At 37.6% G+C, this 40,394-nt stretch carries 36 protein-coding genes and 1 pseudogene (1 of these 37 cut by a window edge); 16 read left to right on the top strand and 21 right to left on the bottom strand.

Annotated elements, in window-relative coordinates:
• Nucleotides 1-50: 50 nt before the first annotated feature.
• The 3 genes from FJR09_RS13030 to pbpC all read right to left on the bottom strand — a co-directional run bounded on the left by FJR09_RS13030 (nt 51) and on the right by pbpC (nt 3,222).
• Nucleotides 51-452, bottom strand: a complete 402-nt coding sequence (locus FJR09_RS13030; RefSeq protein ID WP_168653823.1) for a GxxExxY protein — start codon at nt 450-452, stop codon at nt 51-53.
• A 154-nt stretch (nt 453-606) separates the two neighbouring features.
• A complete protein-coding gene (locus FJR09_RS13025; protein WP_015083478.1) occupies nt 607-753 on the bottom strand; it encodes a hypothetical protein in 147 nt (48 codons plus the stop codon).
• Nucleotides 754-870: 117 nt separating this feature from the next.
• Nucleotides 871-3,222 carry a penicillin-binding protein 1C gene (gene pbpC / locus FJR09_RS13020; protein ID WP_015083479.1) on the bottom strand — a complete coding sequence of 784 codons (2,352 nt, stop codon included), beginning with the start codon at nt 3,220-3,222 and terminating at the stop codon, nt 871-873.
• 160 nt (nt 3,223-3,382) lie between these two features.
• On the opposite strand from pbpC, the gene FJR09_RS13015 reads away from it, so the two are divergent.
• The 3 genes from FJR09_RS13015 (at nt 3,383) to FJR09_RS13005 (ending at nt 11,386) form a co-directional block, all read left to right on the top strand.
• On the top strand, nt 3,383-9,091 hold the full coding sequence (locus tag FJR09_RS13015; RefSeq protein ID WP_168653822.1) for an alpha-2-macroglobulin: 5,709 nt from the start codon (nt 3,383-3,385) through the stop codon (nt 9,089-9,091).
• A 162-nt stretch (nt 9,092-9,253) separates the two neighbouring features.
• Nucleotides 9,254-9,949: a hypothetical protein gene (locus tag FJR09_RS13010; RefSeq protein ID WP_015083481.1), complete on the top strand. Its 696-nt coding sequence runs from the start codon at nt 9,254-9,256 to the stop codon at nt 9,947-9,949.
• A 90-nt stretch (nt 9,950-10,039) separates the two neighbouring features.
• A complete protein-coding gene (locus FJR09_RS13005; protein ID WP_168653821.1) occupies nt 10,040-11,386 on the top strand; it encodes a hemolysin family protein in 1,347 nt (448 codons plus the stop codon).
• 2 nt (nt 11,387-11,388) lie between these two features.
• On the opposite strand, the gene rdgB is transcribed toward FJR09_RS13005, so the two are convergent.
• Complete coding sequence (gene rdgB / locus FJR09_RS13000; protein WP_015083483.1) at nt 11,389-11,961, bottom strand: RdgB/HAM1 family non-canonical purine NTP pyrophosphatase; 573 nt, start codon at nt 11,959-11,961, stop codon at nt 11,389-11,391.
• An 85-nt stretch (nt 11,962-12,046) separates the two neighbouring features.
• Here rdgB and FJR09_RS12990 point away from each other — a divergent pair, with 85 nt between their 5' ends.
• Nucleotides 12,047-12,691, top strand: coding sequence for a hypothetical protein (locus FJR09_RS12990; protein WP_254433104.1), 645 nt, complete (start codon nt 12,047-12,049; stop codon nt 12,689-12,691).
• Here FJR09_RS12990 and FJR09_RS12985 read toward each other — a convergent pair.
• The 3 genes from FJR09_RS12985 to FJR09_RS12975 form a co-directional block, all read right to left on the bottom strand.
• Nucleotides 12,683-13,291 (bottom strand): Uma2 family endonuclease, encoded by a 609-nt coding sequence (locus FJR09_RS12985; RefSeq protein WP_168652711.1) that lies wholly within the window; start codon nt 13,289-13,291, stop codon nt 12,683-12,685. The two genes, FJR09_RS12990 and FJR09_RS12985, sit on opposite strands and share 9 nt — an antisense overlap.
• 197 nt (nt 13,292-13,488) lie before the next feature.
• Entirely contained in the window at nt 13,489-13,782 is a 294-nt protein-coding gene (locus FJR09_RS12980) for a hypothetical protein (RefSeq protein WP_168652710.1), read from the bottom strand.
• 349 nt (nt 13,783-14,131) lie between these two features.
• Nucleotides 14,132-14,302 (bottom strand): chlorophyll a/b-binding protein, encoded by a 171-nt coding sequence (locus FJR09_RS12975; RefSeq protein ID WP_015083487.1) that lies wholly within the window; start codon nt 14,300-14,302, stop codon nt 14,132-14,134.
• 251 nt (nt 14,303-14,553) lie between these two features.
• On the opposite strand from FJR09_RS12975, the gene ald reads away from it, so the two are divergent.
• A complete protein-coding gene (gene ald / locus FJR09_RS12970) occupies nt 14,554-15,645 on the top strand; it encodes an alanine dehydrogenase (protein ID WP_168652709.1) in 1,092 nt (363 codons plus the stop codon).
• Nucleotides 15,646-15,738: 93 nt separating this feature from the next.
• Here the strand turns inward: ald and FJR09_RS12965 are convergent, their stop codons facing one another.
• Nucleotides 15,739-16,128: an MAPEG family protein gene (locus FJR09_RS12965; RefSeq protein ID WP_015083489.1), complete on the bottom strand. Its 390-nt coding sequence runs from the start codon at nt 16,126-16,128 to the stop codon at nt 15,739-15,741.
• 98 nt (nt 16,129-16,226) lie between these two features.
• Here FJR09_RS12965 and FJR09_RS12960 point away from each other — a divergent pair, with 98 nt between their 5' ends.
• Both FJR09_RS12960 and FJR09_RS12955 read left to right on the top strand, forming a co-directional pair.
• Nucleotides 16,227-17,018 carry an ABC transporter ATP-binding protein gene (locus FJR09_RS12960; RefSeq protein ID WP_015083490.1) on the top strand — a complete coding sequence of 264 codons (792 nt, stop codon included), beginning with the start codon at nt 16,227-16,229 and terminating at the stop codon, nt 17,016-17,018.
• A 51-nt stretch (nt 17,019-17,069) separates the two neighbouring features.
• On the top strand, nt 17,070-18,509 hold the full coding sequence (locus FJR09_RS12955; protein ID WP_168650975.1) for an MlaD family protein: 1,440 nt from the start codon (nt 17,070-17,072) through the stop codon (nt 18,507-18,509).
• 123 nt (nt 18,510-18,632) lie between these two features.
• Here FJR09_RS12955 and FJR09_RS12950 read toward each other — a convergent pair whose 3' ends face one another.
• Nucleotides 18,633-18,929 carry a DUF3288 family protein gene (locus FJR09_RS12950; protein ID WP_015083492.1) on the bottom strand — a complete coding sequence of 99 codons (297 nt, stop codon included), beginning with the start codon at nt 18,927-18,929 and terminating at the stop codon, nt 18,633-18,635.
• A 243-nt stretch (nt 18,930-19,172) separates the two neighbouring features.
• On the opposite strand from FJR09_RS12950, the gene FJR09_RS12945 reads away from it, so the two are divergent.
• Complete coding sequence (locus FJR09_RS12945; protein WP_168651382.1) at nt 19,173-21,623, top strand: ATP-dependent Clp protease ATP-binding subunit; 2,451 nt, start codon at nt 19,173-19,175, stop codon at nt 21,621-21,623.
• A gap of 141 nt (nt 21,624-21,764) precedes the next feature.
• On the opposite strand, the gene FJR09_RS12940 is transcribed toward FJR09_RS12945, so the two are convergent.
• The 4 genes from FJR09_RS12940 to FJR09_RS12925 form a co-directional block, all read right to left on the bottom strand.
• Nucleotides 21,765-22,055 (bottom strand): hypothetical protein, encoded by a 291-nt coding sequence (locus FJR09_RS12940; RefSeq protein WP_015083494.1) that lies wholly within the window; start codon nt 22,053-22,055, stop codon nt 21,765-21,767.
• A gap of 72 nt (nt 22,056-22,127) precedes the next feature.
• Nucleotides 22,128-22,559, bottom strand: a complete 432-nt coding sequence (locus tag FJR09_RS12935; protein WP_015083495.1) for a putative toxin-antitoxin system toxin component, PIN family — start codon at nt 22,557-22,559, stop codon at nt 22,128-22,130.
• Entirely contained in the window at nt 22,556-22,783 is a 228-nt protein-coding gene (locus FJR09_RS12930) for a hypothetical protein (protein ID WP_015083496.1), read from the bottom strand. Before FJR09_RS12930 ends, FJR09_RS12935 begins: the two co-directional genes overlap by 4 nt.
• A 122-nt stretch (nt 22,784-22,905) precedes the next feature.
• Nucleotides 22,906-24,846, bottom strand: a complete 1,941-nt coding sequence (locus FJR09_RS12925; RefSeq protein ID WP_015083497.1) for a P-loop NTPase fold protein — start codon at nt 24,844-24,846, stop codon at nt 22,906-22,908.
• Between the two features lie 442 nt (nt 24,847-25,288).
• Here FJR09_RS12925 and FJR09_RS12915 point away from each other — a divergent pair, with 442 nt between their 5' ends.
• The gene (locus FJR09_RS12915) at nt 25,289-25,573 is read left to right on the top strand and encodes a hypothetical protein (RefSeq protein WP_015083498.1); all 285 of its coding nucleotides are present in this window, start codon (nt 25,289-25,291) and stop codon (nt 25,571-25,573) included.
• 15 nt (nt 25,574-25,588) lie between these two features.
• Here FJR09_RS12915 and FJR09_RS12910 read toward each other — a convergent pair whose 3' ends face one another.
• Nucleotides 25,589-25,966, bottom strand: a complete 378-nt coding sequence (locus FJR09_RS12910; protein ID WP_015083499.1) for a hypothetical protein — start codon at nt 25,964-25,966, stop codon at nt 25,589-25,591.
• A complete protein-coding gene (locus FJR09_RS12905) occupies nt 25,938-26,525 on the bottom strand; it encodes a Panacea domain-containing protein (RefSeq protein WP_015083500.1) in 588 nt (195 codons plus the stop codon). Before FJR09_RS12905 ends, FJR09_RS12910 begins: the two co-directional genes overlap by 29 nt.
• 255 nt (nt 26,526-26,780) lie before the next feature.
• Here FJR09_RS12905 and FJR09_RS12900 point away from each other — a divergent pair, with 255 nt between their 5' ends.
• The 5 genes from FJR09_RS12900 to FJR09_RS12880 all read left to right on the top strand — a co-directional run bounded on the left by FJR09_RS12900 (nt 26,781) and on the right by FJR09_RS12880 (nt 33,112).
• Nucleotides 26,781-27,335, top strand: a complete 555-nt coding sequence (locus tag FJR09_RS12900) for an RDD family protein (RefSeq protein ID WP_015083501.1) — start codon at nt 26,781-26,783, stop codon at nt 27,333-27,335.
• A gap of 46 nt (nt 27,336-27,381) precedes the next feature.
• Nucleotides 27,382-27,576, top strand: coding sequence for a 50S ribosomal protein L33 (gene rpmG, locus FJR09_RS12895; RefSeq protein WP_010998585.1), 195 nt, complete (start codon nt 27,382-27,384; stop codon nt 27,574-27,576).
• 2 nt (nt 27,577-27,578) lie between these two features.
• Nucleotides 27,579-27,794, top strand: coding sequence for a 30S ribosomal protein S18 (gene rpsR, locus FJR09_RS12890; RefSeq protein ID WP_015083502.1), 216 nt, complete (start codon nt 27,579-27,581; stop codon nt 27,792-27,794).
• Nucleotides 27,795-28,092: 298 nt separating this feature from the next.
• Entirely contained in the window at nt 28,093-30,153 is a 2,061-nt protein-coding gene (locus FJR09_RS12885) for a ribonuclease R family protein (RefSeq protein ID WP_168651384.1), read from the top strand.
• Nucleotides 30,154-30,256: 103 nt separating this feature from the next.
• Nucleotides 30,257-33,112, top strand: coding sequence for a zinc-dependent metalloprotease (locus FJR09_RS12880; RefSeq protein ID WP_168634279.1), 2,856 nt, complete (start codon nt 30,257-30,259; stop codon nt 33,110-33,112).
• A gap of 87 nt (nt 33,113-33,199) precedes the next feature.
• Here FJR09_RS12880 and FJR09_RS12875 read toward each other — a convergent pair whose 3' ends face one another.
• The gene (locus FJR09_RS12875) at nt 33,200-34,321 is read right to left on the bottom strand and encodes a ferrochelatase (RefSeq protein WP_015083506.1); all 1,122 of its coding nucleotides are present in this window, start codon (nt 34,319-34,321) and stop codon (nt 33,200-33,202) included.
• Nucleotides 34,322-34,753: 432 nt separating this feature from the next.
• Here FJR09_RS12875 and FJR09_RS12870 point away from each other — a divergent pair, with 432 nt between their 5' ends.
• Nucleotides 34,754-35,218: a DUF29 domain-containing protein gene (locus FJR09_RS12870; RefSeq protein WP_015083507.1), complete on the top strand. Its 465-nt coding sequence runs from the start codon at nt 34,754-34,756 to the stop codon at nt 35,216-35,218.
• Nucleotides 35,219-35,282: 64 nt separating this feature from the next.
• On the opposite strand, the pseudogene FJR09_RS12865 reads toward FJR09_RS12870, so the two are convergent.
• Nucleotides 35,283-35,951: pseudogene (locus tag FJR09_RS12865) on the bottom strand (TolC family protein); the annotation flags it as partial.
• A 143-nt stretch (nt 35,952-36,094) separates the two neighbouring features.
• Here FJR09_RS12865 and FJR09_RS24695 point away from each other — a divergent pair.
• A complete protein-coding gene (locus tag FJR09_RS24695; RefSeq protein WP_041458662.1) occupies nt 36,095-36,463 on the top strand; it encodes a hypothetical protein in 369 nt (122 codons plus the stop codon).
• A gap of 2 nt (nt 36,464-36,465) precedes the next feature.
• Here FJR09_RS24695 and FJR09_RS12855 read toward each other — a convergent pair whose 3' ends face one another.
• From FJR09_RS12855 to FJR09_RS12840, 4 genes are all read right to left on the bottom strand, one after another.
• A complete protein-coding gene (locus FJR09_RS12855; protein WP_158310561.1) occupies nt 36,466-36,615 on the bottom strand; it encodes a hypothetical protein in 150 nt (49 codons plus the stop codon).
• Nucleotides 36,616-36,674: 59 nt separating this feature from the next.
• Entirely contained in the window at nt 36,675-38,426 is a 1,752-nt protein-coding gene (locus FJR09_RS12850) for a R3H domain-containing nucleic acid-binding protein (RefSeq protein ID WP_168654095.1), read from the bottom strand.
• A gap of 25 nt (nt 38,427-38,451) precedes the next feature.
• Nucleotides 38,452-39,585: a circadian clock protein LdpA gene (ldpA, locus tag FJR09_RS12845; RefSeq protein ID WP_168654094.1), complete on the bottom strand. Its 1,134-nt coding sequence runs from the start codon at nt 39,583-39,585 to the stop codon at nt 38,452-38,454.
• A gap of 260 nt (nt 39,586-39,845) precedes the next feature.
• A protein-coding gene (locus FJR09_RS12840; protein ID WP_015083512.1) for an Hsp70 family protein crosses the window boundary here: on the bottom strand, nt 39,846-40,394 show its end. The gene runs 1,050 nt beyond the window's last position; the window shows 549 of its 1,599 coding nt (coding positions 1,051-1,599); the start codon falls outside the window, past its right edge; its stop codon occupies nt 39,846-39,848.

Below are 40,394 nucleotides of genomic sequence, written 5' to 3'. Positions count from 1 at the left end.
CTAAATCATCCAAATCATAAAAATCACAAGAATCATCCAAATCATAAGAATCATAGTTCAGACGTTTTATATTTCTTATTAGTAAGTCTTTTAAAGTTCAAACTGGTTTCACCGAAATTGATTAGTAACCCAATCTCAAGATTATATGCTTCTAAGTAGTTAATTGCTTGTGCAAAATGAACGTCTTCTAATTTAGTTACTGCTTTTATTTCAACTGAAATAACATCTTCGACCAAAAAATCTACTCGTCGTGTTCCTATTTGTTCTTTTTTGTAAAAAATTGGCATTTCAAATTCTCTTGCAAAAGAAATACCCGCTAATTGCATTTCAATTACCAATGCCCTTTGATAAATAACTTCTTGAAAACCATTACCCAATGTTTTATGCACAGTCATAGAACATCCAATGATTTTGGATGTCAGTTCCGAGTATTTATACTTTTCATTGATCATCTTTTTTTGACCCTAACTTACCCTACCTTACTTGATTATTGTCTAAACTATAATTACTTTGATTCAATGATTACCATATTAAATCATCATGATCACCAAAATCACTACAAATCATAGTTTAGACAGATGCAGGGAAAGAAAAGCAGTTCATAAATTAACTCGCGTGTTCCCAGTCGCTGAGTGATTCAGACTGTTGATTTTTAGCTTTAGTTTTCCGAACTGGTACTTTAGGAGTCCCAATATCAACAGGAGAAAAAGACTGTTTCTTTTTAGTAGACTTGCGTTCTTGTGTATTTTTCATGACTATTTTCACTTCCTGAAAACTTTTAACCACATTTACATTATCAACTTTGATTTATCAACTCCCGGATAAAAGATTGAGGTGATTATGCAAAATTCATCAATCTCTAATATTCTATTATTTAGTGGGATTTGCTACAGAAAAACCTTGTTTTTTAGGTTGGATATTTCCTAACTTTACTTGAAAGTTTATTTGGTCGTGTAGCTTGCCAGTTCTAGCTTCTAACTGCCAATTACCAGGGCGTAAATGCCAAAATATCCCATTACTTGATTGTGTAGATAAATGTTTATCATTTAGCCACCAGTCCACAGACTGATTTAATGTTCCACTAGCTTTAAATTCTAATTTTTGCTGTCCGTCTTCACCTGGATACAGCAGAAATAAATCCCCATTACGAGGAGAGATAATGCGGAAATTATCAGGATTAAAATTCAATTGTGGTTGTTTTGCTAACCATTGATCATACACAGGTGATAAATGGAAATCCGTAGATTTTTGATAAGCAATTTTATCTTTGACAGAGAAATATTCCTGAACTACGGAAGTACAGCTAGGTGTAGGTTTTAACCCTGTGGTGGCGCAGATAGGCAATTTTATCATGTCTGCTGGAGGTGGAAAATCAGCGGGGGCTTGATGTTCGTGCAGATGTAACATGATTCTATTCCACAAAGGTGCAGCCCCTGTGACACCGGAAACTTGACGCATGGGTTCACCGTTGAAATTACCTACCCACGTAGCCACAGTATAATCACTGCTAAAGCCTACAGTCCAGGTATCACGATAGTTTGAAGATGTACCAGTTTTGACAGCGACGGGAAAGGGCAAATTTAACACTGAGTCTACACCAAAAGCTGTGGATCTGGCATAGCGATCGCTTAACATATCAATAATTAATTGCCAACTATGGGAAACTAAAGATTGAGAATTGGCAATTGGAGAACTATTTAATGTAGTTACCAATGGTGTGATTTTCCCCATATTAGCCATAGTTAAATAGGCACTAGCCAGTTCCCATAAATTCACCTCACCACTACCCAAAGTCAACCCTAAACCATAATATTCAGCATTTTGATTTAGATGTGCAAAACCCAATTCATGCAGCCGATTTAAAAAAGTTTCTACACCCACCTTTTCTAATACCTTTACCGCAGGTACATTTAAAGAATTCGCCAAAGCAACTCTGACTCTGACAGGACCAAGAAAGCTGTTAGTATAATCTGTCGGACTATATAATTTTGCTCCCGGAATTGCATAATGAGTAGGAACATCTGCCAAAATAGTATGAGGACTAATTACGCCTTTTTCTAAAGCTAATTCATACACAAATGGCTTTAAGGTAGAACCTGGTTGGCGCAAAGCTTGGACTCCATCATTTCGCCCTAATTTCACATCATTAAAATAATCAGGCGAACCGACATAACTTAAAATCTCCCCAGAGGAGTTGTCAATTATTACCGCTGCTGCATCATGGACATTATTCGCCTTTAAAGAAGAAATTACTTGTTGTACCTGTGCTTCCACAAATTGCTGTAAAGGGCGATTTATTGTCGTACGAATAGGTGATGATTCTGTATTATGCGTATTGTTTTTTGTTGCTAACCAAAATAAAAAATGTGGTGCAGCAATAATTCCCTGTTGCTGGGGGTTAAATATTATTTTCTCTTGATATATAAGTTCTACTTCTGCATCAGAAATATATTTTTCCTGTACCATTCTGTTTAACACATATTTCTGTCGTTGCTGTAATCTTTTTTGATGTTGATAAGGATTAAAATAAGTGGGATTATTAGGAATTGCTGCTAAAATAGAAGCTTGTGCTAAGTTTAAATCACTTGCAGGAATAGCAAAGTAAATTCGCGCCGCAGCTTCCACCCCATAAATATTTCCGCCCATGGGGAGACGATTAATATAAGCAGCTAAAATTTCATCTTTAGTCATTCCCGCAGCTAATCGCCACGATAACCAAACCTCTTTTAATTTTGCAGTCATTGTTCGCGGTGAATTATCCAACATTCTCGCCAATTGCATGGTAATTGTGGAAGCACCAGAAACAATTTTTTTATTTTCTACTCCTATTTTAATTGCCCGCAAAATCGCTTTTAAATCTAACGCCCCATGTTGATAGAAACTACCGTCTTCAGCCGCCAAAATTGCTTTGATAAATTGAGGTGAAACTTGATTTAATTTCACAACTGATGTATTTTCTTGATCACTGGTTAATACAGTTCCTAATGGTAAATTATTCCGATCTGTAAACTCTATTGCTAATTGATGCTGGGCAATATCTACACTATGAATAGGTGCAAAATAGGGGCATAATCGGACTAGAAAACATATCAATATGCAGGAGAAAATAATTTTATTTAGTTTGTAGTTGCGCTTTAGTTTCAATTTATATGATTTTATTTCACGCAGAGTCGCAGAGGCGCGAAGAGTAAGAGTTTTGAGGACATGAGTTAGTAAATTCATCACAATATTAAGAATTGTATGGTTTGTTGGGAATTGTCACACTAGATTAGTTATCTATATATCAATCCTTTTTGATTTGTGTACAGAATTTTTTATCTAACCACAGAGGCACAGAGAACACAGAGGAAGAGAGGAATGCGATGTTTACATTTTATTTAATATGAAGATCATAAAAATATTTAAGTTCCTGGTTATTGTTATTCTCGTATGCGGAATGACGGGTTGTAATTTTGTTGGTATTCAATCAGGTAATGAACAATTACCAATGGTTGAGTCGTTAATAACGCCAAAGTTACCAGATTGGATAGAACAAATCAGTCCTGTGGGAGATGCAAAACCTCTGGGGCAAATTCGTATCCGTTTTAAAGAAGCTGTAATTCCTATTGAAAGTCTTGATAGTCCCCAACAACAAAATTTATTAACTAAATTTGCCATTTGGCCTCCTTTACCGGGACAGTTTCGCTTTTTAACTCCGCGTATGGTGGGTTTTCAAGCTGATAAAGCTATACCGAAAGCGACGCGAGTTAAGGTTACTCTCAAAGCTGGTTTAGCTGATTTAAAAAATCATCGCTTAAATCAAGATTTGGCTTGGACTTTTAATACTGAATCTATTCAAATTACTAATTTACCAGGGGTTAACCCCATGGAAAAAGCGGAAGTTGAACCAATTGATTTACAACCAAAGTTGCAATTTACCTCTAATTTAGCATTGGATCTAGATTCTGTCCAAAAGCATTTACAGTTAATTCCTGAAGGTAAAACTCAAGGTGTGGGTTTTAAGGTGGAATTAGCGAAGGAAGAAACACCAGAAAATTTAGATCCTTTAGAAAAATTTGATCCTGCAACTAAAAATTGGATTTATAATCTGATTCCTCAGCAAAATCTGGAAAAAGCCACACCTTACCGTTTAACTTTTTCTCCTGGTATTCTTCCTGCTAATGGTAATTTACCAAGTCAAAAAGAATTTGTCAGTAAATTAGCGACTTATTCACCTTTGGGATTTGTGGGAATTAAACCTTATGGAGAACCAGATTCAGGTGGAACTTATGGCAGATTTATTAAAGGTAGTCCCCAGTTAGAATTTAATAATCTTTTATTAGCAGATTCCGTTAAGGAAAATATTAAAATTAAGCCAACACCAAAAAATATTGATGGTGTACTGCAAATTTCTGGAGAAGATAGAATTGTCAGTATTAATCCTTATGCTTTAGAACCAGCTACTACTTATACAATTAATATTGAGAAAAATCTCAAAGATAAATTTGGACAAACTTTAGGTAAACCACTCACAATTAAATATGATACTGGTGATATAGCTGGGAATATTTCTGTACCCTCAGATTTAAATATTTTCCCCACAGATAAAGATCTACAAATTAATATTGATACTATTAATTTACCAGAATCAAAATATCAAGCAGCTTATCGTATTGTTAAGCCAACAGATTTAGTTTATACAAATACTGCTAATGATTTATTACCCGAACCTGCTAAATGGCAAGATTTCACAATTAATGGTAAGCAAAATCAATCCTTAACTATCAATGTTCCCCTCAAAGAAAAATTAGGGACTACTCAGGGAATGTTAGCTTATGGAGTGCAAGCACGAACTCATAAATATCAAGAAGACGGTAAACAATTGTGGAGAGAACCGACAACTTATGGAATGGTACAATTAACCAATTTAGGTATCTTTTCTCAATGGTTTCCAGAATCCGGTTTAATTCGGGTTCATTATCTTAGTAATGGTTCACCAGTTAAAGCGGCAAATATTGAAGTTTATCAATCAAAATTAGCTGATAAATCTCGTCCTCAACCTGTACCATGTGCAACTGGAAAAACTGATGAAAAAGGAATTTTAATCATTGAAAATAATCAATTAATCCAATGTTATCCCAAATTAAAATCTAGTTTACCACAATTATTAGTAATTGCTAGTGAAAATCAAGATTGGGCATTTACTAGAAATGAAGAATATAGTGGTGCTTATGGTTATGGAATTGATGCTGGTTGGGAAGCTGATAAACCAGAATCACGAGGCATAATTTTTTCTGATAGAAAGTTATATCAACCCGGAGAAAAAGCGGCTTTTACTGCTTTTGCAGATTATTTAGAAAAAGGTAAAGTTCAGGAAGATAAAAATGCAGTTTATCAATTAACTCTAGTCAATACTACTGGGAAAAATACAGATTTAGGCACAAAAACAACTAATGAATTTAGTACATTTTCTTTAGAGTTACCGATTCCCAAAAATCAGCCTTTAGGATTTTATACTATTAAAGCAAAAGGTAACAAGGGACAAGAAATTTCTGGAGAGTTTCAAGTAGCAGAATTTAAACCACCAAATTTTAAAGTTGATTTACAGCTAAATAAAAAATTTGCAGTAATTGATGACAAAATTGATGTGCAAGTAGGAAGTAATTATTTATTTGGTTCCCCAGTGGAAGGAGGAGAAGCTAAGTATTTTGTCACTCGTAAACAGACTAATTTTATCCCTAAAGGTTGGGAAGAATTTAGTTTTGGGAGACAATGGTTTTGGCCGGAAGAAAGTCCCAATGTTCCTAATGATGTTTTACAAACTAACACTAAATTAGATGCTAATGGGAAAAGTAATCAAACCTTAACTGTAGCTAAAGATTTACCCTACCCCATGACTTACCGGGTAGACGTGCAAATTAGTGATGTTTCTAATTTATCAGTTGCTAATTCCCAAACTTTTACTGCTTTACCTAGTAATAGAATCATTGGTTTAAAAAGTAATTTTGTCGCTGACGCTGGTAAAGATTTTCCTGTAGAATTTATTGTCACTAACCCAACGGGAAAACCTCTAGAAAATCAAAGGATACATCTGGAATTACAACAGATGAAATATAGCAGCGTTACCAAAATCGTTGAAGGTAGTAAAACTCCACAAAATCAAGTTGAATATCAGACAGTTGGGAAAACAGATATTACATCTGCGAATACTCCCCAAACAGTCAATTTGAAACCTACCATATCAGGTTCATATCGGATTCGCGCTAATTTTAGTGATAATAAAGATGAAATTACAGCCACAGATTTACAAATTTGGGTGACAGGAGAAAATCAAGTATTTTGGGGTGGAGAAGAAAAAGATAAGTTGTCAGTTAAATTAAATAAAAAAGAGTTTAAACCTGGAGACACAGCAACAGCTTTAATTCAATCTCCCTACCCAGAAGGAGAATTATATTTTGCAGTCATTAAAGACAAACCTCTTTATCAACAAGTTATCAAAATTAAAGGAGGTGCGCCCCAAATTCAGTTTCCAATTACGCCAGAAATGTTACCTAATGCAGCAGTACAAGCGGTGTTAGTTAGACAAGGTAAACCACTTAATCAAATAGAACTGGGAAGTTTAGAAAATTTAGCCCGAATTGGTTTTGCAGATTTTAAAGTTAACCTAGTAGATAAATATTTAAAGGTACAAATTAACCCAGTTGAAAAATCTTTAGAACCGGGAAAAGAAGCAAATGTAGAACTGGAATTAAAAGATGATCAAGGAAAAGCCACCAAAGGACAATTTACTGTCATGGTGGTGAATGAAGCCATATTACAATTAACTGGTTATCGTCCGCCAAATTTGGTAGATACTGTCTATGCAGAACAACCAATTTCTACCCGATTTAGTGATAATCGTCGTCATGTTAAATTAGCCCCATTATCGGCAAGTTTACCCAAGGGTTGGGGTTATGGTGGTGGCTTCTCCAATGCTTTAGCAAATACTCGGATTCGTGAAGATTTTCAAGCTTTAGCTTATTACAATGGTTCGGTAATTAGTGATGAAAATGGTAAAGCCAAAATCACCTTTAAATTACCCGATAATTTAACAACTTGGCGGATAATGGTAGTGGCTACAGATGGAAATTTGCGGTTTGGCAATGGTGACGCAACATTTATCACCACAAAGCCATTAATAACTAATGCTATTCTGCCACAATTTGCCCGCACAGGCGATCGCATTTTGGCAGGTTTATCCGTCACCAATACCACCACAAACACCGGAAACCTCAATATTAAAGGTGAACTTAGCGGTTCTCTCAACTTCGCCGAAAATAATCCCAAAACCACGACATTACAACCAAAAGCCGAGTCAGCAACCCAAGCTTATCGCTTCCCCATGATAGCGGGTAATGTGGGACAAGGTAAACTCACATTTACCACCCAATTAAATAATATTGCTGATGCTTTTACTGTCCCTTTGGAAATTAAACCTTTAGAAATTACTGAACAAGTTGTAGAAACTGGTGTTAGTGAAAAACAGCTAAAAATTCCCCTGAATATTAATAAAAATACCTGCCGCGAAGCCGGAGGTTTAGATATTCAATTAGCCAGTACCTTAATTCCGGAAATTACAGCACCTGCAAAACAAGTTTTAGAAAATAATAATTTACCATTTGCAGAACCAGCCGCAAGTCAATTATTAATTGCGGCAAATCTGCAAACCCTCACCCAAAAATATAATCAAACCTTTGCAGAATTTAATCCTCAAGCACAAGCAAAATTAGCAATTGCACAATTACAAAAATTGCAAATAGCAGATGGTGGTTTTGCAGCATTTCCAGGACAACAAAAATCAGATCCTTGGGTTTCTAGTTATGCAACAGAATCTTTAGTCAAAGCTAATCAAATTTTTCCTGATTTGGTTGATAGTAAAATCATCTCTACTCTGAAAACTTATCTGCAAAATGTTCTTGCAAATCCTGGACAATATGACTTTTGTAAACAGAAACTTTGTAAATCTCAATTGCAACTAAATTCTTTGATTGCCTTAGCACAATTAGGAGATAAACGCAATAGTTTTCTGTCAGATATTTATCAACAACGTGATGATTTTGATCTAGTTACTCAAATCAAATTAGCCAGATATCTATATCAATTTCCTGAATGGCAAAATCAAGCGCAAATTATGCGTGTGCAATTCCAAAAGAATATTTATGAAACTGGACGTACCGCAGTTGTAAACTTACCTCAAAGTTGGAGTTGGATGAGTTCAAATACTGTCACCCAAGCCCAAGCTTTACGGTTATTTATTGACCAAAAAACCAACCCAGAAATCATTGATAAATTACTGCAAAGTCTTCTTAATTTACGCAGAGATGGCGCATGGGAATCTAGTTATAATAACGCCCAGGCATTCACAGCTTTAGTTGCATATAGTCAACTTCAACCCACACCACCTAATTTTATGACTACGGTAAAATTAGCAAATCAGAAATTAGGAGAAACCCGTTTTAATGGCTATCAAAATCCCAACTTGCAAATAAATATTCCCATGAATAAATTACCCCAAGGTAATCGTGATTTATGGTTACAAAAATCTGGAAGAGGCAGATTACATTATTTAGTTGCTTACAAATATCGGTTACAAGGAAATCAATCAGGAAGATTTAACGGGTTACGAGTAACGCGAGAAATTAGTAAAGTCAATGAAGAGAAAGTTATTCAAAAAACTGGAATGTATGCTTTTGATAAACCTTTAACTTTACAACCTGGACAAGTCTTTGATATTGGGTTAGAAATAATTACAGATCATCCTGTAGATCATGTAGTCATAAAAGACCCCTTACCCGCAGGATTTGAAGCTGTAGATGATAGTTTTCAAACAGCAACACCAGCATTACAAGCAAAAGCCGATAATTGGCAATTAGGATATAAAACAATCCATAAAGATCGAATTATTTCCTATGCAAATCATCTTGAACCGGGAGTTTATAGTTTACATTATTTAGTTCGTTCTGTGACTCCAGGAACATTTATTTGGCCTGGTGCGGAAGTTCATCTTCAATATGCACCAGAAGAATTTGGACGAAGTGCAGATTCTACTTTAATATTGGCAGAAAAAAAGTGATAATTTGAGCGCGGGCAGAAAGAAAGCAAAGATATAAGACCCCTCAACTCCTATCAATGGCATAGAGTTGTAAATTTTGCTAAGATTAATAATGCCAAACTCAAAAATCCTGAGTAGCATATATAGTAACTAAATCTGAATTCCTATTCGCTGATAACTGCCATGAAAATAAATACTACTGTACTACTAACCTTAATTTTGTTAACCCTCATGTTGGGTGCTGGTTCTGCAAGTGGTTTTTTGGGCTTTACCTTGGGAAGTATGGCACTTAAAGGTGTCACTACACCAGATGGTCGTCCTGCGACTAAATTTAACAGCAGCAAAGCCAATAACCCCCAACAGGAAAGTGAAGCTTTCTTAAAAGAAGAAGATATTCTCAAAGTCGTGAAATCACGAATTAGCGACCAAAAAAAGGGTAATAAACCAGACAAATCAGAAGAAGAAGAAATTAAAATTACCCAGCCGCAGCCACAGGAAAAATCCGCAGCACCAGAAACTTCTCAACCAGGATTTCCTATAACTGCTGAAAGTGAAGGTGTAACTATGTCTGTAAAATCTATCCGCTATTCGGGTGGTGATTTACTACTAAAAGTGAATATGCAGAATAAAGGTGGTGATTCTGTGCGGTTTCTCTATAGTTTTTTAGATATTACCGACGATAAAGGCAGAACTTTGAGTGCAATTACAGAAGGTTTACCAGCAGAATTGCCCGCAAAAGGTGCGGAATTTAAAGGTACAATTAGCATTCCCACAGCTTTACTTGATGATGTCAAACAGATATCTCTATCTTTGACTGATTATCCTGCTCAAAAACTCAAGTTACAATTATCTGATATTCCTGTAGAAAAAGGGAATTAAGATTCCATTTTGGACTTTAATTTCGCTCAGTCGCAGGATTTTAGATGGTATTTTCTTACACTAATGTCAAATTTGACATCACCTTAGACAGTGAGTGCTTTTTCTACTTTAAGTTGGACAGATGTGGGGCTGCGGTTGTGTAGTGTGCTAGTGCTAATTGCTATCAATGCCTTTTTTGTGACGGCAGAGTTTGCAATGGTGACAGTGCGGCGAACTCGGATTCAACAGTTAGTACAAGCGGGTGATTTCCGAGCGATGTCCGTGGAAACACTACAGCGTAGTATTGATAGATTACTATCTACAGCCCAACTAGGTATCACCCTTTCTAGTCTGGCACTGGGTTGGATTGGCGAAAGTACAATTGCTGTATTGGTAGAAAAATGGCTCGATTCCTGGCCGTTACCTTTCAGAATTAATTATCTACTAGCTCATTCTTTATCAGTCCCCATGGCCTTTTTTGCCATTGCTTACCTACAAATCGTCTTAGGCGAATTGTGTCCAAAATCAGTAGCAATGTTGTATTCAGAACATCTAGCTAGGCTTTTAGGTCCATCAGTTAAATCAATAGTCCGTTTTTTTAGTCCCTTTATTTGGGTTCTCAACCACTCAACTTATTGGCTATTACGATTATTTGGGATTGAATACACGGGACAAAGTTGGCGGCCTCCAGTCACACCAGAAGAATTACAATTAATTATCTCCACAGAACGAGAATCTACAGGTTTAGAAAATGCAGAACGAGAACTCTTAAATAACGTCTTTGAATTCGGAGATATTACGGCTGAAGACATCATGATTCCCCGAACTAGCATTATTGCTTTACCCATAACCGCCAGTTTTCAGGGATTACTTGAGGAAATAGCATCTACTGGTCACTCTCGTTATCCGATCATTGGCGAATCTTTAGACGACATTCGCGGTATAGTTTACTTTCAAGATTTAGCACAACCCTTGGCTTTAGGAAAAATCACACCAGAAACACAAATCCAACAGTGGATGCGTTCGCCCCGATTTGTGCCAGAACAAACCCTATTAAGTGAACTTTTGCCAATGATGCAGCAAGAGAAACCCTCTATGGTAATGGTAGTCAATGAATTTGGGGGAACTGTCGGACTGGTGACTACTCAAGACATTATTGCTGAAATTATCGGTCATTCCGGTGAACTTGATAGCATTAATGATTTGCTGATCCAAATGGTAGACCAACAGACATTTTTAGTGCAAGCTCAAATCAATCTAGAAGAAGTTAATCAAGTTTTACATCTTAATTTACCTTTAACTAGAGAATATCTGACTTTGGGCGGATTTTTACTTTATCAATGCCAAAAAATCCCCAAGAAAGGGGAAATCTTTAATTATGATCATCTTGAATTTACGGTGATCTCAATTATTGGTCCGCGTCTTCACCAAATCCAAATTAAAATTTTAGATTCTTAATCTTAAATGCTCAATAACTGAGGAACTAAAGCTTTTAAAGCATTACCACGATGACTAATTGATTTTTTTAAATCCGTCGTCATTTGAGCAAAAGTCAATTGTTTCTCTGGTACATAAAAAACCGGATCATAACCAAAACCACCATCTCCAGAAGGTGCAAACAAAATTTCACCGTGACAAATACCCTCAGATTGAATCACTATTTCTCCTTGAGGATTTGCAACTGCGATCGCACACACAAATTGAGCTTGACGATTTTCCTGATCACCTAATTCTCTTAATAACCTCTCAATCCTTTCTGTATCCGTGTTCCCATAACGAGCAGAATACACCCCCGGCGAACCATTGAGAGCATCTACCTTTAAACCAGAATCATCAGCGATCGCCCAATTACCTGTAACTTTGGCAATTTCCGAGGCTTTCAGACCAGCATTTTCCGCAAAAGTTTCTCCCGTTTCTTCCACATCCAAATCTTCCGGTTTTAAAGCTAATTCCCATCCAGAATCAGCTAAATAAGCTTGCATTTCCCGCAATTTACCGGGGTTTCCTGTCGCTACTACTAGTAATTTATTCATTGCTTATTAGTCAGTTGTCAGTTGTTAGTAGGGGCGAAGCATTTGGAAGATAAATTATCGGTCATTGCCAAAAATAGTCCTCCAAATGCTTCGCCCGTACAGTTGTCAGTTGTTAGTAGGGGCGAAGCATTTGGAAAATAAATTATCGGTCATTGCCAAAAATAGTTCTCCAAATGCTTCGCCCGTACAGTTGTTAGTAGTGGCGAAGCATTTGGAAGATAAATTATCGGTCATTGCCAAAAATAGTTCTCCAAATGCTTCGCCCGTACAGTTGTTAGTAGTGGCGAAGCATTTGGAAGATAAATTATCGGTCATTGCCAAAAATAGTTCTCCAAATGCTTCGCCCGTACAGTTGTTAGTAGTGGCGAAGCATTTGGAAGATAAATTATCGGTCATTGCCAAAAATAGTTCTCCAAATGCTTCGCCCGTACAGTTGTCAGTAGTGGCGAAGCATTTGGAAGATAAATTATCGGTCATTGCCAAAAATAGTTCTCCAAATGCTTCGCCCGTACAGTTGTCAGTAGTGGCGAAGCATTTGGAAGATAAATTATCGGTCATTGCCAAAAATAGTCCTCCAAATGCTTCGCCCGTACAGTTGTCAGTAGTGGCGAAGCATTTGGAAGATAAATTATCGGTCATTGCCAAAAATAGTTCTTCAAATGCTTCGCCCGTACAGTTGTCAGTTGTTAATAAAAAAGTAATCACCAAATTCCGAGATTTTTTATTCTAAATTTTCCGAGAAATTGACTTTTTTATATAATTGCTTCAAAGATAATTCTACATTAATTGATGACAAATTTATCAGAGCATCTTCAGTTTCATACTCTGTCAAAATCCATTGATTTTCCGAAGTTTTCACATACTGCATTACATAATATTTAGTTTGGTCAATTAAAATATATTCTTTAAATTCAGGAATTGAGCGATAATAAAGAAACTTATCACCACGGTCATAATCTTTTGTTGATTTAGATAAAACTTCCACAATTAACACAGGATTAGTAACTATTGTAGTATTCGCACTGTAATAAACAGGCTGACCTTCAATTACCATCACATCAGGATAAATAAATTCCCGATAGCGTGGTATCCACAATTTCACATCACCAATATAAATTTCATAGTCTAAATCATTTAACGCCACATTCAAGCCAGTTGCTAAATTTAATGCCAGTTTATTATGATTTGTTGTTCCACCAGTCATAGATATAATTTCTCCATCTCGATATTCATTCTTATAATCAGCTTTTTCTTCTAATTCTAAATATTCTTCTGGAGTATAGTAAGCCGTAACTACTTTGATTTCTTGGGTAGTAGTTTGTAGTTTCATCGTTCTATTTAGTAATAGTTACTAATTGAATTTTACTTGATTTTGAATAATGTAAATTTCTGACAAAGACCACATATAACCAGTAGTCCTGAATCTTTCTAAAGTTTCCAAACATAGCATATTTTGGGCAAATGAGGTACAAATTTTCATCATAAAGCTTTGCACCTCAAGCGTTTTACCGCTGATAGCTTCGGTAATTACTGACGGGGTTTCTTTTTGGAAACCTTTAATACAGGTAAAGCATCAGCCGAAGACTGAGGAGGTAAATAATATTGAGCAACAGGCTCTTCTGGTAAAGCCGGACGTTGCTGCATTCGCCATAATTTAAAGACGAGAGCTATTCCAACTGTTCCTAAACCAAAGATGAAAAGTGACCAACTATCATCCAAACCACCAATGATAGCATCTATTGTTCCCGCTGTTATCAATACACTAATGATCGGTTCTTTGCGGTAGGCTGACTTTAAAAAACGAGGTAATACAGCATTCATCACAGCTTACTTAGTTCCACTTAGAGTTTTTGTATAAACTTACTCAGAATATTCCAACTACAATTCGTCTATTTGATTAGAGGCAAATAATAGCACAAATAATTGTAATTTCCTTTGCCGAAAAAGGGAGTACGGTAATTAACACCCTAGAAGTAATTGCTTTGAGGATCATCACAATTATTTCCATTGTACTAGGACTGACGCACGAAATTAATTTAGCGAAACAGACTGTGAGGACAAAAATCAACTGAAAACTAATGTAGAGACATTCCATGGAACATCTCTAAACCTAAATTCATGCTTTAGTAAACTATGCCACGCAAGTTATCAGTAACGCCAGATTAGAAGTTTACTTCAAACCGAGCCATGCAATTACACCTTGATTGGTAGCATATTCGATTATCACCATTAAAACAAAGCCAATCATAGCCGCTCTGCCATTTAAACGCTCGGCATATTCATTAAAACCAAACTTAGGTTGTTCTAATTTAGGGGTAATAGTTGGTTGTTGTTGTGTCATAATCAGTGATTCCTTTCTTGATAATTGGCAAACAAAAATTTACAGGGATTTTTCAAGTAAATTGTCGGAGATGGTCGTCGGTACTTAACAATTTTTAATTATTCTTTATCTATTGTAAGAAACCTGGCGAATTAGTCAAGGTGTAGCGTGAGGGAGACTAAAAAATTTTGGATTTTGAATTACTGAATACGGAAATAATCAGCTAGGTACTGGCACGCTAAAGTGAAACAATAAAATATAAGAGGTTATCAATGGAAATTGGTGTTCCCAAGGAAACTAAAGATCAAGAATTTCGGGTAGGTTTAAGTCCTTCCAGTGTTCGGGTATTACGAGAAAATGGTAATAATATTTTTGTAGAAAGTGAAGCTGGTACGGTTGCGGGATTTACTGATGAAGACTACCGTAATGCTGGAGCAGAAATTGTAGATAAAGCCGATGCTGCTTGGAATCGGGAGTTAGTTGTTAAGGTAAAAGAGCCTTTAGTAAGCGAGTATAAATTTTTGCAGAAAGGACAATTGTTATTTACTTATTTACATTTAGCTGCAAATCGTCAACTAACAGAACATTTAATTGATTGTGGCACTTGTGCGATCGCTTATGAAACCGTAGAACAACCGGGAGCAAATAAACTCCCCTTACTCACCCCCATGAGTATTGTTGCTGGTCGGTTAGCCGTACAATTTGGCGCAAGATTCCTAGAAAGTCAACAAGGAGGAAGAGGCGTACTTTTAGGAGGTATCCCCGGAGTCAAAGCCGGTAAAGTCGTGATTTTAGGTGGTGGTGTAGTCGGTACAGAAGCCGCAAAAATCGCCGTCGGTATGGGTGCAATGGTGCAAATATTAGATGTCAACGTGGAACGCCTATCTTACCTAGAAACCCTCTTTGGTTCGAGAGTAGAACTACTTTACAGCAATTCCGCCCATATTGAAGCCGCAGTTAAAGATGCAGATTTACTAATTGGTGCAGTTTTAATTCCTGGTAAAAAAGCCCCCATTCTAGTATCTCGTGCATTAGTTAAACAAATGCGTCCTGGTTCAGTGATTGTTGATGTCGCTGTAGATCAAGGTGGCTGCGTGGAAACATTACACCCCACATCTCACACCAAACCAGTATACATTGATGAGGGAGTAGTGCATTATGGCGTTCCTAATATGCCAGGAGCAGTGCCTTGGACATCCACACAAGCCCTCAATAACAGCACCTTACCCTATACTGTCCAGTTAGCAAACCTGGGACTTAAAGCTTTAGACATTAACCCAGCCTTAGCAAAAGGTTTAAACGTCCAAAATCATCGGCTTGTACATCCTGCTGTCCAAGAAGTCTTCCCCGATTTAGTTGAGTAAATCAAGTACATATATATAACCAATATGGGCGGAAGTCAATCCGCCCTCTTCCTTTGCGTCTTTGCTCCTTTGTATCTTTGCGCGAAACAAAAATTATTTCACCATAGATAAAATAATCCCCACCAGCGAACCAAGAATTAGCACGATACCGCTGAGAGAACTAATTGCAAAACCAGGACCGCGTTTTTCAGCAGCTTGATAATATCCCCAAGCATAAGCAATTCTTCCTACTATCCAAGCTGCACCGAGAGCAGAACCCCAAATAGGACTAACGTAAATAGAAAACAACCATAAAGCCGGAATAAATAAAGCTAGTTGTTCCAAGGTATTTTGTTGTACCCTTAGCACTCTTTCAAAATCGAGGTTTCCTGTAGTTTGCGGTACGGGGACTTGATATTTAGCTCTGGCTATACCAACATTAATTGTGACTACAAAGTATAGTATAAGTGCGGAAACAGTTACTAAACTAGGATAAGGAGACATAAACTTGAGTAAAATGGGAAAATAACGTTATTTACAAAATATTATAGGTTACAGGTGATTAAGTGACAGGTGAGAATTTAATCAATTACCAACCAGCAATGATAGAAACATTAGAACCATTAATTGAATTAAGAGGTATTTCTAAAACTTTTGGCAAGAACAAGGTTTTGGATAATATAGATTTGAAAATATATCGAGGCCAAGCATTAGGGATTATTGGACCATCAGGAACTGGTAAATCAACGGTTTTGCGGATTATAGCCGGATTATTAAAACCCGATGAGGGAGAAATTTATATTCAAGGAGTACAACGAAAAGGTTTAATAGAAGATGCTGCTGACCCTGTGGGGATTGGGATGGTATTTCAGCAAGCGGCCTTATTCGACTCCTTGACAGTCGAAGAGAACATTGGATTTCTACTTTATCAACATTCTCGACTCAAGCGATCGCATATTCGGGAATTAGTCAATCAAAAACTAGAATTGGTAGGACTAGCAGATATTAGTCACCTTTACCCGTCAGAACTTTCTGGAGGAATGCGAAAAAGAGTCAGTTTTGCCCGTGCTATTATGTCCAATCCTCAACGTCCTACAGATAGTCCAGAGGTTTTATTATACGATGAACCTACAGCCGGATTAGATCCCATTGCCTCAACGGTAATTGAGGACTTAATCCGTGACTTACAACATACACAAGGAGTCTGTAGTACCTACTCCATTGTGACTCACCAAGATAGTACAATTCGGCGGACATCGGATCAAATAGTCTTTCTTTATCAAGGAAAAGTGCAATGGCAAGGTACAGTAGTTGCCTTAGATCACACAGAAAATCCCTTAATTAGACAATTTATGAGTGGAAGTGTACATGGACCCATTCAAGTAGCTGGTTAAGTACCAAATCAAATAAAATTGCTGAGTTTAACGCTATCAGTGGAGGAATAAATGCGAGGTCTAATTAGCAGCTTCACATCTGCACGTACATGGAGAGAAGGTTCTGTAGGATTGTTGCTCCTGCTAGGGTTAGGCGCATTTGGAGTAATTTTACTGTGGTTGAATAGAATCACCCCCGGCCAAACTTCTTATCAAGCAACTATCGAATTTGCTAACGCGGGGGGAATGCAAAAAGGTTCAGCAGTGCGTTTTCGGGGTGTGAAAGTGGGGACTATCACCAATGTTAAACCCGGCTCAAATGCGATTGATGTCGAAATTCAAATTAACTCCCCTGATTTAATAATTCCCAGTAATTCGATCATTGAAGCCAATCAAAGTGGATTAATTAGCGAAAATATTATTGACATTACACCAAAAGGAGATTTACCTGGGAAGGTAACCGCTAAACCCCTAGATAAAGACTGTAATTCTAGCTTGATTATTTGTAATGGTTCTCGCTTAAAAGGGATAATTGGGATCAGTGTGGATGAACTGATGCGACAATCAACTATTTTTGCGGCTCAGTACAGTAACGAAAAGTTCTATAAAAATGTGAATCGTACGTTAGAAACCTCGGCTAATGCTGCTGCTAATATCGCTGATTTGACGAAGGATTTGCAAGGTTTGAGCAAAACCTTCAAAGGACAAATAGGTGTATTTTCAGATACAGCAGCTACATTACAACGTTCGACAGTCCAATTAACTGCAACCACAACCAAAACAGCGAATCAATTAGGCGAAACATCTAAAGACTTTAGTACAACAGCCAAGCAAGCAAGTCGCTTACTAACAAATTTAGATAATCTCATCACTACTAATCGTTCTTCTTTAGTTGGTACTTTGAATAGTATGACGGAAACCAGTAACCAACTTAGGCAAACAATTACCAGTTTATCACCGGCGATTAACCGCTTAACCCAAGGAAAATTATTAAATAACCTAGAAACCCTATCTGCAAATGCAGCCGAAGCTTCTGCGAATTTAAAAGATGCTTCTAAAACTTTAAATGATCCAAAAAACATTGTTTTACTGCAACAAACTTTAGATGCAGCTAGAGCAACATTTGAAAATACCCAAAAAATTACCGCTGATTTAGATGAATTAACAGGCGATCCTAAGTTCCGTCAAAATATGCTGCGATTGGTAAATGGTCTGAGTAAATTAGTTTCTTCTAGCAAAGACATCCAGGAAAAAACCAAGGTAGCTGTAACTCTAGATTCTCTCAAAGCTGATGCTAATCGCCCAAAGGTAGTAATTACCGCACCCGTTCCCCAAAAACAAGTATCGGTAGTTGAGCAAAGTCGAAACTTAGTAATTACTCCCCCACCCAAAACCCTGGAGAAAGTAGAAATAACCACCCAACCTATCTCCGAACCACCCAATTCATCCCAAGAACAACTCCTCCAACAACTCCGAGATTATCGAGAACAGGGGACAGGGGACAGGGAGTAGGGGAAGTGGGGGAAGTGGGGGAAGTGGGGGAAGTGGGGGAAGTGGGGGAAGTGGGGGAGAAACTTCCTTCTTTATTCTTTTTTCCTCCTGACTCCTGACTCCTGACTCCTGAACTCCTATTCCCTAATTCCAATCCTGCTCGTCTTTTTTGCCCTGACTTTTGTAAATTCCGCCGATATCATGGATTTGACGGGTTTTTGCAAATAGTTCAGTTTCCGTTAAACCCCAGCGTTGCAAAACTTTATCTAAGTTGCTTTGGATGTCCCGCGCTCCCGGAAAACCTTGATAGCGAATTTTTAGTCTAGCTAATTCTGATAAATTGTAATCGGTTGCGTCTTGAGCGAGTAAAATATCAATAAGGGGGCGATCGCGGTTGTAGAGTGGATGTTGTTGGTCTTTACCGCCGGAAATTTCTGTCACAATTAATACCTGTACGAAGTTAGCAATCCATCAACAACTCAAGATGAAAAATCTCGACCATTGCTAATTATCTACCATTATCTAGTGAATGACGGCAACTACGCCTTGTCACTTACGGCTCTCACTACTGCCATTCAGCTTAAAATAAAGATACATTATCTTTAAGAAAATACAAGAAACTTTAGATGAGGGTGAAATAATATCTCACCCAAAGTCCAAGCAGCACGAGGGAAAGAACCCGCTATGTTTGAACACTTCACTTCCGAAGCCATTAGGGTAATTATGTTAGCCCAGGAGGAAGCACGACGACTGGGACACAACTTTGTAGGAACAGAACAAATTCTCCTGGGTCTAATGGGAGAAGGAACAGGTGTTGCTGCTAAGGTGCTGGCTGAGTTGGGTGTTACCCTGAAAGAAGCCCGTCGGGAAGTAGAAAAAATAATTGGCCGGGGTTCTGGGTTTGTCCCACCGGAAATTCCTTTTACCCCGAAAGTAAAAAGCCTGTTTGAGCAATCTTTCCGAGAAGCTCACGGTCTTGGACATAATTACATAAACACTGAACACTTATTATTAGGTTTAACTGAGGCTGGTGAAGGAGTCGCCGCCAAAGTATTACAAAATCTAGGAGTGGATTTACCAGTTATCCGTTCCGCTGTGATGAGCCGATTGGGTGAAGATACAGCGGTTGTCACTGGTGGTAGAAGTAATTCCCAGCGCAATCAAAATTTATCCATAGAGGCGTTTGGCAGAAATCTCACCAAACTGGCTCAGGATGGCAGGCTAGACCCGGTAGTTGGTCGCCAGAAGGAAATTGAAAGAACTGTGCAAATTCTCGGTCGGAGAACCAAAAATAACCCGGTTTTAATTGGAGAACCAGGGGTTGGTAAAACAGCGATCGCTGAAGGTTTAGCGCAACGTATTATCAATCAAGATGTCCCCGAAATTTTACTTGATAAGCAAGTAATTAGTTTGGATATGGGGTCTGTGGTAGCGGGAACTCGTTTCCGGGGTGATTTTGAGGAACGCCTCAAAAAAATCATGGAGGAAGTCCGCAGCGCCGGAAACATCATCTTAGTGATTGATGAAATTCATACCTTAGTGGGTGCAGGTGGCACAGAAGGCGGTTTGGATGCAGCTAATATCCTGAAACCGGCTTTAGCACGGGGTGAACTCCAGTGCATTGGTGCTACTACCTTAGATGAATATCGTCAGCACATCGAGCGTGATGCGGCTTTAGAGCGGCGTTTCCAGCCAATTTTGGTGGGAGAACCATCGGTAGCCGAAACTATTGATATTCTCTATGGTTTACGCGGTGCTTATGAACAGCATCATAGAGTCAATATTACGGATGAAGCAGTAGTTGCGGCGGCTGAATTGGCAGATCGTTATATTAGCGATCGCTTTCTACCCGACAAAGCCATTGACTTGATTGATGAAGCTGGTTCTCGCGTGCGTTTACGTCACTCGCACATTGCGAATAACAAAGAACTCAAACGGGAATTAACCACCGCTACCAAAGCCAAATCGGAAGCCATTAGAGTTCAAGATTTTAGCAAAGCTGGTAAATTGCGGATACAAGAATTAGAACTACAAACCAGACTTGATTTAGAAGAAAATCAGGAAACTGTCAACGCTCCCCTTGTCAACGAAGAAGACATTGCTCAAATTGTCGCTTCTTGGACTGGTGTTCCCGTTAACAAACTGACTGAATCTGAATCTGAATTACTTTTACATCTTGAAGACACTTTACATACAAGATTGATTGGACAAGAACAAGCAGTTACATCGGTTTCTCGCGCTATTCGTCGCGCCCGTGTCGGCTTAAAAAGTCCTAATCGTCCCATTGCTAGTTTTATCTTTTCTGGACCAACTGGTGTCGGGAAAACCGAATTAGCTAAAGCCTTAGCGGCTTACTTCTTCGGGGATGAAGAATCAATGGTACGTTTAGATATGTCCGAATACATGGAAAGCCACAACGTTTCCAAGTTGATTGGTTCACCTCCTGGTTATGTAGGATACGATGAAGGCGGACAATTAACGGAAGCTGTACGGCGCAAACCCTACACAGTGTTGCTATTCGACGAAATCGAAAAAGCGCATCCCGATGTATTCAATATGCTGCTGCAAATCTTGGATGACGGTCATCTTACGGATGCGAAAGGTCGGAAAGTAGACTTCAAGAATACATTAATTATCTTGACTTCTAACATTGGTTCTAAGGTAATTGAAAAAGGTGGTAGTAGCTTAGGGTTTGAGTTTGATAATGCAGCAGAAGCTAGTTATCATCGGATTCGTAACTTGGTTAACGAAGAACTCAAAGCATATTTCCGTCCCGAATTCCTCAACCGTGTTGATGATATTATCGTCTTCACTCAACTCAACAAAGATGAGGTCAAGCAAATTGCTGAAATCATGCTGCGTGATGTTGGTAGTCGTCTCAAAGAGAAGAATATCACTTTAGAAGTGACGGAAGCTTTTAAAGAGAAGGTTGTCCAAGAAGGCTATGATCCTAGCTACGGTGCTAGACCATTACGCCGCGCTATTGTGCGTCTGTTGGAAGATTCTCTGGTTGAAGCGATCTTATCTGGGGAAATCGCAGATGGAGATAAGGCTATTGTGGATGTAGATGATGATGGACAGGTAAAGGTTAGAAAATCGGAAACCCGTGAGTTGTTATTAACTAATGTTGGTTAATTACGGATTTCAATAATATCAGTAATTTATTTGGTGGGTGACTTTATTGTTAACCCACTTTTTTTTATGGGTTTTTACGGGAGAATATGGATTAAACGAACCACAGAGGCACAGAGGACACAGAGGAAGACGGAATATAAACTAACTCGTAAGTTTCAAAGCAGTGGCTAAAATATCATCATCAGATTCTATCTTATCTAAATTATCCACCTTCATTTGTTCCATAATTTGACGATGAGTGATTTCATATTGAGCATCTACTAAAGTATGTGCTATTTGATAGGTGATTTTTTGCCAATCTTCTGGTGAAGCTATTATCTCTATATGTTGCAATGCTGTATAAGCCTCTGCTGGTAGCTTTGGTAAAAACTTTAAAGCTAAATTAATATTTTGTGTTGGTATTTGTTCTGCTATTTTAGATAAATCTATCATGGCTTTATTGTTAACACACTTTTTTAATCTTATTAAAGTGGATTTATTAGGAAAAGGTCAATATTCTCATAGCTAAACTTCTAAACATTCCAAGAAAGAATTAACACCAAGCAATCTTATACCATAAGCTTCCATTTCTAGTCTCAGCGTATCATCAGCACGTAAATCATCATCTCCAGATACAATCAAGTTTGCTTCACCATCAATAGCTGTAGCTAGTATAGGTAAATCTTTAATATCTCGACAATTTGGCGGAATTGTTGTAGCTTCAACCCATATTGAACGGTATTTTAACTGCTGTTCCAGTCGAATAGCTTGATTTTCATCTATTCGTTGTTTTAATCGAGGCCGATTCCATACGTCATGAAATTCATCCAGTAAAGGTTGACTCATCAATAACTGGAATTTGTGATCATTAAATGCTGCTAAAATTGGTAATGTGACTCGCCCTCTCAATAAAATGCGAATCCAAATATTAGTGTCAATGACTACCCGAAATTTCATGTTTGGCGGTTTTGCTGACGCACAGCTTTGATTTCTGCCATAATATCATCATCTGTAATATCATCAATTGGTGGTTGGGAGTATAATTCTTGAATTAAAGCTGTCAAATCAGCAGCTAAATCAAATTTTATCAATGCTTGAGCTACTATTGCTCGTTCTTGCGGTTGTAATTGTTGTACAGCCGTAATTAATTGTTCTAAGGTAATCGGGACTGATATCATCATCTAATTTCCCAAGTCATTATTTAAGATTATAAATTATTTACAGTATTTTGCATAACTTGGATGTGAAAATTATTAACTTTGTCTATATAGTCGAGTAGAGGGATTATCAAATATTATTAATTTTATATGTTATTTGGCTGGGGAGCATTTTTTATTTGTTCAAGATCACTAATAATTTTTTGCAAATATTTTTTGTTTGCAAGACTTAATATGTATCCACTCATTTTCCCTTCTCTGTGAATAACTTCTGCTAATAATAACTTTTGAACCTCTTTAAGAAAATCCAATTCATCAACTAATTTTTCAACAATACCTCTATACTTATACCTTTCTTGCAACAAATAAAATAAGTAATTTATCTTCTCATTAGAAAGCATGAAAACTGTTTTCATAAAGTCTTTAGGTGATAAATATTTGAAAATAGGAAAGTTATAATATGTTTCTTGAAAAATATCTAAATAGTTTGACGAAGGTATACAAATTAGGGGGCGCAACTCATTAATATTATTTTGCATAACCTTCAATAATTTATTTGCTTCATTAGGCATATTTTGAAGCATTACTTCTTTTTTACATTGCTCAATATAATTCTCAAAATCTTTAAACTCTTGAGAATCTTTAGATGGAAAAACAAGTCCCATATAATTATCGAATATCTCATCACGATATTTTATATCTAGCTTCCCAGACATCTTTAATTCATCAATATATTTTTTTGATTCATCAATAATATCTGGCTTATTTTTGCTATATACTCCAGTATCAGAAAACAGTAAAAATAATCCAGTAATATGTTTAATTATGCCAATGTCTTCAAATTTTCTCTTTTTGTATTCTGACTCTACTTGATTAAGTATTTTTTCAAACTCTTCATCTGTATGTCTAGTATAGTACCACAGTTTCAACCAATTAGGAGTATTTTCATCTTCAAAATATTTGCTATTTGGCATTAATTTTTCTAAAGTATCTTGATCCACAATGCCTTTATCAAAAAAATTTTCCCACCATAATAAACTAGGAAAGGGACTATTGAGAATTAAATTTACAAAACCATATCTTTCAAAAGTTTGCAACCATGAAATTTCATCTTTGATATTATTTTCTTGTAAATCAGCAGTTGCATGATATTTTTTTATTTCTGAAGATGCATATTCTTTACTTATTTTATCTGATAACTGACTAATATCTTCTGCTTTGAGTCTTGCACTAGAAATTTCAATTGAAAAAATTGTTAATAATTGTAAAATCTCCTCCAATAAATCGGATTTTTTCTGTGCCTCTTCTGATAAAATATTAAATATTCTTTCAAAGTCTAAACTAATTTGATTCAAAAATCTTAAATTTTTACACTCTGCCTTTATAAATAGTTCTTGAATAAGATTAAGATTATTTAGTAAAATATATTTGATTTTATGGTGTTCTATTTGATTTATAAAATCATTTAATGCTCCTGAAAAATCAGGAAATATTTCAAAAGTCTTACCAATTAACTTTTCTTTTATTCTTTTATATTCTTCTTGTTTGATATTAATTTGATCTTCATTCGCAATTATGACTACTTTTAAATCCTGCGATTCTACAAAGCTACTAATATATCCCAAAATATTTGCAATGTTTATGCTGCAACGCTCCAAATCATCAAATATTAAAAGATCAAAATTAGAATCCTTAAATTTATCAGGAATGTTTATATCTGGAATAGAAATATTCCACGTTCCATCATCTTTACCATCATGATTTAAATCAATTTTTAACGCACCTTTTAAAAGCCCTTTAAAGACTTTTCCTGCTAATACCATTCCCTTAGATGAACGGAAAGGGTGTAATTGCTGGAAAAGAGATTCTTCTATTTCTGAATATTTACTAACTCCATATAGACTGACATATAAAGATTTTTTTCCTTGTTCTTCTAGCTTCTCACGATATTGATTTATAAACCATGTTTTACCAGACCCCCATTTCCCTTTAAGTAAAATAGCGAATTTAGGAGAATGACGTAATGCACAATAATAATTTAAGTAGTCTTCAACATGATGATTAATTGATGTATTTGCTTGAGACATATCCAATCTCCTGATAAAGTGAATAAATAACTTTTTTAGCGCATTCATTTTTAATTATTTTGGATAATCGTCCTTACATCTGCTTCATTGCCTGATGTAGCAACTTATATACCCGTTAACATAATAATCATATACAAGCGTAGTTGTAAATACTTTCCTAGTTTATTTTTTGTTTACTTTCATTGCTAAGTACATATTTTGTGTCACAAAACTTCAATGAAGATCATGAACTTTGAATAAGTATCATTTTTTATGTAATATTCTTTGATTCTTGTTGTAAATATTCAAATACATTTAATTACTTGAACCTTCCGATCAAGAAACAGAGTAAGTATAGTCACCATTTTCCCAAGTCAAGGAAATAAGCCTATTGTTAATATAGATGATGATGTAATCAGAATTATTTCAGCCCGTAAAGCCACACGCAAGGAGCGAGAATATTATGAAGATTGAAACATTAAAACAACGCTTAGACAAAAATCGCCCCATGATTACGGTTACTCTAAGAATACCAGAAGATGTAGTAGAAGAATTGAAACAACTTGCACCCATACTTGGTTTTTCTGGTTATCAACCCTTAATTCGAGCATACATTGGACAAGGAATGAGAGCAGATTTAGAAAAGTTAGAAAATAATACAGTTAATGCTTTAATTGCTAGTTTAAAACGACATGGTGTGAGTGATGATATTATTCATGAAGCATTAAATGAAGTTGTTAATAAATAAGTAAAATAGCTGAAATTAACAGTCTAATATTTCCCTAATAACACTTTTTAAATCTGCATCAGCAGGGCGTTTTGTAAACTGTTCATGACTATAAATCCATACAGGCGTAATTACAAACATTTCTGAATTGACTAAATACATCAATCTAATTTGTCCAGAAGCACCTTTAGCAAACCTCAATTCCAATTTATGAAAAGTCCATCCTTCTGGTAAATCAATCTTACCAGGTAACGGTTCTTGGCGGGAATTTGGAGGATATTGATCTGCAATCAAATCTTCCAATACTTCTACAATCAATTCAACAAAAGCATCTCCATGAACTTTTCTCAGTTTTTTGAAAGAACGTTTAAAATTTTCGGATTCTTCAATCGAGAAGGGAATTAAGCCAGTCACGCACTTCTCCTTTCTTGATTCTAGTTGATGATTCCGAAGTACAAGCGTCCTTCACAAGTTCAGACATTATAGGTTGATAAGCAGGATGATCACGTTCTATTAAGTCTAATTTTTGATGACCTAATGCTTTCAAATCCTCCAGCAAAATCGGCTTAGTTGAGCTTGCTTGGGGTAGTAAACCCTTACGAGCTTTTTTCCAAGGAAACTCCAAATGAGTCATATCACTCAGCAAATAGGCGTGATAACCTCCAAAATTTTCCCACACTTCTTCGAGAAGTTTTTTCTGATCATCAGGAATTTGTAACAATAATTCTTGACTAGGAACAGGTAATTGATTAGCTTCAAATTCACTATAAAATCTATAAGCAGGAGGACACACAGGACCGTATCGCCATGCTTGAATTTCTTCTGCAAATAACGGTTCATCGTACATCGCCAAATGTAAGCTTTGTGAATAATACAGAAGCTTCTGAACTTTCATATTAGTCATTTCTGCTTCCATACTGTCTTCGTAGGCTCTCGCAATAAAGTAACGAGCTGCATTGAGACAATCAATCATAATCAGACTCGCAAATCAAAATAGAATGAATATCTGAAAAAATTTTCAAGCTTACTTACATATAATATTATAATCTGGGATTACCAAATTAGTATAATTTTACTAAAAATTAAATCTGGCTATACTTTGATAGAAACCCTAGACCTTAGTTAGTAACAATAGTTATCTTTTATCAGAGGATGATTTTAAATTGTTGAGAGATATTGATACAAGTTTAAATAAACTCACTATTCTACCAGCAGCGAGGTAAAGGCTATGACTCTTGTTAAAGTCAATCAAAGACACTTCCCAAAAGGGGATCTTACCCGTCGAGGTATGGCCTTAGCTCTTGACTTCTTCTGTGCATGGTTCCTGAGTTCTATTTTCAGAAGTAATCAAATCGGGATTCAATTTACCCAAATCTTTGTTTTTATTTTTGCTTGGCTAATTTTCCGCGTCATCATAGTTTACAACAATCAAGGACAAAGTTTAGGCCGTTGGGCATTTGATTTAAAGATCCTAGAAGTTGCAAATGGCGAAATAGTCAATAGAATCCCCCAATTTCAGACCTTATTACTGCGAGAAGGGATTATTTGCTTTTCTAGCTTGTTATTATCCATTTTCTTGGGGAATATCATCCTCAATCCCGCTGCTGTCGTCCTATTACTTCCCCTGATCATTGACGGCGGTGCAGCTTTATCCGATACTCAGATGCGACAGGCATTCCATGACCGCTTTTTTCGGACTATCATAGTTTCTTCCCGTCGGGGTTATTCATTAGATATAAAAATTAAACGGTTAGTTGCAAAATTTCCACGAAATATGAGATAATAACCATTTGTGTTAATTATCTCCAGGCTTTACAGTTTCTAAGATTATGGCTAAGAGTAAAGGTGCGCGCATAATAGTGACACTAGAATGCACCGAGTGTCGAACAAATCCAGATAAACGTTCACCTGGCGTATCCCGTTATACCAGTACCAAGAACCGTCGGAACACAACCAACCGCTTAGAACTGAAAAAGTTCTGTACCCACTGCAACAAACACACAGTTCACAAGGAAATTAAGTAAGAATGAGTTACTATCGTCGTCGCCTTTCTCCAATTAAGCCCGGAGATCCCATTGATTACAAAGATGTAGATTTGTTGCGGAAGTTTCTCACCGAACGTGGTAAAATATTACCTCGGAGAATCACCGGTTTAACCTGTCAGCAACAACGCGCTCTGACTCTAGCCATTAAACGCTCTCGAATTGTGGCTTTATTGCCCTTCATTAACGCCGAAGGTTAAGAATATTTTGGATTTTGGATTTTGGATGATCATCCAAAAAAGTAGCAGTTGCATGGATATGCCCAGTTACTTTGAGTCCAAAATCTAAAATTTAATATTTAATGTTAGGAAATTGCTAAAAACATTTAATTAATTCATTCTCAAAAATGGTACGATATCGCTAAATTTGAGGATGGAATTCTAAACTGGAATAGCATTTCTCACAGCAAATTATTAAATAAAGGATTAAATACCCGTTATTTAATCCAGAATTTCCAGTCTAAAAATCTCAAAATATTAAAATTAAAGTGCGACAGTTGTGGATAAGGGGACGTTAGTTGAATTTAGGGTTAAAGGCGATCGCCGTCTTGGAGTGATAGATCGTCCAGACGGTAAAACTAGTTGGTTTGTAGTAGATGAACGTGGTCAATCCCATAACATCAAAAATAACCAATTTACCTACACGGTTAACGGACAAACCTATAAACCAGGGGAAATCGCTGAGTTTTTAAGTCAAGTTCAGCCTTATCTAGATCCATCAAGTCTGGAAATAGCTTGGGAACTACTGATTGAAGATGGAGAAACTGTCACTCCTAGCCAATTGGCAAATCTCCTATTTTCGGAATCCACACCTCCCCAGTGTTATGCAGCCCATTGTTTGTTATCAGAAGATAAACTCTATTTCAAACAAAAAGGAGACGCTTACGAACCCCGCAGCGCAGCGCAAATAGCAGAACGCAAGCACCAGATTCAAGTAGAATCACAAAAAGCCAAGGGACAGCAGGAATTTTTAGCCCGGATAGAACAGGCGCTCCAGGGACAAGTGGTAGAATGGCAACGACTGGATCGCCAGCGTTTAGACGCATTAGAAAAGTATGCGACTTTGCTGGCGGATGTGGTGATGCTAAAAATAAATTACGACTCTTTAGCTCGTGCTTGTCCGCCTCCAATCTCAGTATTAGAAACTATGAATATGCTGGGACGTTCTGCTACGCCCCAGGCGGCCTTTCAACTCTTGATAGATTTGGGTTTGTGGACTTCCCACGAAAACCTGTTCCTGCGCCGTTCATCAATTTCCGTTCAATTTCCTCATCAGGTATTAGAAGTGGCGCAAGAATGTTGGGATTTTCCTCCTACAGATTTAGATACAAACCGTCTCGATCTCACACATCTCAAGGTATATACCATTGATGATGAAAGCACTACAGAAATAGACGATGGTTTGAGTTGGGAGATATTACCAGATGGTAAGGAACGGTTATGGGTGCATATTGCTGACCCAACGCGGTTATTAATGCCAGATGATGAGTTGGATTTGGAAGCCAGAAAACGGGGCAGTACGGTATATTTACCAACAGGGATGATTCCCATGTTCCCAGAGGTGTTGGCCACAGGTCCCATGAGTTTAATTCAGGGGAAAGTCTGTTGCGCCCTCAGCTTTGGGGTGATTTTAGATGCAGTTGGGGCTGTGGAAGATTACTGTATACACACTGGTTTAATTAAGCCTACCTACCGCCTCACCTATCAAGATGTGGATGAGATGCTGGAGTTGGGAGTTCAAGCAGAACCAGAAATTGAGGCGATCGCTAATTGGGCAAAAATCCGCAAAACTTGGCGTTATAGTCAAGGTGCTATCAGTATCAATATGCCCGAAGCGATGATCAAAGTCAAAGACGATGATATCAATATTGATGTTTTAGATGATTCTTCCTCCCGCCAATTAGTCGCAGAAATGATGATTCTTGCTGGAGAAGTTGCCGCCCGTTACGGACAAACTCATAATATCCCGCTGCCCTTTCGCGGCCAACCCCAACCAGAATTACCTCCAGAGGAAGAACTGCTCCTGCTTCCAGCCGGTTTTGTTCGTTCCTGTGCGATGCGACGCTGTATGCCTAAAAGCGAAATGAGCATTACACCAGTGCGCCATGCTGGTTTGGGTTTAGATACCTACACTCAAGCTACTTCCCCCATTCGTCGTTATAGCGACTTACTCACCCACTTCCAATTAAAAGCACATTTACGCGGCGAAGGTTTACCCTTCTCTGCTGAACAACTCAAAGAAGTGATGATGACGGTCAGCAGCATCACTCAAGAAGCAACAATGGTGGAACGACAAACTAATAGATATTACGCTTTAGAATATTTACGTCGTCATCCTGAACAAGTTTGGCAGGTAACGGTATTAATGTGGTTACGAGAAGATAGCAATTTAGGACTAATTTTATTAGAAGATTTGGGTTTACAATTGCCTATGTCCTTCCGGCGTTCTGTCAGTTTGGGAGAAAATTTATTAGTGAAAGTTAGTTTGGCTGATCCCCAAAAAGATATGATTCACTTCCAGGAAATTATGTATCAGGAAGCCCAATCAGTTACGAATTAGGATAGGTTATGTTTCGCGCCCAGTCGCAAAGGAGCAAAGGCGCAAAGTTGGAGAGTTTCCATTTCAGACGGCTATTAAACAATAATTATCAGGAAGTTAGGAAATGAATAAGTTTACTTTCGCTCTCATTTTGTTTAATAGTCTATTTGTTTCCATAGAAACTGCTGATGCTAAATCATTAATAAATAATCATGATAATTCAAATATAGAAATAGAGAGACAAACCACTAATGTGGATAAAATTGTTCAACAATTAAAACTACCATCTTCCAAAATAGCAGTTATTGATCAAAATCATCAGGTAAAAATACAAAATTTTGTTTGGGTATTTAAGGATTTAAAGGAAGTAGGAAAACAGCCATTTCTTCAAGTTAAGAAGGAAACAGAGAAACCAAAAACTAAACCTGAATCCAATTCTAAATCACCGAAAGAAGATGAATTAGAAGATTTTACAGAAGTTACCAAGGATACCCAAAAATCAGAGGGAATCTTTACTATTTATCGTCATAAACATAAAAATAAAATCTATCTGGAAATTAAACCAGAACAACTCCAAAAAAACTTTATAGCAAACTCAACTTTAGAATCGGGAATTGGTGAAAAGGGTATTTATAGTGGAATGCCATTACAAGACTTCTTATTCTACTTTCAAAAGGTAGATAATCAAATTCAGTTTGTGGTTCGTAATGTCAATTTTCGGACTCGTGAAGGAGATCCCCAAGCCAGATCAGTAGCGAGATCATTTAGTGATTCTGTTCTTTACACTATTCCTATTAAGAGTATTAATTCACAAGGAAAAACTATTCTTATTGATTTAGGTGATTTACTACTCACAGATTTGGCAGGATTATCTACTAATTTAGAATTAGCTGTTAGTCCCGATCAAGGTTATCTTGGTAATGCGAAAGTATTTCCCAATAATTTAGAAATTGGGACGATTTTCAATTTTGCTAATGGTGGCAAGAATTCGGATGTTTTACCAGATAGTCGCGGTTTTACCTTAAAGGTACATTATAGTTTATCGGAATTACCAAAAACTAAATATCAACCTCGGTTAGCTGATGAACGGGTAGGTTATTTCCTCACAGCTTATCAAGATTTATCTAAAGATGAACGGAGAGATACTTTTGTTCGTTATATTAATCGCTGGAATTTAGAAAAACAAGATCCCACAGCCGCAATTTCTCCACCGAAAAAACCGATTGTTTTTTGGATTGATAATGCTGTACCTCTAGAATATCGTCAGTCTATCAAAGAGGGAATTTTGATGTGGAATCAAGCCTTTTTGAAAGCAGGATTCAAGGATGCTATTCAAGTTCAACAAATGCCTGATAATGCTACCTGGGACCCAGCCGATATTCGCTATAATACTATCCGTTGGATTAATACTGTAGATGGTTTTTTTGCGATGGGTCCATCCCGTGTTAATCCCTTAACTGGAGAAATTTTGAATGCAGATATTCTGATTGATGGTAGTTTTGTCCGATTATTAAAAAATGATTATCGGCAAATTATTCAACCTCAAAATTCACAAACTAGCACTTCTTTATCAACATTGGTCAACAATGGGCGTTTGTGTGGCAAAGGTAATCAAAAATCTCCAAAATCATTAGGCAATTTGTCTAAACTAGCGACAGATTATGATTTATGCTATGGCATGGAAGCATCTAATCAGTTGGCTTTTGGTTCTTTAGCAATGTCAATGTTAGGAAATACTACACCAAGTCCAGAGCAGTTAAAAGATTATATCCATCAATATTTACGTTTAATTATTACCCATGAAGTTGGTCATACTTTAGGTTTGCGTCATAATTTCCGTGGTAGTACCTTGCTCTTTCCAGAGGAGATGAATAATCCAGAAATTACGCAGACTAAAGGAATGACAGCATCGGTTATGGATTATATTCCCCCAAACATTGCCCCTAATGGTGTCAAGCAGGGAGATTATTTTCCACAGCAGGTGGGACCCTATGATGAATGGGTAATTGAGTATGGTTACACTCCCAGTCAAGCGTCAACTACCATGGGAGAAAAGTCGTTTTTAGCAGCAATTGCTGGAAAATCTAACCAACGAGAGTTGAGTTATGCTCCTGATGAGGATTTATCTAATAGTGATCCGACGGTGAATCCTTGGGATCATAGCAGTAATGTATTGGTTTATTCTCATTCACAATTGGCTAATGCGCGGCGGATGTGGGAACGATTAAATCAGGGATATGCTATAGATGCAGAAAATTCTAGCGATGTAGAAGAGCGTTTTAATACCATCCTCAGAAATTATTTACAGAATTTATACTATACCAGTAAATACATTGGTGGACAGTCTTTTTACCGAGTTAAACCAAATGATACTAAAGGACAATTACCATTTGTCCCTGTGCCGGTAGAACAACAGCGACAAGCATTGATGACAATGCAAAAGTATGTTTTTGCGGAAGATGCTTTGAAATTTCCCCCGGAATTACTGAATAAATTAGTACCTTCACGGTGGCTACATTGGGGGACTAATATTCAAATCGGACGGTTAGATTATCCAATTCATGATTTAGTGTTGTTGGTGCAGACTGCGGTGTTACGGGATTTATTGGCAAGCGATCGCTTAACACGGATTAAGGATCTAGAATTAAAAAGTGAAACAGGAAAATCTCTCACCTTGCCAGAATTATTTGATACTTTACAAACTGGGATTTGGTCGGAAGTTTTGCAACCTAAAGGCAAATTAAAAATTTCCAGTTTGCGGAGAGGTTTACAACGGGAATATCTAAATGTACTGATGGGAATGGTGTTGCGAAAAGAAGCTACTCCTGAAGATGCCCGTACTTTAGCCTGGTATAAACTCAAGCAATTAAATAATCAATTAAAACGGGTGAACTCTGAAGATGAATATACACAGGCTTTTTTATTGGAAACACGCGATCGCATTGAGAAAACCTTAAATGCACCACTAGTAGGGAATTAATTTTTTTACTCTGCGTCCTCTGCGCCTCTGCGGTTAGATAAATTCCAGAGTTAATGGGCGCAGGAACTGCGCCCTTACAGATTCCTTTTAATGATGGTGATGGTGGTGAGTAATAGCTGATTGTGAATTAACAGCCATTCCTTCCGTTTCCATCAACTCAGCAATATGTGCATTTGCCCATTCAGCAACCATAGCTAGAAATTGTGGATCATCATTAACACAAGCCATTTGTAAATAATCTACATTTGGATGTTGCTTTTCTAAATCATGAATAATGTGATGCACATCTAATAAAGTTTCATGATTTTCAGTTGCAAAACCAATGGGCATAAATAGCAACGCCTTTGCACCCAATTGAATCAAATTTTGAGCGGCTACTGTAGCATTTGGTTGAGTCCATTCAATTAATGGGGTATCGTGATTTAACCAACCCACAGAAATTAACGGATAATTGTTAATTAACTTGTTTCTAACTAACTCATACATGGCTTGACTTTCATCAATTCCCGATGTAAAACCTTTAGCTTTGTGGGGACAACCATGATTCATCAAGATAATCCCAATTTGCGACGGTAGATAACCTGTAGCCAAATCAGTATGAATTTTTTCTTCTACCAAATGCGCCATTAAATCAATATATTTTGGCTCATTGTAGAACGAAGGAATATATCTTTGGGCTTTGATCCAATGTTCATCACCATCAGCTAATTCTACCAGAGCATTATTTACTTGTTCAAGAGCAATACCACTGGTAAAAATGGAATCAACAACCAATAATGGATAAATCAGCAGTTTGCTAAAGCCTTGATCTTTAATTTCGGCTAAAACTTGATTTGGTAAAAAAGGAGCGCAAAAGTTAAAAGCTTTGAAAACTTGAACACCATTACCCCATTTATGTTGTAATTCGTGTTCAATACCCGCTCTTTGTCTTTCAAAAATGGCATTATGTGGGGAGATAAAATCATGATGTGTGTGTCCCCATTCATGACGATCAAATAATGCCAAAAGTTTGGCTAAAGGGGGATAAATCCAAGTAGGAACAGGAGCAAATTTAGCAGTCAGTAAATTTAAAGCTTGTTCGTTATAGTTAGCAAAATCTTCGTAGCTTTCGACTTCGCCATAGCCCATCAGCAATACGGCTACACGGTCTTTACTGGGTAGATGCTCGTGACTATGGGTAGCGTGCAGTTTTTCAGGGGTTGCAACCACAATGAGTTCCTCAAGATAACTAGAACAGGGAGACAAGCCTAGAGAATTACTAGATGATCTCTCTCAATTTGTAGCATAATATCCTATCCGGGGGGATAGGATAAAAATAAAAATAAAAATATACATCTCAGGTATTGAACGATCTTATTTATATTTATTGTCAGAATCAGGATATCCAGGATTTAAGGATGTACAGGATGTGGGTTTGTGTTTGGGGTTGTTGGTTGTCAGAATCAGGATATTCAGGATTTAAGGATTTACAGGATGTTGTAATTTATCTTTCTTGTGTGTGATAATTAATTGAAAAGTTAATTTATCGGGTGTGTTAGTGTTAGCATAACCCGCCATTTACCAAAAATCTAGATTCTGACAAATAGAGAAAAATCACAAGCCTGTAAATCCTGAATCAGACAAATAACTAAAGGTAAAATTATGACCCAAAACATGACCGAAAACATCGAGAAAAACGATATTCTCTATGAATGTGATTTTCTCGCATGGTGCGAAAGAACAGTCAACCAACTCAAAAATAAAGACATAGAAAATCTTGATTTTGATAATTTAATTGAGGAGATTGAAACATTGGGTAAAAGCGAAAGAAGAGAATTAAGGAATCGGTTATTAGTCTTACTATCTCATATTCTCAAACGGATATATGTTAATAGTGCTGAAAACTTCAACGGTTGGGAAATAACTATTATAGAACAACGTAAACAAATCCAAATATTATTAAAAGAATCTCCTAGTCTTAAACCCTATCTAGCGCAAATATTTACAGAGGTTTATCTTGATGCTGTAGATATAGTTTCTGTTGAATATAAACAAACTCAATTTCCAGAAACTTGGCAATTTGATTATAAAACAGATTTACTTTTATCTAGTAAATATTGGGAGTGAAAATCAATGGAAGATTAGATACCTCAACTTTTTATCTGACAATTTATAATCTGACAATTTATAATTAGTGCGTTTTTGGTGCATATCGTTCTAATTGGGCTAGAGAGCGGTTGTAATCCAAAATAGCAGTGACTCGATTACCTTCTGTTGTTGTGAGATCGTTTTCTGCATTAATCACATCAGTTTGAGTAGCAACACCAGATTGGAATCTTAGTCTTGCTAAACGTAAAGCCTCCCTAGCCAGTTCCAGCGCAGCATTGGCAGTTTGTACATTATCTAAATTAGACTTCTGTTGATAAAAAGCCTGTTCTACCTGAAATCGAACTTGCTTTAGCTGTTCAGAAAAGGAAACTTCGGCGATCGCTATATTAGCTCTAGCCTGCTCTGCTTTAGCTCTAGTTGCTCCACCACCAAATAAGTTCCAAGTTGCTTGTATTGACTGAGAATAACCATCACTAACATTTACTTGATCATCAAAATTATCTAATAAGTTATAGTTCAAATTAGAGCTAATTTGCGGACTACTGCTTGACAATGCCTGTCTCAACTGCTGCTCACTAATATTACGTTGTACAACTTGCTGCTTTAGCTCTGTTCGATTTTGATAAGCTAGGATAATACTGTCCTCCAATGTTTTGTTCCACAAACCAGCTATCTGCACAGCATCAGCCGCACTAATATTGACTAACTGGGATAAATTTAGCAGAGTAGCTAACTGACGGCGAGCAATTAGTTCCATAACTAAAGACCGTAAAGTTGAGCTAAAAAATAAAAATGCTGATTTTTCTAAGTCTTTTGCTTGGACAGGAGCAAAGCTTTTGCAACGTAAAAAACATTAGCTTTTATGCACAAAACTATCAAAATCTAGGAGATACTATGTCGGAATCTTATCAATCTAAATATGATCAGAGAAATGCAAATAACCAATTTGTAGATAGAGCAGCATCAGGTAGTAATGTTACATTTAATCAAAATAATTATACTCCAGAACAGAAACAAACTCTTGCAGAAGCAGCAACAGAAATCCAACAACTTCTGAAACAATTGGAAACAGATAATCCTAGTGCTACTGAAGCAGAACAAATTTCTCATATTAAAGATAACACTACTCCTAAATTCCAACGTCGTGCTGCTAGTGCTTTAAAAGCTGGTGGTGAAACTGCAATTGATGAGTTTATTCTTGAAAATAAATATTTGAAAGTTGTTAAGGCAATTATTAAGGGCTGGGTACAACCAGATAGTTAGTTTTAGGCGATCGCTCCTTCCACTCCCTTTGTAGTGCGGGCAAGATGCTCGCTAGAATTATATAAACTAAATGCACAACAGCTTGTCATCCGGTAATAGGTTTTTCCTAATTTTACAAAAGTCCATTTTCCGCCCGTGCTTAGTGTAAACAATAAAAAAATCCCCTGAAAAGATGTAAAAACAATCCTTTCAGGGGAAAATTATCAACAACCTACGCCGGGTAAATTCTTAACCGCCGATTAGGTTCATCGCCAAAACTATCCGATTTGAGACGATAATGTTCCACCAACTCATGCTGCATTTTCCGCACTTGGGAAGAACGGGGTAATAACTCCACAGGCTGACCTTTAGGGATGACAATCTGCTCCACAGCAAGCCTCGCCTCCTCCAAAGCGTCCATTTCATCATCACCACCGTTGTGTAATAACAGTTGTAACTCTCGGTCATCGCCAATATCTGGATCATCAATATTCAGTAAGCGGCGGAGACTGCGAGTAATTTGGGGAATTGTACTAGACTTGATCACATGAATGGGTACATGACGAGCCTTAGCCATTTGTCTTAACTTAGCGTGATTCTTGACGTGCGATCGCAAAGCCAGAATAGCATCAGCACTATCCAAGTCCTTGGTCAATATCACTGGCAAAGTTAACACATTAATCACCTGTTCCAATTGCTGACGACTCACCCCATAGGGGTAAATGTGCAATGGTAAATCTTCCCCATTGGGACCTGCTTGTTTGCGGCTGGCAAAATCAAAACTTTCCGAGTAATTGAAAGATTCATCCAACAAACGGTCAAATTCACTGCGTCCCGTGGGTCTTTCCCGATCTAAAGATAAAGGTGGTAAAGCCACCATTTGTCCAGAAGAACGCCAACCATTAGGTTGAGCAGAGAGGAAAGATTCCTCCACATTAGCAATGTGTCCATTGCCATTACCATTGCTATTGCCACCATTGACCACAGCCAACTGTCTAACAACGCCAACCTTGCCATTGTCATCAACAGTTCTCGTTTGTGGAGTCGGTTGACGACCACGTAACAAAGTATCAACCGTATCAGCCACACATTCATGAACTACCCAGCGTTGCCGTTCCAGCATCTCCACAGCAATCTCAAAAGTAGGTGGCGCTTTGCGTTCCAAAACCGTCTTTTGCGAACCACGCCGTCTAGCTTCATCATCTCCCAGCGTCACAGCCTGAATCCCCCCCACCAAATCAGACAGAGTGGGATTTTTAATCAGGTTTTCAATCTGATTACCGTGGGCAGTTCCTACCAATTGCACCCCCCGTTCGGCAATGGTTCGGGCTGCTAAAGCTTCCAATTCCGTGCCAATTTCATCAATGACAATGACTTCTGGCATATGGTTTTCCACAGCCTCAATCATGACCTGATGTTGTAACTCTGGCTTAGAAACTTGCATCCGTCTCGCCCGACCAATGGCTGGGTGAGCAACATCACCATCCCCAGCAATTTCGTTAGATGTGTCAATAATGACCACTCGCTTATTTAAGTCATCTGCCAACACACGGGCAATTTCCCTTAAAGCCGTGGTTTTACCAACACCCGGACGACCTAGCATGAGAATTGATTGACCAGTTTCCACCAAATCGCGGATCATGGCAATTGTTCCGAATACCGCCCTGCCGACCCGACAAGTTAAGCCAATAATCTTACCGCTACGGTTACGGATAGCACTGATCCGATGCAAAGTTTGCTCAATTCCTGCCCGATTATCCCCCCCAAAATTTCCCACTCGTTGAATGCAATCATCTATCTGTGCTTGAGTGACTGGTGTTTCGCTCAAATACTCAGCTACATGGGGAAACCGAGCTTCTGGACGACGGCCTAAATCCAAAACCACTTCAACTAAATTATCTCCATTAGGATGATGCTCTAGTTTTTCTTGAAGGTCTTGGGGCAAAATGTCTAACAACTTTTGGAGATCTTCTGTAATCGTCATGCTTTCTATTGGTGACTTGACGTTTTTAGAGATATGCTTGGAGCGATGAGCGCGACTGCTCAGACTTAATCTGGGAAACGAGAGTATGGGCAACCCTTACAGCCTCCCATAGTAATTCCGGTTCTGATTCCAGGCGAATATTGCCTTGACTATCAGTGTTAATCACCTCCTTTTTTTCTAACTGGTCAAGAATGGGTGACAGCAATACACGGGCGTAACTACCATAGGCAACCCCAGAGATAAAAGCTGGGGACTCTTTCCCCCCTGCCTCTTTCAGCAGTCCCATTCCCTTCAATTTAGGAACGGTGTAGCTATTAGTTCCGCCTGCTAACTGCACATATCCCGGTAGGTTTGCTGCCAAAACTTTTTGCCCCAATTTCACTGTGGCTATGGTTGTACCATCACCAATATCACCACTCATTGAACGTCCATCAGTTTGCCAAATTAAAAACTGGGGACGGGGGATAATTAAATCATAAATAGCTTTTAGGTAATTAATTAGACCTTCTCCATCGTTACAACTGATGGCTACTAACTTTAATTGATCTGCCCAAGGTGTCATCGCGTCCCATAACCGTTGGAATTCTGCCAACCGCCCCACTTGAGTATGAATTTCTACGGCTGCTATTCCCGTTGACATGATCAATGGTACGATCTCCCCTGGCGTTGACTCATAAGATTTTGTATAAATTATCCCATAAGGACAGATAGGAATGCAACGGCCACAGCCATAACATTTTTCAGCGATTACTCCAGAAAAATCATCTTTGGTATTGTTAAATAAAATTGCTTGGGCTGGACAAATTTTTTCACATGGTCTGGAACAATCGCGGGGACAGTCTTGAGAATTAAACTCAGCTTTCCGAAAATGGGGATCTTCGCCATCATTGAGACTGACCATCAACAAGGGCAAATTCCCTGTCAAGGCAAAGCCTCGCTTTTGGGCATTATATCTCAAGCTTTGGGCTACCAGTAAAGCTTCTTGGGTGGCGGCAATGACTGCCGGATCTGCTGCTACATCTATACAGTCAGCACCAGCCAAGGTGTAGGCTAATGTTAAGTTTCTGACCGCAGGAAGATGTTGGTAACTGGCTCCGCAAATTAATTTGAACCAGTTACCCTGTTGTAGGGATTGTAAAGGGGCTAATAAATCAGTCACATTTCCATTATGCGTTTATTCGACTGAAAATAGCAGCCTGTGATCAGGAAAATTTAGATTTTTTTGTTACTAGTTTTTTATTGGTAAATTTTTATACTACTATAAAGCCTCTCTGTTTTGATTTATTGGTGAGAAATCTGGATTAAAAGAATGCAGAATTTAGAATTTAGAATTTAGAATTACGTTTTGCAACGGGGATTTTACCCCGACACAAAACCCGCTGCTTGTAGAAGCAGGGGACTTTAACCCCCAAAGGTAAGTTAAGTTAATTTGGCTACAAGTTGATTTTCTAATAGGATGTTATTTGTTAATAAGTCCTCAACAGTAATTCTTAAAAACCGTTGTTCATCAACTTGAAAATAGATTTTAATGCGATCGCTTCCCGGAAATCCTGGAGGTTTAAGTTTGGCAATTTTACTGGCATTTACTGTATCATTGAGAGGCTTAACAGTAGTTGCACCATGATCAAGCTGACGAGTAATTAAGCGGTCGCCCTCAAAGTATATCTCTGTTCCACCTGTTTGAGCGCCCAATTCCCCAATAATTAACTCAATGCTGGGTTGATTTTCCACAGAAGCACCCAAAACTAATTCTACGGGTTGAGTCATGGGGTAAGGTTGTCCAGTTTTAATAATTGGATGCCAACTATGACGTTGATTGCGGCGATCCCAATAACGCACACCGTAACTATGATAAAGATAGTCTTTAATTTCTATCCCTTGAGTTATTTGTAACGCCCCTTGAGCGATTGCTTCAAAAGGCAATTGACGGCGGATTTTTTCTGGTTCAAAATATTGTTCTATCCATGC

The organism is Dolichospermum sp. UHCC 0406 (genome assembly GCF_009712025.1).
Lineage (GTDB): Bacteria > Cyanobacteriota > Cyanobacteriia > Cyanobacteriales > Nostocaceae > Dolichospermum > Dolichospermum lemmermannii.
This window is presented reverse-complemented; position numbering and strand designations above follow the sequence as displayed.

Excerpts from the sequence above, each read along its gene's own strand:
- FJR09_RS13030 (WP_168653823.1), bottom strand. The coding sequence starts at position 452 with ATGATCAATGAAAAGTATAAATACTCGGAACTGACATCCAAAATCATT.
- FJR09_RS13025 (WP_015083478.1), bottom strand. The coding sequence starts at position 753 with ATGAAAAATACACAAGAACGCAAGTCTACTAAAAAGAAACAGTCTTTT.
- pbpC (WP_015083479.1), bottom strand. The coding sequence starts at position 3,222 with ATGAATTTACTAACTCATGTCCTCAAAACTCTTACTCTTCGCGCCTCT.
- FJR09_RS13015 (WP_168653822.1), top strand. The coding sequence starts at position 3,383 with ATGAAGATCATAAAAATATTTAAGTTCCTGGTTATTGTTATTCTCGTA.
- FJR09_RS13010 (WP_015083481.1), top strand. The coding sequence starts at position 9,254 with ATGAAAATAAATACTACTGTACTACTAACCTTAATTTTGTTAACCCTC.
- rdgB (WP_015083483.1), bottom strand. The coding sequence starts at position 11,961 with ATGAATAAATTACTAGTAGTAGCGACAGGAAACCCCGGTAAATTGCGG.
- FJR09_RS12990 (WP_254433104.1), top strand. The coding sequence starts at position 12,047 with ATGCTTCGCCCGTACAGTTGTCAGTTGTTAGTAGGGGCGAAGCATTTG.
- FJR09_RS12985 (WP_168652711.1), bottom strand. The coding sequence starts at position 13,291 with ATGAAACTACAAACTACTACCCAAGAAATCAAAGTAGTTACGGCTTAC.
- FJR09_RS12980 (WP_168652710.1), bottom strand. The coding sequence starts at position 13,782 with ATGAATGCTGTATTACCTCGTTTTTTAAAGTCAGCCTACCGCAAAGAA.
- FJR09_RS12975 (WP_015083487.1), bottom strand. The coding sequence starts at position 14,302 with ATGACACAACAACAACCAACTATTACCCCTAAATTAGAACAACCTAAG.
- ald (WP_168652709.1), top strand. The coding sequence starts at position 14,554 with ATGGAAATTGGTGTTCCCAAGGAAACTAAAGATCAAGAATTTCGGGTA.
- FJR09_RS12965 (WP_015083489.1), bottom strand. The coding sequence starts at position 16,128 with ATGTCTCCTTATCCTAGTTTAGTAACTGTTTCCGCACTTATACTATAC.
- FJR09_RS12960 (WP_015083490.1), top strand. The coding sequence starts at position 16,227 with ATGATAGAAACATTAGAACCATTAATTGAATTAAGAGGTATTTCTAAA.
- FJR09_RS12955 (WP_168650975.1), top strand. The coding sequence starts at position 17,070 with ATGCGAGGTCTAATTAGCAGCTTCACATCTGCACGTACATGGAGAGAA.
- FJR09_RS12945 (WP_168651382.1), top strand. The coding sequence starts at position 19,173 with ATGTTTGAACACTTCACTTCCGAAGCCATTAGGGTAATTATGTTAGCC.
- FJR09_RS12940 (WP_015083494.1), bottom strand. The coding sequence starts at position 22,055 with ATGATAGATTTATCTAAAATAGCAGAACAAATACCAACACAAAATATT.
- FJR09_RS12935 (WP_015083495.1), bottom strand. The coding sequence starts at position 22,559 with ATGAAATTTCGGGTAGTCATTGACACTAATATTTGGATTCGCATTTTA.
- FJR09_RS12930 (WP_015083496.1), bottom strand. The coding sequence starts at position 22,783 with ATGATGATATCAGTCCCGATTACCTTAGAACAATTAATTACGGCTGTA.
- FJR09_RS12925 (WP_015083497.1), bottom strand. The coding sequence starts at position 24,846 with ATGTCTCAAGCAAATACATCAATTAATCATCATGTTGAAGACTACTTA.
- FJR09_RS12915 (WP_015083498.1), top strand. The coding sequence starts at position 25,289 with ATGAAGATTGAAACATTAAAACAACGCTTAGACAAAAATCGCCCCATG.
- FJR09_RS12905 (WP_015083500.1), bottom strand. The coding sequence starts at position 26,525 with ATGATTGATTGTCTCAATGCAGCTCGTTACTTTATTGCGAGAGCCTAC.
- FJR09_RS12900 (WP_015083501.1), top strand. The coding sequence starts at position 26,781 with ATGACTCTTGTTAAAGTCAATCAAAGACACTTCCCAAAAGGGGATCTT.
- rpmG (WP_010998585.1), top strand. The coding sequence starts at position 27,382 with ATGGCTAAGAGTAAAGGTGCGCGCATAATAGTGACACTAGAATGCACC.
- rpsR (WP_015083502.1), top strand. The coding sequence starts at position 27,579 with ATGAGTTACTATCGTCGTCGCCTTTCTCCAATTAAGCCCGGAGATCCC.
- FJR09_RS12880 (WP_168634279.1), top strand. The coding sequence starts at position 30,257 with ATGAATAAGTTTACTTTCGCTCTCATTTTGTTTAATAGTCTATTTGTT.
- FJR09_RS12870 (WP_015083507.1), top strand. The coding sequence starts at position 34,754 with ATGACCCAAAACATGACCGAAAACATCGAGAAAAACGATATTCTCTAT.
- FJR09_RS24695 (WP_041458662.1), top strand. The coding sequence starts at position 36,095 with ATGTCGGAATCTTATCAATCTAAATATGATCAGAGAAATGCAAATAAC.
- FJR09_RS12850 (WP_168654095.1), bottom strand. The coding sequence starts at position 38,426 with ATGACGATTACAGAAGATCTCCAAAAGTTGTTAGACATTTTGCCCCAA.